The sequence below is a fragment of the Kordiimonas sp. SCSIO 12603 genome (genome assembly GCF_024398035.1).
In the GTDB taxonomy this organism is placed as follows: Bacteria; Pseudomonadota; Alphaproteobacteria; order Sphingomonadales; family Kordiimonadaceae; genus Kordiimonas.
Map to the genome: position 1 here is coordinate 2,812,838 of NZ_CP073748.1, position 57,671 is coordinate 2,870,508.

50 protein-coding genes and 1 tRNA gene (2 of these 51 running past the window's edge) are annotated in these 57,671 nt (G+C 46.4%); 18 read left to right on the forward strand and 33 right to left on the reverse strand.

The window, feature by feature from the left end; translation table 11 throughout:
* A protein-coding gene (locus KFE96_RS13115; RefSeq protein WP_370650592.1) for a M1 family metallopeptidase crosses the window boundary here: on the reverse strand, window positions 1–1,215 show its 5' portion. It extends 1,245 nt beyond the left edge of the window; 1,215 of the gene's 2,460 nt are visible here — the first part of the coding sequence; its start codon is at window positions 1,213–1,215; the stop codon falls past the left edge of the window.
* Between the two features lie 311 nt (window positions 1,216–1,526).
* Here KFE96_RS13115 and KFE96_RS13120 point away from each other — a divergent pair, with 311 nt between their 5' ends.
* The 3 genes from KFE96_RS13120 (at window position 1,527) to KFE96_RS13130 (ending at window position 4,387) form a co-directional block, all read left to right on the forward strand.
* Window positions 1,527–1,826, forward strand: a complete 300-nt coding sequence (locus tag KFE96_RS13120) for a hypothetical protein (RefSeq protein WP_255833009.1) — start codon at window positions 1,527–1,529, stop codon at window positions 1,824–1,826.
* Window positions 1,827–1,904: 78 nt separating this feature from the next.
* Window positions 1,905–2,204 (forward strand): hypothetical protein, encoded by a 300-nt coding sequence (locus KFE96_RS13125; RefSeq protein WP_255833010.1) that lies wholly within the window; start codon window positions 1,905–1,907, stop codon window positions 2,202–2,204.
* Between the two features lie 41 nt (window positions 2,205–2,245).
* Window positions 2,246–4,387 (forward strand): TonB-dependent receptor, encoded by a 2,142-nt coding sequence (locus KFE96_RS13130; RefSeq protein ID WP_255833011.1) that lies wholly within the window; start codon window positions 2,246–2,248, stop codon window positions 4,385–4,387.
* A gap of 60 nt (window positions 4,388–4,447) precedes the next feature.
* Here the strand turns inward: KFE96_RS13130 and KFE96_RS13135 are convergent, their stop codons facing one another.
* The 3 genes from KFE96_RS13135 to KFE96_RS13145 form a co-directional block, all read right to left on the reverse strand.
* Window positions 4,448–4,921: a hypothetical protein gene (locus tag KFE96_RS13135; protein WP_247021258.1), complete on the reverse strand. Its 474-nt coding sequence runs from the start codon at window positions 4,919–4,921 to the stop codon at window positions 4,448–4,450.
* A gap of 174 nt (window positions 4,922–5,095) precedes the next feature.
* On the reverse strand, window positions 5,096–6,331 hold the full coding sequence (locus KFE96_RS13140; protein ID WP_255833012.1) for a hypothetical protein: 1,236 nt from the start codon (window positions 6,329–6,331) through the stop codon (window positions 5,096–5,098).
* 268 nt (window positions 6,332–6,599) lie between these two features.
* Window positions 6,600–6,686 (reverse strand) — tRNA-Leu (locus tag KFE96_RS13145).
* A gap of 193 nt (window positions 6,687–6,879) precedes the next feature.
* Here KFE96_RS13145 and KFE96_RS13150 point away from each other — a divergent pair.
* On the forward strand, window positions 6,880–7,764 hold the full coding sequence (locus KFE96_RS13150; protein WP_255833013.1) for an alpha/beta hydrolase: 885 nt from the start codon (window positions 6,880–6,882) through the stop codon (window positions 7,762–7,764).
* A 106-nt stretch (window positions 7,765–7,870) separates the two neighbouring features.
* Window positions 7,871–8,728, forward strand: a complete 858-nt coding sequence (gene purU, locus KFE96_RS13155) for a formyltetrahydrofolate deformylase (protein WP_255833014.1) — start codon at window positions 7,871–7,873, stop codon at window positions 8,726–8,728.
* Between the two features lie 12 nt (window positions 8,729–8,740).
* On the opposite strand, the gene KFE96_RS13160 is transcribed toward purU, so the two are convergent.
* The 4 genes from KFE96_RS13160 to KFE96_RS13175 all read right to left on the reverse strand — a co-directional run bounded on the left by KFE96_RS13160 (window position 8,741) and on the right by KFE96_RS13175 (window position 12,048).
* The gene (locus KFE96_RS13160; protein ID WP_255833015.1) at window positions 8,741–9,172 is read right to left on the reverse strand and encodes a helix-turn-helix domain-containing protein; all 432 of its coding nucleotides are present in this window, start codon (window positions 9,170–9,172) and stop codon (window positions 8,741–8,743) included.
* Window positions 9,169–10,224 (reverse strand): CPBP family intramembrane glutamic endopeptidase, encoded by a 1,056-nt coding sequence (locus KFE96_RS13165; protein WP_255833016.1) that lies wholly within the window; start codon window positions 10,222–10,224, stop codon window positions 9,169–9,171. The genes KFE96_RS13160 and KFE96_RS13165 overlap by 4 nt, the downstream gene beginning before the upstream one ends.
* Window positions 10,225–10,362: 138 nt before the next feature.
* Entirely contained in the window at window positions 10,363–11,112 is a 750-nt protein-coding gene (locus KFE96_RS13170; protein WP_255833017.1) for a competence/damage-inducible protein A, read from the reverse strand.
* 51 nt (window positions 11,113–11,163) lie between these two features.
* Window positions 11,164–12,048 (reverse strand): LysR family transcriptional regulator, encoded by an 885-nt coding sequence (locus tag KFE96_RS13175; protein WP_255833018.1) that lies wholly within the window; start codon window positions 12,046–12,048, stop codon window positions 11,164–11,166.
* 124 nt (window positions 12,049–12,172) lie between these two features.
* Between KFE96_RS13175 and KFE96_RS13180 the strand changes: the two genes are divergently transcribed.
* Window positions 12,173–13,276 (forward strand): S-(hydroxymethyl)glutathione dehydrogenase/class III alcohol dehydrogenase, encoded by a 1,104-nt coding sequence (locus KFE96_RS13180; RefSeq protein WP_255833019.1) that lies wholly within the window; start codon window positions 12,173–12,175, stop codon window positions 13,274–13,276.
* On the forward strand, window positions 13,276–14,118 hold the full coding sequence (fghA, locus tag KFE96_RS13185; RefSeq protein WP_255833020.1) for an S-formylglutathione hydrolase: 843 nt from the start codon (window positions 13,276–13,278) through the stop codon (window positions 14,116–14,118). The genes KFE96_RS13180 and fghA overlap by 1 nt, the downstream gene beginning before the upstream one ends.
* Window positions 14,119–14,149: 31 nt before the next feature.
* Here fghA and KFE96_RS13190 read toward each other — a convergent pair whose 3' ends face one another.
* The 5 genes from KFE96_RS13190 to KFE96_RS13210 all read right to left on the reverse strand — a co-directional run bounded on the left by KFE96_RS13190 (window position 14,150) and on the right by KFE96_RS13210 (window position 19,193).
* Complete coding sequence (locus KFE96_RS13190) at window positions 14,150–14,542, reverse strand: nuclear transport factor 2 family protein (RefSeq protein WP_255833021.1); 393 nt, start codon at window positions 14,540–14,542, stop codon at window positions 14,150–14,152.
* Between the two features lie 173 nt (window positions 14,543–14,715).
* On the reverse strand, window positions 14,716–15,522 hold the full coding sequence (locus KFE96_RS13195; protein ID WP_255833022.1) for an RNA polymerase sigma factor: 807 nt from the start codon (window positions 15,520–15,522) through the stop codon (window positions 14,716–14,718).
* A 76-nt stretch (window positions 15,523–15,598) separates the two neighbouring features.
* Window positions 15,599–16,105, reverse strand: coding sequence for a PAS domain-containing protein (locus tag KFE96_RS13200; RefSeq protein ID WP_255833023.1), 507 nt, complete (start codon window positions 16,103–16,105; stop codon window positions 15,599–15,601).
* Window positions 16,106–16,231: 126 nt separating this feature from the next.
* On the reverse strand, window positions 16,232–17,533 hold the full coding sequence (gene purB, locus KFE96_RS13205; RefSeq protein ID WP_255833024.1) for an adenylosuccinate lyase: 1,302 nt from the start codon (window positions 17,531–17,533) through the stop codon (window positions 16,232–16,234).
* Between the two features lie 97 nt (window positions 17,534–17,630).
* Window positions 17,631–19,193 (reverse strand): alkaline phosphatase, encoded by a 1,563-nt coding sequence (locus KFE96_RS13210; RefSeq protein ID WP_255833025.1) that lies wholly within the window; start codon window positions 19,191–19,193, stop codon window positions 17,631–17,633.
* A gap of 204 nt (window positions 19,194–19,397) precedes the next feature.
* Here KFE96_RS13210 and KFE96_RS13215 point away from each other — a divergent pair, with 204 nt between their 5' ends.
* Window positions 19,398–20,687 carry an amidohydrolase family protein gene (locus tag KFE96_RS13215; protein WP_255833026.1) on the forward strand — a complete coding sequence of 430 codons (1,290 nt, stop codon included), beginning with the start codon at window positions 19,398–19,400 and terminating at the stop codon, window positions 20,685–20,687.
* Window positions 20,688–20,723: 36 nt separating this feature from the next.
* Here KFE96_RS13215 and KFE96_RS13220 read toward each other — a convergent pair whose 3' ends face one another.
* Window positions 20,724–21,002, reverse strand: a complete 279-nt coding sequence (locus KFE96_RS13220; protein WP_247021227.1) for a DUF1330 domain-containing protein — start codon at window positions 21,000–21,002, stop codon at window positions 20,724–20,726.
* 92 nt (window positions 21,003–21,094) lie between these two features.
* Between KFE96_RS13220 and KFE96_RS13225 the strand changes: the two genes are divergently transcribed.
* The gene (locus KFE96_RS13225) at window positions 21,095–21,994 is read left to right on the forward strand and encodes a LysR family transcriptional regulator (RefSeq protein ID WP_255833027.1); all 900 of its coding nucleotides are present in this window, start codon (window positions 21,095–21,097) and stop codon (window positions 21,992–21,994) included.
* Here KFE96_RS13225 and KFE96_RS13230 read toward each other — a convergent pair whose 3' ends face one another.
* The 4 genes from KFE96_RS13230 to sfsA are packed head-to-tail and all read right to left on the reverse strand — an operon-like array spanning window position 21,995 to window position 24,724.
* On the reverse strand, window positions 21,995–22,444 hold the full coding sequence (locus KFE96_RS13230) for an NUDIX hydrolase (RefSeq protein ID WP_255833028.1): 450 nt from the start codon (window positions 22,442–22,444) through the stop codon (window positions 21,995–21,997). It abuts the gene before it with no gap.
* Window positions 22,445–22,465: 21 nt separating this feature from the next.
* On the reverse strand, window positions 22,466–23,155 hold the full coding sequence (radC, locus tag KFE96_RS13235) for a DNA repair protein RadC (protein WP_247021222.1): 690 nt from the start codon (window positions 23,153–23,155) through the stop codon (window positions 22,466–22,468).
* Between the two features lie 19 nt (window positions 23,156–23,174).
* Window positions 23,175–24,002, reverse strand: coding sequence for a type I methionyl aminopeptidase (gene map / locus KFE96_RS13240; RefSeq protein WP_255833030.1), 828 nt, complete (start codon window positions 24,000–24,002; stop codon window positions 23,175–23,177).
* Between the two features lie 29 nt (window positions 24,003–24,031).
* Window positions 24,032–24,724: a DNA/RNA nuclease SfsA gene (gene sfsA, locus KFE96_RS13245; RefSeq protein WP_255833031.1), complete on the reverse strand. Its 693-nt coding sequence runs from the start codon at window positions 24,722–24,724 to the stop codon at window positions 24,032–24,034.
* A 200-nt stretch (window positions 24,725–24,924) separates the two neighbouring features.
* On the opposite strand from sfsA, the gene KFE96_RS13250 reads away from it, so the two are divergent.
* Together KFE96_RS13250 and KFE96_RS13255 are read left to right on the forward strand one after the other, a co-directional pair.
* Window positions 24,925–27,141, forward strand: coding sequence for a TonB-dependent receptor (locus KFE96_RS13250; RefSeq protein WP_255833032.1), 2,217 nt, complete (start codon window positions 24,925–24,927; stop codon window positions 27,139–27,141).
* Window positions 27,142–27,401: 260 nt separating this feature from the next.
* Window positions 27,402–29,582 carry a TonB-dependent receptor gene (locus KFE96_RS13255; protein ID WP_255833033.1) on the forward strand — a complete coding sequence of 727 codons (2,181 nt, stop codon included), beginning with the start codon at window positions 27,402–27,404 and terminating at the stop codon, window positions 29,580–29,582.
* A 110-nt stretch (window positions 29,583–29,692) separates the two neighbouring features.
* On the opposite strand, the gene KFE96_RS13260 is transcribed toward KFE96_RS13255, so the two are convergent.
* From KFE96_RS13260 to pcaF, 5 genes are all read right to left on the reverse strand, one after another.
* Entirely contained in the window at window positions 29,693–30,478 is a 786-nt protein-coding gene (locus KFE96_RS13260) for an SDR family NAD(P)-dependent oxidoreductase (RefSeq protein WP_255833034.1), read from the reverse strand.
* Window positions 30,479–30,495: 17 nt separating this feature from the next.
* Entirely contained in the window at window positions 30,496–32,592 is a 2,097-nt protein-coding gene (locus KFE96_RS13265; protein ID WP_255833035.1) for a 3-hydroxyacyl-CoA dehydrogenase NAD-binding domain-containing protein, read from the reverse strand.
* A gap of 159 nt (window positions 32,593–32,751) precedes the next feature.
* Window positions 32,752–33,213, reverse strand: a complete 462-nt coding sequence (locus KFE96_RS13270) for a YHS domain-containing (seleno)protein (RefSeq protein WP_255833036.1) — start codon at window positions 33,211–33,213, stop codon at window positions 32,752–32,754.
* A 126-nt stretch (window positions 33,214–33,339) separates the two neighbouring features.
* Window positions 33,340–33,906: a TetR/AcrR family transcriptional regulator gene (locus tag KFE96_RS13275; protein WP_255833037.1), complete on the reverse strand. Its 567-nt coding sequence runs from the start codon at window positions 33,904–33,906 to the stop codon at window positions 33,340–33,342.
* A gap of 37 nt (window positions 33,907–33,943) precedes the next feature.
* The gene (gene pcaF / locus KFE96_RS13280; protein ID WP_255833038.1) at window positions 33,944–35,149 is read right to left on the reverse strand and encodes a 3-oxoadipyl-CoA thiolase; all 1,206 of its coding nucleotides are present in this window, start codon (window positions 35,147–35,149) and stop codon (window positions 33,944–33,946) included.
* Between the two features lie 112 nt (window positions 35,150–35,261).
* Here pcaF and KFE96_RS13285 point away from each other — a divergent pair, with 112 nt between their 5' ends.
* Both KFE96_RS13285 and KFE96_RS13290 read left to right on the forward strand, forming a co-directional pair.
* Window positions 35,262–36,410 carry an acyl-CoA dehydrogenase family protein gene (locus KFE96_RS13285; protein ID WP_255833039.1) on the forward strand — a complete coding sequence of 383 codons (1,149 nt, stop codon included), beginning with the start codon at window positions 35,262–35,264 and terminating at the stop codon, window positions 36,408–36,410.
* A gap of 177 nt (window positions 36,411–36,587) precedes the next feature.
* Window positions 36,588–38,675, forward strand: coding sequence for a TonB-dependent hemoglobin/transferrin/lactoferrin family receptor (locus KFE96_RS13290; RefSeq protein WP_255833040.1), 2,088 nt, complete (start codon window positions 36,588–36,590; stop codon window positions 38,673–38,675).
* Between the two features lie 89 nt (window positions 38,676–38,764).
* Here KFE96_RS13290 and KFE96_RS13295 read toward each other — a convergent pair whose 3' ends face one another.
* On the reverse strand, window positions 38,765–41,008 hold the full coding sequence (locus KFE96_RS13295; RefSeq protein WP_255833042.1) for a molybdopterin cofactor-binding domain-containing protein: 2,244 nt from the start codon (window positions 41,006–41,008) through the stop codon (window positions 38,765–38,767).
* Window positions 41,001–41,459 (reverse strand): (2Fe-2S)-binding protein, encoded by a 459-nt coding sequence (locus tag KFE96_RS13300; protein ID WP_255833044.1) that lies wholly within the window; start codon window positions 41,457–41,459, stop codon window positions 41,001–41,003. Before KFE96_RS13300 ends, KFE96_RS13295 begins: the two co-directional genes overlap by 8 nt.
* A 220-nt stretch (window positions 41,460–41,679) precedes the next feature.
* Between KFE96_RS13300 and KFE96_RS13305 the strand changes: the two genes are divergently transcribed.
* Window positions 41,680–42,879 carry an acyl-CoA dehydrogenase family protein gene (locus tag KFE96_RS13305; protein ID WP_255833046.1) on the forward strand — a complete coding sequence of 400 codons (1,200 nt, stop codon included), beginning with the start codon at window positions 41,680–41,682 and terminating at the stop codon, window positions 42,877–42,879.
* A 29-nt stretch (window positions 42,880–42,908) separates the two neighbouring features.
* Window positions 42,909–44,003 (forward strand): acyl-CoA dehydrogenase family protein, encoded by a 1,095-nt coding sequence (locus KFE96_RS13310; RefSeq protein WP_255833048.1) that lies wholly within the window; start codon window positions 42,909–42,911, stop codon window positions 44,001–44,003.
* A gap of 53 nt (window positions 44,004–44,056) precedes the next feature.
* On the opposite strand, the gene egtD is transcribed toward KFE96_RS13310, so the two are convergent.
* The 5 genes from egtD to KFE96_RS13335 all read right to left on the reverse strand — a co-directional run bounded on the left by egtD (window position 44,057) and on the right by KFE96_RS13335 (window position 48,618).
* A complete protein-coding gene (gene egtD / locus KFE96_RS13315; protein ID WP_255833050.1) occupies window positions 44,057–45,010 on the reverse strand; it encodes an L-histidine N(alpha)-methyltransferase in 954 nt (317 codons plus the stop codon).
* Window positions 45,011–46,288 (reverse strand): ergothioneine biosynthesis protein EgtB, encoded by a 1,278-nt coding sequence (egtB, locus tag KFE96_RS13320; protein ID WP_255833051.1) that lies wholly within the window; start codon window positions 46,286–46,288, stop codon window positions 45,011–45,013.
* 23 nt (window positions 46,289–46,311) lie between these two features.
* Window positions 46,312–46,707 (reverse strand): DUF427 domain-containing protein, encoded by a 396-nt coding sequence (locus KFE96_RS13325; protein ID WP_255833052.1) that lies wholly within the window; start codon window positions 46,705–46,707, stop codon window positions 46,312–46,314.
* 146 nt (window positions 46,708–46,853) lie between these two features.
* The gene (locus KFE96_RS18200; protein WP_304665230.1) at window positions 46,854–48,086 is read right to left on the reverse strand and encodes a methyl-accepting chemotaxis protein; all 1,233 of its coding nucleotides are present in this window, start codon (window positions 48,084–48,086) and stop codon (window positions 46,854–46,856) included.
* Window positions 48,079–48,618: a PAS domain-containing protein gene (locus KFE96_RS13335; RefSeq protein WP_255833053.1), complete on the reverse strand. Its 540-nt coding sequence runs from the start codon at window positions 48,616–48,618 to the stop codon at window positions 48,079–48,081. The genes KFE96_RS18200 and KFE96_RS13335 overlap by 8 nt, the downstream gene beginning before the upstream one ends.
* A 428-nt stretch (window positions 48,619–49,046) precedes the next feature.
* Here KFE96_RS13335 and KFE96_RS13340 point away from each other — a divergent pair, with 428 nt between their 5' ends.
* Both KFE96_RS13340 and KFE96_RS13345 read left to right on the forward strand, forming a co-directional pair.
* On the forward strand, window positions 49,047–49,754 hold the full coding sequence (locus KFE96_RS13340) for a YdiY family protein (RefSeq protein ID WP_255833054.1): 708 nt from the start codon (window positions 49,047–49,049) through the stop codon (window positions 49,752–49,754).
* A 165-nt stretch (window positions 49,755–49,919) separates the two neighbouring features.
* The gene (locus tag KFE96_RS13345; RefSeq protein ID WP_255833056.1) at window positions 49,920–51,983 is read left to right on the forward strand and encodes a phytase; all 2,064 of its coding nucleotides are present in this window, start codon (window positions 49,920–49,922) and stop codon (window positions 51,981–51,983) included.
* 38 nt (window positions 51,984–52,021) lie between these two features.
* On the opposite strand, the gene KFE96_RS13350 is transcribed toward KFE96_RS13345, so the two are convergent.
* The gene (locus KFE96_RS13350) at window positions 52,022–53,266 is read right to left on the reverse strand and encodes a porin (RefSeq protein ID WP_255833058.1); all 1,245 of its coding nucleotides are present in this window, start codon (window positions 53,264–53,266) and stop codon (window positions 52,022–52,024) included.
* Window positions 53,267–53,927: 661 nt separating this feature from the next.
* Here KFE96_RS13350 and KFE96_RS13355 point away from each other — a divergent pair.
* Complete coding sequence (locus tag KFE96_RS13355) at window positions 53,928–55,439, forward strand: lipopolysaccharide assembly protein LapB (protein ID WP_255833060.1); 1,512 nt, start codon at window positions 53,928–53,930, stop codon at window positions 55,437–55,439.
* 59 nt (window positions 55,440–55,498) lie between these two features.
* Here KFE96_RS13355 and KFE96_RS13360 read toward each other — a convergent pair whose 3' ends face one another.
* Together KFE96_RS13360 and KFE96_RS13365 are read right to left on the reverse strand one after the other, a co-directional pair.
* Window positions 55,499–57,148: a SulP family inorganic anion transporter gene (locus KFE96_RS13360; protein WP_255833061.1), complete on the reverse strand. Its 1,650-nt coding sequence runs from the start codon at window positions 57,146–57,148 to the stop codon at window positions 55,499–55,501.
* Between the two features lie 22 nt (window positions 57,149–57,170).
* Window positions 57,171–57,671, reverse strand: partial view of a carbonic anhydrase gene (locus KFE96_RS13365; RefSeq protein ID WP_247021171.1) — the 3' portion only. Its footprint extends 138 nt past the window's final position; the window shows 501 of its 639 coding nt (coding positions 139–639); its start codon lies beyond the right edge, outside the window; its stop codon occupies window positions 57,171–57,173.

The following is a 57,671-nucleotide window of genomic DNA, read 5'->3' on the forward strand; positions in this document are numbered from 1 at the left end:
TACAGACTGAGCTACAGGATCTGGGTAATCGAAAGAGAAACGGCTATAAACTTCCATTGTGTGGATGATTGACTCTGTTGAGTATTTCTTCCACAGGTCACCGCCTTCTTTCGGATAGAAAGACATTGCCATAACGAACGGCATATCGTTACCGCCCTGCTGGTAGCCTTTGGCATCCCACATAAACTTACGAGAAGAAGCCCACGCGAAATCACGTACGTTTTCAGCTTCAAACTTCCAAGTTTTTGTATCTGTTGTACCTTCTTTTTCGTTCTCAAGCGCTTCTTCGGCTGTCACAACAAATACTGGACGTTTCGCAGTTTTTGCTTCTTCAAGACGTGAGCGCTGCTCCGCAGTCAACACTTCTTTCGGGTTTTGAAGAACACCTGTAGAGGAAACGATATGATCAGCCGGAACTGTCATTTCCACTTCATAGTCACCAAATTCAAGTGTGAATTCACCGCGACCAAGGAACTCTTTGTTTGTCCACGCTTCATAATCTGTATAAGCAACAAGACGTGGGAACCACTGAGCCAGAAGGAAGATATCATTACCGCCTTCACGCTCATCATCAGGGAAGTGCTCGTAACCAGAACGAGCTGACACAGCATCTTCTTCAACAATATTGAAAGCCCACTGCACAGTAAACTCTGTGCTTTTGCCCGGCTTAAGCGGTGTTGGCAGATCAACACGCATTAGCGTGCCAACGATTGTGTGCTTAAGTGCCTTACCGTTTGCTGTTACAGCCTGGATATCATAACCAACTTCATTGTCAGTCAGATACTGCTGACGGCGAAGTTCACCAAGGCTCAGGCGAGCTGGACGGCTAGCGTCACCAGCTGCCGCAGCAGGACCGCGGCGGCCAATACCACCAAAGTTGTTTGCCATATTGGCAATACTGTCTGGCTTGAAAATATTTTGATCAAGCTGCAGCCACAGATACTTCAGTGTGTCAGGCGAATTATTTGTATAGGTAATGTCTTCTGTCGCAGTAATACGGCGCTTTGCTTCATCAAGGTTTGCCTTGATGTCATAGTCAACCTTTTGCTGCCAATATGCATGGCCAGGTTCACCAGCGGCATTACGGTACACGTTAGGGGTTGGTAGAATTTCTTCCAACTGGCGGAATTTATCCTCATACTTCCCCTTGGTTTGCTTCACCGCATCAGCATAAACAGCAGAACTGCTTACGAGAGCGAGCGTAGCACCCACCATAAGAATGTTGCGTAACATTCGGCTTTTCTCCCAAGTTTTGATTATCTGCGGCGCCCAAAAAAGCTATGCCCACCGCATTTATCCCAGATGAACATATAGGGAAAAACGATATACTCAAGTATTCTTGTAGCATTATTCTTCGCCCTAAACCTTTCGTTTATCATCATAAAACAATTGTACAATATAACGATCAGTTCATCCCTTTGCTCTTGATCAAGGCTATATTATACTGTAGGCGAAGATGAATTCGATCTGAACAATAGTGTACAGAGACTGAAGTGGGCATTAGAGCAAAAACAAAAGCGCCTTTTATGGCTGGGCTGAAACAGACCCGGCTTGCTTCGTTGTTCGCTGTTTTCTTCCTGCTTGCTCAGATTTTCACAACAGCACACATTGCTGCTTACGGTGAAACTGAACACAGTCATGATGGGCACCCTTGTATTATCGCAGCGGCAGTTAAGCAGGCTGATGATTTAGACTGTGCCCCGACCTCCTTCTCTATAGAGGAGCAAGTACACTACACTTTCAGCGTTGCCACTGAAGTTGACAGCATTGCATTTACACAAGCTGAAAACCTTCAAGCGCGCGCACCGCCACTCTCACTTTCATAAAGAAACCCCTTTGTGAAACCACGCCCGAAATGTAGCCAACCTGCGCTATATTTGGGTTAAATACAGTGAGATTGAAGCGTGCCTACGCTTAAGAAAACATCATATTATATAAGGCTTATTGCGCTATTTGGCTTTGTACTGTCGCAATCAATTGCTGCCGTTCATGCGATTGATCATGAAATCAATCCACAACACGGTGAGTGTTTGATAGCGGCTTCATACAATGATGACCTTGGCCTAATAAGTAATGAACCACAGCTTGCTCTGCCAGATGGCGGCGCACAGCCTAAAGAACCTATTTCCTTAATCAGCCTGATTATTGCTGAGCCTTTGCAGAGCGCTGCAATCAGGGCTCCTCCCGCCCTGTTGTTCTCTTAATACAAATGAACAACAACCCACAGGGATTACAGGAAATTAAAATGTCTAAAGTTAATAAAATACTCCGGAACAGCGGGCGCATCGCTGCACTTCTTGCGTCAACTACACTGGTTTCAGGCGCCGCTCTTGCAACAAAGCGCGCTGCACCACCTCTTGAAGAACAGCTAGAGGAAATTGTTGTTTCAAGCGCCTATGAAGGCCGCAAGCTTGGCGAAACAATTCTTGGTACAACAATTTTGAAAAAGGATGAAATCCTCCGTCAGCTTGATGGTTCCATTGGTGAAACACTACGCCGTCAGCCAGGTATTTCTTCAACGTTCTTCGGCCCAGGCGCCAGCCGCCCGATCATTCGCGGCCTTGGCGGTGACCGTATCCGCGTTCTAGATTCAGGCCTCGGCTCTATTGATGCATCTTCAACCAGCCCTGATCATGCTGTAGCGGTTGAACCAGCTCTTGCTGAGCGCATCGAAATCCTTCGCGGTACTGCGATGCTTCAATTCGGTAGTTCAGCTGCTGGTGGTGTCATCAACGTATTTGACGGTCGTATTCCAGTTGCTGCACCTGAAGACGGCTTTGAAGGTGCATTCCGCTATGGTCACTCTACTGTAGACAATGGCGATGAATTCACTGGTGCTTTTAATCTGACACTCGGTGATTTCGGCGGCACAAAAGTTGTTCTGCACGCAGACGGCCTTTACCGTGACACAGATGATTATGACATCCCAGGCTTCGCTGAATCAGCACTTCTTCGTGCTATGGAAGAAGAAGAGGAAGAAGAAGGCCACGAGGAAGAGGAAGAAGCATTCGGCACAGTTGAAAACTCTGCTACTGAAACCAAAGGTGGTTCCGTTGGACTTTCCTTCCTGTTTGAAAACGGCTTCTTAGGCTTCAACGTACGTAAACTTGATAGCACATACGGTGTACCGGGTGGCCACGGACATGAAGAGGAAGAAGGCGAAGAACATGATGAGGAAGAAGGCGAGGAAGAAGAAGAACTCGTATCAATCGACCTTGATCAAACACGCTTCGATCTGATTGGTGAACTTGATACAAACCTTGGCATCTTCAAAAAAGCGAAGCTTCGCTTCGGTTATGCTGACTATGAGCACCAAGAGCTTGAAGGTGATGAAATCGGCACCCTATTCGCCAACGAAGGTTGGGAAGGTCGTCTTGATCTTGTAGAAAACTGGTCTGGTGACTGGCGCGGTACAACAGGCGTTCAAATTCGCCACCGCGAGTTCTCTGCTGTTGGTGAGGAAGCTTTTGTTCCACCAACAACAAGCAACCAGTATGGTTTCTATACAGTAAAAGATTACCGCACTGGTGCATGGCACGTTGACTTGGGCGCCCGCTACGAACGCACGACTTATGAAGTTGATGGCACGAATGTTGAGCGCAACTTCAATGGTTTCAGCGCATCTGCTGGCGTTGGTTATGATCTATCTGAAGATGCCTTCCTTGGTGTTTCTGTATACCGTACAGAGCGTGCACCATCGACAGAAGAACTCTTCTCTAATGGCCCACACCTTGCGACAGATGCATTTGAACTAGGCGACCCGGACCTTGGCTTGGAGACTGCTTTTGGTATTGAAGCAACCTTCACTTATGCCACAGGTCCATTCAGCATGGTTATCAATGGCTTCATCACAAACTATGATGATTTCATTTATGAAGCAGCAACTGGCGAAGAAGAAGATGGCCTTACTGTCTTTGAATTCAGAGCTGAAGACGCAAAACTTTATGGCTTCGAAACAAAAGCTGAATTCCACCTTGGTACAGCATCAACTGACACATTCGGCGATGTTGATTTTCACCTTGATGGCCAAGCCGACCTAGTACGCGCGAAACTTGATGATAGCGTAGCATCTCGCAACCTGCCTCGCATCCCGCCCTTCCGTGGTTTGCTTGGTTTTGATGCACGTTCAGAAACATTCGATTTCCGCACGGAACTTGAATATGCCGCAGAACAAAACCGTACCGCTGACTTTGAAATTCCTACAGACGATTATGTACTTTGGAATGCATATTTGACAGTACGTCCGTTCGAAAACAAAGGTCTTTCCTTCGAACTACGCGGTACAAACCTTACAAATTCTGACGCGCGTCAGCACACAAGCTTCCTTAAGGATGTAGCACCACTACCAGGCCGCAACTTCAAGGTTTCTTTCCGCGCAGAATTCTAAACATCTCAAAACAACAAAAAAGCGGGCCCCGGCCCGCTTTCTTTTACTTCCTCTATTTCCTCAATCGTAACCCGGTGGTTTATACCTGTAATAATCTACCAGATACTTCTCCGGCGTTGCTTTACCCAGTTCCGTATTCCAATACTGCTTACAGTAATCCGCCATAGCTTCTGTATCATCTTCAACGGGAAGCGCCTCCGGCACGCGGGCATAGATCATCCGAGCCACCGCACAAGCATAATCATCACTTTCTTCCAGCGCTTCTTTCCTGTCCATATCGTCAGGCAAATAACTATCTACAAGCTCCCGGCGTTCAGGTCGGTAGCTCAGGTAATTTTCATAAAGATCATCCAGAGTATTTGGTTCGATCTGAAAGTAAGATCGTGCAGGCCCACCAACCTGTGCGCGGTACCGAAACCCGCCACTTTCATGGCAAGCTGTCATCAACAGAACTTTCTCTGCCGATTTAGAATACATGCCCATGTCTTCAAGCACGGGACGGATGGTACTCGTCAAGAATTGCTCTGAATTCATTTCACACCCCCACAGTGCAATTTTAAAGCGGGTAGTATATCATGAAATACGTTTTGAAGGAAGATTTGGTACCCGCAGCCGGAAAAGTAAGTTGTTTAAATTCAATAAGTTACTGATATATGTAGCAAATTCGGTGCACAAAAATCACTCATTTCACAGAAAAGTTTAGTATCTTCACTCACTTGGAGGAGGGAAATTATTAAAGCCTTCCGGCCTGGATGCACCCAAGGCCTCAAAAACACCTTCATAAATTTGTAACAGAGCCTGATTCAAAGCAACATCTGATGCGTCTTCTACAAAAGTATCAATGACTACATGATCATCATATATAGGTCCGACGCGTGTATGATTCCCTGTAAACATCATCACATCTTCAGCATCACTAATGCCAGCCTGTATAAATATCTTTTCCCCATACCCCAAGCAACCACGAGCTGCCTCTATATAACTACATAAGCTCTCTCTAATTGCGTTTTCAAAGGATATACCCGGAAAATGACGATCAAACCTAGGGTCTCTATCACGAAAAAGGAAAGGATTAACTCCCCAAACTTCCCCATTTGTTAACACTTGAGTAGCAGCAAGTATATTTTCGCGTGCTTGGTCAGTAGATATCAGAAGTGTGCCAAACTTATTCCTAGCAAAACTCCAACCTCCAAGCCCCGATGCACCTAAAGGGCTTAATTTTAGCTTTTGAAAATCTTGAATTACCTCAATAGATGGACGCTGAATTTCCCGATCCGGCCAGATTCTCAAATACATCATAGTACCACTAGGTACCAGAATCTTACTTGATGCATGGCGAGAACTTGGACTCATTAAAACATCATCACCCTTATGCCAATACGCCGCTGGCGAAATTGGGGAGATTATTCGTTGGTGCTCCTTGTACTCTACCACTTCTCCCCTTCTAAGATATTCGGCAAATATCATTTGCAACTGACCAACTAACTTTTCCTTACATTCTCTACGCTCACGTTTAGTGCAATCCGGCGCAAGCAAGTACTGAAGCGGCCATCTTCGATGCTGTAGATCAAAGGGCAAACCATCAGCTTCACCAAAAAAAGTATTCATAACTTTGACCAGTATTTCGTCACCTTGACATCCAATGGCATAGCCCAGCTCTACAGCTACATTACTATTGATTGACTTCTTACCTAGTGGAGTTTCACCAGTGAGCGTAACATCAGCTAAAAAAATAGAAGCCTCTCTAATCTTGGCAAAAATAGTATCTGCAATAGAAGGCGCACCCAACACGCCTTTCGTATCTTGATCTAACTCCGGCCTCTCCGCTTCGCTGAACTCCTGTTCCTTGATAAGTTGAGTAATTGCCTGCTCTGCAGCCTCGCGGATCAATTGTCGGTTTACGCGATCATCGGTATCTGATTGCCATGAGTAAAATATCTTCACTGTCACCCCCATTCACTAACCACTTATAATGCAAATTTACAACTAACACGCAAGGGGATTGCCCAGACAGCGCAGTGACAAAATTACATTCCATGGATGCTACTCATGGTGCAGTCTTGTAGCAAATTTGGAGCGCTAGTAAAGTTATCGTCATACTAGATTTTATAAAAATCTCTTTATTTTCATACACTTAATGTACAAAAAGCACTTCAAGCACTATACCGAAACGGCACAGAAAACTGTTTAAAATCAATGACTTAAAGGATATTGGTACCCGCAGCCGGACTCGAACCGGCACGACCATACGGTCTCAAGATTTTAAGTCTTGTATGTCTACCAATTCCATCATGCGGGCACAGGATTGGTGGCGCGTTGCGCTCATAGGGGCGTTATAAAACAAACATTCTTCAGAAAACAATAACTTATTTTCAGTGAAGGGTATTTTCTTACTGCTGAGAGCAGACAGCCCGGCATTTCTCCTAGTTTTCTGTTGTCCTTCCGAACATTACCTCTTAGCTTACAGGCAAGGAAATATGGGGGAAAAGAACGTGTTAAAAATATTTACACTGGCTTGCCTGCTGGTTGGCTCAACTACCATCACACCTACCATTAATGCAGGCGAAGCGACAAAACACTCAGAGATCAATATCGGGCATACGGTCCATTTTAAATCAGACGTCATGGGTGACACCCGCGAACTCAACATTTGGGTACCTCCCGCTTACAAGGAGAACGAAACTTACGGCGTACTTTATCTTCTGGATGGCGGCCTTAAGCAAGATTTTCAGCACATTGCAGGCCTTGGGCATCTTGGCGCCCTAAGCTGGACCTATGAAAAGCTCATCATCGTTGGCATTGAAACCAAAGATCGCCGCGCCGAGCTTACTCCCTCCGCTGAGGTTAAACGTTACCGTGATGAATTCCCCACTTCTGGGCAGGCTGCTAAATTCCGCACTTTCATAGCGGATGAGGTAATGCCTTTTGTGGAAAAAAATTATCCAGTAAACGGCAAGAAAACCCTTATGGGTGAATCGCTTGCAGGGCTTTTTGTAACCGATACCTTCCTAAAAGCAGCTGAGATGTTTGATGATTATATCGCCATTAGCCCTAGCCTCTGGTGGGATGATCAGCGATTGGGACGAAACGCTCCTGCTCTGCTCGGAGAACATTCGAAGCAAGATCGCCGTTTGTTCATTGCCATGGCAAATGAAGGGCTCGCTATGCAGGCGGGGCTTGATAAGCTCGTTGCAGCGCTAAAGAACAATCCACCACATGGCCTTACATGGCGTTATGATGATTTAAGTGAAACGCAAACCCATGCAACTATCTATCACAGCGCCGCCCTTTCGGCTCTGCGCTGGCTATATGCACTACCGCCATATCCAGAAGGTAAAATACCTTGGTATTTAGAAGTGCCTGACGCCAAAGAATAGAAATTCTTGCCTTCAAATTCTAATAGTTACAGCAAAAACAGTTGCATCAGGCGCTTTTGCCTGTTCTTTTGCGCATTCTGATTTTGAGTTTTGATTGAGAAGAAGAATGGCTGATAAATTTATCCTTACATGGTCGTGCGCCGACCAACCCGGTATTGTTGCAGACGTGGCAAACATGCTGGCTGGTGCTGGCTGCAATATTACATCAAGTGATCAATATGCGGATGATGATAGCGGCCAATTCTTCATGCGTGTGGCTTTTTCCCCCATCAATGTTTCACTTAGCTGTGCAGAACTGAAAGAACGTTTCAAACCGCTTGCAGAAAAATTCCAGATGGAATGGGATATCCATGATGCTAGTGAGCCGCAAAAAGTGCTTATCATGGTATCAAAATTTGATCACTGCTTGATGGACCTGCTGTACCGCAAAGAACGCGGCGCGATTAATATGGATGTACGTGCAGTGGTTTCTAACCACCGGGATAGTTATAAGCTTGCTGCTTCCTATGATGTTCAGTTCCAGCACTGGCCTGTAACCAAAGACAACAAATTGAAACAGGAAGAAAAACTGATCAAACTAATTGAAGAAGAAGAAATTGATCTCATTATTCTTGCCCGTTACATGCAGGTTCTATCAAATAAAGCATGTGAAAAACTGGCAGGTAAGGTGATTAATATCCACCACAGCTTCCTGCCAAGCTTCAAAGGCGCTGTGCCGTACCAGCAGGCTTTCCATAAAGGTGTAAAACTGATTGGTGCCACAGCGCACTATGTAACACCTGATTTGGATGAAGGTCCAATCATCGAACAGAATGTAGCGCGGGTAAACCATGCTATGTCAGTAACTGACCTGGTGACAACAGGCCGCGATGTAGAGCGGGTTACCCTAGCTGAAGCTGTGAAACTGCACCTTGAACACCGTGTGCTGTTAAACGGCAACAAAACAGTGGTATTTAAGCGGTAACAGCAGTCAGTATTACGGATCTTTGCGAACAGCCGTAACCAGATGAAATGCTAAAACACCGCCCCATAAAAAAGCAACAGCGCCCGGAACTTCCTTGCCTACTTCGAAGTAACGGGTCAGCACTAATACCCAGGTTTCAACAACCATAAAAAGTACTAGATTGAGAACGAACGCTTTCCATGAAAATGGAATAAAGCCCAAAAGCATCGAACCTTCTGTTTCGGTGCTTTTTTTTATTTCTATCTCTTCTTCCTGAAGTTCAGTAACAGAAACCTCAAGCCCCGCCGCTAGGGCTTTCAAAGTTTCCATACCCGGTTTCGCACCATTCTCAATACGCTGGATTGTTCTGCTGCTCACACCGCTTATTGCAGCTAGTTGTTCCTGAGACCAATTTTTAGCTAACCTTCGATGCTTTAGATCCATTTCAGCGCTCGTGTGTATCATTTACCCGCTACCTCCGGAACATAGCCCCGGTCCTTTCGCCACATCTTAAGCGCAATGACCCCAATAGCAACTGCGATAAGCAAACCAAGTGCAAACAGTTCACTGCCAGCAAACAAGCGCGCATGGGTGTTGAAGCCAGCATGCATTAGCACACAAAGGAAAATCGAACCCCGGCTGAAATTATAGAGAATGGTAAATGTTAACGCGATAGGCAGAATGGCAATATAACGAGCAAAAACAATAAGCCAGTAGTTTTCTTTTGTTCCAACGATATCAAGTGTAAGCGGGATATGCCAAGGCTCCCATAAAAGCGCAATAAGTAACGTAGCCACCAAGGGGCTATATTTCTTCTGCATCAGCGGCAATAACACACCCCGCCAGCCATATTCCTCATTCCCCCCCGTGAGCATGGCAACAGTAAATAACTTCACTGCCAGCAGAGGCAACCACTCCGCCAGTGGCATGGTGAGATACAACGGCGTATCATAAGGTATTCCTGCCAAATCAGCTAACAGGTTAGCTGCAATCATCAAAGCAGGAAGGAAAAGTAAAACAGGAACTGATAACAGTAAGGTACGCCTGTCAGGCACCAGCCCAGTTAGGAAAGAGCGCACAGTTGGATAATTTGACCGGGCTTGCGAAATAACAAACCCAGAAAGCGCAACTACCCCTGCAAACATAATGTAAACATACCACGGGGTTTCGTCCGGCACACCGTGATCAGCTGACGGCACCAGCGCCATAACCCCCATAAAATCAAACCTGAAGGCGGCAATTGCAAGAGCCGCCAAGATTGCCCCAAGGCAGAAAAAAGACCCGCGCCCTGACTGCTGTGTTTTTGCCTGATTATTTCGCAAGTGTAGAAGTGTTATGCCAGCGAGAGCAGGACCAAACACACCTAACAGCACAAGTGCCAACTTCATACCCGGGACCAGCTCACCAAAATAGGCAAACCACCAAAAAGGCCATGACCAAGCATACGCAATTAATACGAAGAATAGGAACGGGTAACTCTCCGCAGCCCGGCGGAAGAAACTTAAAAAGGATACCATGGTGAACCTCGCTGTATTGATAGTGTTTTTTTTTAAACAGCTATCAATTCAGCTTGAGCCTCACCACGAAAAATGCCCGACATTCACCAGCCAAACACCTGACGACATGTCGGCGACACCCTTTTAGGGACAGGCTTATCAGCTTAATTCAGATGGCTCATCTGTCTCAAAACGTTTTGCAAAACAAAGTGCCTGTACTTCATCCATAGCCTTTTTAAGCGCACCCTGATCCGCTGAACGTACAACAATTTGTGCGCCCGCCGTGTTGCTATAATAAAATGGGTAACTACCAATGCCCGTTTCAGGGTTATTTTCCTGAATAGCCCCCAGTTCTTCTGCAATCTTGCTTTCAGGCGCATAAACAGTCATGGACTGAGACCAGACTTTCCTACCTGTCCGCAAGTGTGGCCTAATGCCTTCAAGCATCGACTGCATGATCTTTGGCACGCCTGCCATAATGAATACATTCTCGATATTGATCCCCGGCGCGATAGACACCGGATTATCAATTAATTCTGCACCTTCAGGTACACGTGTCATTCGTTTGCGTGCTTCCGTAAAGTTTTCTTCACCGTAATAATCCAGAAGCATCTGATAGGCTTTTTCATGAACCACAACCGGCACACCAAAAGCCGCCGCGATACTGTCCACGGTGATATCATCATGAGTTGGGCCAATGCCTCCTGTTGTGAACAGATAATCATACTTGGTACGCAGCGCGTTCACTGCTTCAACAATTTCCTGCTCAATATCAGGTACCACCCGTACTTCAACTAGCTGAATACCTGTTTCATTAAGCCATTTTGCAAGATACGCCAGATTGGCATCCTGTGTGCGGCCAGAGAGAATTTCATCACCAATAATCAACAGTGCAGCATTAACAGACATAAATAACTCTCCGACATCACCGAAACCGGCACTAATCAATAAATTGACCACTCACGAACAAGCGAGCAGTTTTTCCTTCAAAAAATCCAGCAGGATAGAAACCCTGCGCGGTGGGTGCTCTGTTGGCACAACAGCAAAATAGCCAAGCTCCCTCAACGCTATATGGTTCAATAGCGGAACAAGGGAACCATCTGCAACTTCATTTTCCACATAAAAATGCGGCACCTGAATTATACCTAGCCCTCGTTTTGCAGCTTCCACCAACGCTCGCCCGTTATTGGATTTCCACCTGCCACGTACAACAACATTTTCCACCCCATCTTCGCTCTGAAATCTCCAATGAGGCAACGTACCTGCAAGGCAATTATGCTCTGGCAAATCCCCTGCTGCCATCGGCTTTCCATGCTTAGAGAGATAATACGGACTGGCGACCGTAAGTAGATCAAAATTATATACGCGTTCAGCAATTTCATTCCGTCTGATAATTTCTTCTTCAAAGCCTGAACGAAGGGCAATATCAAACTGCTCTTCCGCTAAATTGATCAGGCGGTTGGTGAACTCAACCTCCACAGAAATATCGGGGAACTGAATAGCAAATTCCGAAAGGATTGGTGCAAGCATCTGCTCCCCAAAAGCGCCCGCAACTGTGAGACGGATTATACCTTGCGGCTTTGCAGCCTCATCAATCAGTAAAGCTTGTGCTTCTGCCATTTCGATAAGCAGATGTTTACACTTCGGGTAAAACTCGGCACCAAGGTTGGTTAGATGCACGCTCCTTGTTGTACGTTTCAGCAACTCAACCCCGAGCCGGTTTTCCAGTTCTTTTATTTTCTTCGAAACATGAGACCTAGACACCCCTAAATGCTGTGCGGCCTGGCTGAATGAACCGCCGTCCACCACTTTCACAAACTCAACAACACCATCCCAAACTTGCATTTTATTGTATCCATATAGAAACACAGAAGTGCTGTATAAACACATTGTTACCTATACAGCAACAGTGTACATTGTAGCAAATTTCACAGTATTCCCTGTTTTTTAAAGTATAAAGGCATAGAAAATGAAAACCCGTGCAGCTGTCGCATGGGGCGCTGGCAAGCCCCTTTCCGTTGAAACTGTTGACCTTGAAGGTCCAAAGGCTGGTGAAGTTCTTGTGGAGATTAAAGCGACTGGTGTGTGCCACACTGATGCTTTTACCCTCTCTGGTGATGACCCTGAAGGCGCCTTCCCTGCTATCTTAGGCCACGAAGGTGCTGGCGTTGTTGTTGAGGTTGGTGAAGGTGTAAAAAGCCTGAAACCGGGTGATCACGTAATTCCGCTTTATACACCTGAGTGCCGTGAGTGTGATTACTGTCTGCACCCAAAAACAAACCTCTGCCAAAGCATTCGTGAAACCCAAGGCCGCGGTGTTATGCCTGACGGCACCAGCCGTTTCTCAATCGATGGTACACCAATTCTGCACTATATGGGCTGTTCAACATTCTCTAACCACACAGTACTTCCGGAAATTGCTCTGGCGAAAATCCGTGAAGACGCGCCGTTTGATAAAGTTTGCTACATCGGTTGCGGTGTAACAACAGGCGTTGGCGCGGTGGCGTTTGATGCGAAGGTAGAACCTGGCTCTAATGTTGTTGTATTCGGACTAGGCGGTATCGGCCTCAACGTTATTCAAGGCGCACGCATGGTTGGCGCTGACAAGATCATCGGTATCGATATCAATAATGAACGCGCTGCAATGGGCAAACAGTTCGGCATGACAGATTTCGTCAATCCGCAGGAATGCGATGTGATGGAAGCCATCATGGATCTCACGAACGGCGGTGCTGATTACAGCTTCGAATGTATCGGTAATGTAAATACCATGCGTCAAGCTCTTGAATGCTGCCATAAAGGTTGGGGTGAAAGCATTATCATCGGTGTTGCAGGTGCCGGGCAGGAAATCTCCACGCGCCCATTCCAACTTGTAACTGGCCGCGTTTGGCGCGGTTCCGCCTTTGGTGGTGCCAGAGGCCGTACAGACGTTCCGAAAATTGTTGATTGGTACATGGACGGCAAAATCAACATTGATGATCTCATCACTCATAAAATGCCACTGGATGACATCAACAAAGCTTTTGACCTGATGCATGCTGGCGAGAGCATCCGCAGTGTGGTGGAATTTTAATGTCGTTTCAAACAGTAAGTGAAACCCAAAGCTTCGGCGGCATCCAGGGCTATTATAGCCACGCAAGCGAAACACTGGGGTGCGAGATGCGCTTTAGCGTGTTCACACCACCGCAGGCGAAAAACGGTAAGGTACCAGTTCTCTGGTACCTGTCGGGCCTTACCTGCACGGAAGATAATGCTACAGTGAAAGCAGGCTTCCAGCGTGTGGCAAGCGAACTGGGCCTTATGATTATCTGCCCGGATACCAGCCCGCGCGGGGATGATGTACCAGATGATGAAGGATATGATTTCGGCAAAGGTGCGGGCTTTTATGTAGATGCTACAGAAGAGCCGTGGGCAAAGAATTTCCAGATGTATAGTTACATCACCAAAGAACTCCCTGCCCTAGTTTCAAATGAGTTTGCAGCCGATATGAACCGCCAAGGCATTACGGGCCATTCTATGGGTGGTCACGGTGCGCTCACGATCTGGCTGAAAAACCGCGATACCTACAAAAGCATTTCTGCCTTTGCCCCAATCGTGTCGACCTTGAATTGCCCGTGGGGTGAAAAAGCACTCACTGGATATATTAGCGAAAACCGTGAAAATTGGGCAGAGTATGATGCCTGTGCGCTCCTTGAAAAGCACGGAGCAAGTGATGCTGAGATTCTGATTGATCAAGGGCTTGCCGATAACTTCCTTGAGGGGCAATTAAAGCCTGAACTCCTTAAAGAAGCATGCGAGAAAACAGGACAAAAGCTAAACTTGCGTATGCAGGAAGGCTATGATCATAGCTATTTCTTTATTGCCAGCTTTATTGAAGATCACCTGCGGCATCATGCTGCCGCATTACGAACTTGATTAAAAAAGGGCGGTCATAACCGCCCTTTTTTTACTGCTCAAGAAGCGCTGCGCCGTAAGGGTTATCAATAATCATCAACCAATTCCCATCTTCTTGTCGTCTCAGCACCGCTACAGAGAGGCCTGACTGTTCAATTTTCTGACCATCCGGCGTTGTTCCATTCATTTTCCAAGGTGCAAAATGCACAGCAATATCTCCAGAAATTACTACATCATGTCCTGCATATTCAAAATGCGGATTCACAGCAAACCAGCCTTTAAATGCTTCTTTAATTACCTCAGCATCGGACACTCCTTTGCCCGGTTCAAAGACGATCACAGCATCTTTTTCATAGCTGCTCATCACCCCATCCAGATCACCTTCATGGAATGATGCTGTCATAGATTTCACGGCGTTTAGTACAGCCATCTGTTCAGTATTCATTTTCAAATCATCCTCTGCATTAACAGTTGTGGTTAAAAAAGCTTGCAAAAACACAAGCATGAAAAACGTTATTATTTTCAAAGTATTGCTCCTTCTGATTTGATTTCGGCAATAATCAGCTGTCTCCAGAATTCATCTGAAACGGCTTAATAAGATTTGATTGAAGTTAGGTGTTAACCGTAGAGAGCGGCCTCTACCCTTTTCACCAATTTTTGCGGGCATTGGTAATGCGCCGTAGCCCGTTGCAATTTTAAAACTTTTAAATCATCAACAAGCTTTTCAACGTCTCGCTGGACAGTTTTGTATGCAGGCGCATCATCTACAGCGTATGCTAGGTGTTCCTCATTAACTCGCCCCAGTTCCTTCGCTTTTGACAGACGTTTAGGGCAACTGCATTTTGCTGTTGAATTTGCCAACCCACAAACCTTCCCTGTGAAACTCACCACCTGCTTTCGAGCTCTCGACAAGCGTTTACGATAATTTTCCCGACTGATACCAAGCGCTTCCGCAGCTTCGTTATGTTCCAGCTCAAAAACATCACCAAGAATATAGGCCATTCGCTGCTCGGCAGGTAGGCAGAGAAGAAGCGCGCTCGTGCAAGCAATGCGCAATTCATTAAGGAGGACAAGATCATCGGCTGCAGGTGCGGGGTCTACCAGCAAACCATCTTCTAAATCAGCCTGAAACACATCAAAGTTTAACCCCCTGTTACGTTCCAAGCTTCGCTTAGCTGATAGAAGGTAGTTTACAGCAACCTTATAAACCCACGTGAAAAACTGGCTACGCCCCTCGAATGTAGAAAGCTTGGTAACGACAAGTATCAATATCTCCTGTGTCGCCTCACCTGCATCATCAGGATTAACGAGCATACGCATTGCCAAACGGTATACCTGATCCTGAACATGCCCTACCACATCAGAAAGAGCTTCCTGATTTCCGCTTTGAGCGAGCTTAACAATATCTAAAATATCAGGCTGCATACGTCCTCCTGTTCCAACATTTATATAGTTAGACAGTTAGAGGAAAGAATGTGTGACAGCTTTTTTTGAAAATAAGCTAACTTTTTTCTGGGTCGTCGATTATCTCTGAAGCACACAACAGCATCAGAGTTTCGCCATCGGCCGCCATCATAGGCAAAAATATGTTTTCAGTGAAGAAAACAACTTCATTTTCATCACAACATTTAAAAATGGAAAAAAGCGGCTCCCGAGCTAAAGCAGCTTTGCGAAAAGCTTCGCCGCGCCAACGTCCCTCAGGAGGAGTTTTAGAAAGCTGAATACCTGTGTAGTCTTTACCAAAGATTGCAACAAGCCCCGTACCAAACAAGCGCATGGTGAAGTCTGAAGCGCCTTCATGCACATCAAGTACATAGATGTACGGCAAATCAACCGTCATCTCTCGTGGATCAAAAGCGTGGCGATCAGGGATACTTGTTTGCCCTTCCGCACATTTTGTTTTCCACAGTTCATACAGTTTAACAGGAATTGGTGCTTCTGGCGCATCTAGGTATTTTACGATACCACCATCAATTCCAACAGGCTTGATATCAACTTTCGGTAACATAGCACTCCCACATGCCCCCAACAATCGGCATACATGAACAGATCGCCCACCATTATTCGCGAAAGTTATTAAAAAAGCGCTACCAAAGAGGCAGCGCTTTAAGAAGTTTAAAGTCTCTCGTTTGACCTATTCGCCAAACACACGTTTGAAAATCGTATCTACATGTTTGGTGTGGTAATCCATATTGAAGAGCTCATCCAGCTCTTCCGCGGAAACCTTGCTTGTTACAGTTTCGTCCGCTTTAAGAAGATCAAGAAGCTGCAGTTCGCCGCGGCTATCCCACACTTTCATCGCGTTTTCCTGCACAAGGCGGTATGCATCTTCGCGGCTAACACCAGCTTGCGTTAGTTCAAGCAGTACACGCTGGCTATTTGGCAGGCCGCCCATCTTGTTCATGTTATCCAGCATGTTATCTGGATATACCAGAAGCTGGTCCATCACGTTTGTGAGACGCGCAAGTGAGAAATCAAGGGCTACTGTTGCATCTGGGCCAATATAACGCTCAACAGATGAGTGCGAGATATCCCGTTCATGCCACAGCGCCACATTTTCCATCGCCGGAATACACATAGCGCGGATATAGCGGGCCTGACCTGTCAGGTTTTCTGTAAGGATCGGGTTCTTCTTATGCGGCATCGCAGAAGAGCCTTTTTGACCTTTTGAGAAATATTCCTGCGCTTCAAGAACTTCTGTACGCTGAAGGTGACGAACCTCAACAGCAAGTCGTTCAATACAGCTTGCAATCACACCGAGCACAGAGAAATACATCGCATGGCGGTCACGTGGGATAACCTGTGTGGAAACAGGCTCGATAGTAAGACCCATTTTCTCTGCCACATGCTCTTCCACAAACGGATCAATGTTTGCAAATGTACCAACTGCGCCAGAAATTGCACATGTTGCCACTTCAGCACGAGCATCTTTCATCCGCTTCAAGCAGCGATCAAATTCAGCATATGCCTGTGCCATCTTGAGGCCGAATGTTACCGGTTCAGCGTGAATACCATGGCTACGACCAATACATACTGTATATTTATGCTCTTCCGCACGGCGCTTAAGAACCACGAGAAGCTTCTCAAGGTCTTCGATGATGATATCCGCCGCCTGCATAAGCTGTACAGAAAGACAGGTATCCAGAACATCAGAAGATGTCATACCTTGGTGAACGAAACGTGCTTCATCACCCACATGTTCAGCTAGGTTCGTAAGGAACGCGATTACATCGTGTTTTACTTCACGCTCAATCTCGTCAATACGGGCAACTTCAAACTTACCACGTTCCCAAACAGCTTTTGCAGCTGATTCAGGGATACGGCCAAGCTTAGCGTTTGCATCACAAGCGTGCGCTTCAATTTCGAACCAAATGCGGAAACGGTTTTCCGCCTCCCAAATGTCTGCCATTTGTTTACGTGAGTAACGAGGGATCATGTGTCCAGTTCCTATAACGAGTGGTGCGGAATATTTATGCCGCCGCTCTAACAGAAACGGGCCTCAATCGCAAGCAACACTTCACTATCACATGACCCTACGCTTCATTAACGCCAGCAACACCATCTTCGATTACATAAGACTTCAATGTACGTGCCTTGAGATCGCGTTTCCTCACGTCATCGACCACTCGCAAATCTGTACGCCATTCTTTTTTATCAAGGGTTGCGAGCGTGTACCCGCGGTGGCGGCCTTCATAGAGCTTGATGTGTGGGTTATCCACAAGCGTTGCTGTGTTGCGGTCATGATACCAGTTACCGCTGGTGATAGATGTCGTCACAAACTCACTTGCTAAAGTTTTGGACTCTGGATTGTTAAAATCCTTTTTCACATCACACACATATGTCGCATGTACATCACCGCCAATAATAACTGGATTCGATACGTTACGCTGCTCAATCGTATTCAAAACTCTGTCGCGAGAAACAGTATAGCCATCCCAATATTCACTGCCGTGCTCTGAACCAGCGCCCACTCTATAATCATGCTGTGAGAAAAGCATCCCTTGCGCGAGAACATTCCACTGAGCACGTGAACGCCCTAACCCTCGCAGTAACCAGCGCTCTTGCTCTTCTCCTAGAATGGTGCGGTTTGGATCAAATCGCTCCTCACACAACTGTCCATCAATGATTTTCCAGCCACCGTTATCTGGTGTTTGGCAGGGTTGATCTGTTCTGTACTGACGGGTATCGAGCATGTTTATTTCAAGCAAATCACCAACAACGGTACGCTGATAAATTCTGCTATCTGGCCCCATTGGGCGTGCTGCTGCCCGTAATGGCATGTGTTCATAGTAAGCTTTATAAGCTGCTGCCCGGCGTTTTAAGAAGGCAGGTACGGGTTCATAATTTTCACCCTGGTCAGCGGCATAATCATTCGCCACTTCATGATCATCCCATGTCATCAGCCAACTTGTATGCGCATGCCCGGCCTGAAGGTCTGGATCAAGCTTGTAGGTCGCATGAAGTTGTCGGTAATCTGTTAGGCTATGCGCCTCTGTAATTGGAACACGGCGCGTATTAAAACCGCCATAGCTCTTCTCATAAATATAATCCCCAAGGTGGACAATAAGGTCTGCCTCTTCAGCGATCATATCTCTGTAAGCTTTAAAGAAACCTGCTTCAAATTCTTGGCAAGAGGCAAAAGCAAAACGGAACTTGTCAACGGCAGCGCCAATAGCAGGCGTCGTAATAGCCCGGCCTACAGGGCTGATTTCATCACCTGCCTTAAATCGGTACCAGTACGGTCGGCCAGCTTGAAGGCCCGTTACATCTACATGAACAGCATGCGCATTTTCAGGATAGGCAACTACAGTCCCGCGCTGCGCAATTTTGCGGAAGTTTTCATCTTCTGCAATCTCATACCCCACGGGAATAGGCTCACTCCCCGTAGCAGCAGCATCAAGTGGAGATGGTGCCAGACGTGTCCAAAGGACAAAACCTGTTGGCAGAGGATCCCCAGACGCCACTCCCAGTTTAAAAGGATAATCCAAAAATCTTGCTTTACCGGTTATCCAGGGAACCGCCATAACCGGGCTCGCAAAAGCTGCTGCACCGAGCAGGCTGGCTGATTTCAAAAGGCTACGCCGTGTAAGTACCATGATGCATCTCTACCAATTTCACAAATCACACGAAACTTACGGCAAATACCGATAAATACAAAAGAAACTTTGATGAACCGTTTGCAGTAATTCTGCATAAAGCCTTCACATCGCAAGCTTGTGATCACCCTTCATAGCATTATTGACAGAACCTCCACACCTGCTGTGTTATGCTAACACTCATGATTATTGAGGGAGGATATCATGCGACTGGCGTTTAGCCTGCTAGCGTCTATTTTGCTTAGCGTTTCTGCGTTTGCAGACACGCTCATTTCAAATGTAACAGCCATCACCATGAAGGGCGATGAGGTTATTGAAGGGGCTTATGTTTATATTCGCGGTGACAGGATCGAATATATCGGCAATGGGCGCTATGACCCCAAAGACGCTTCGAATTTAGAAATCATAGACGGCACAGGAAAATTCCTGATCCCCGGCTTGGCCGAGATGCACGGACATCTTCCTCAAGGGGCAGCTAACTCACAACAAGCCAAAGATACTCTATTCCTATACCTAGCTGGCGGCGTTACCACCGTACGCGGTATGCTGGGTAACCCTGTTCAATTCGAAATGCGGCAGATGATAAAAGAGGGTGTGCTTGATGGCCCTACACTTTATCTTGCTGCACCGAGCTTGAATGGCAGCACAGTGAGTTCACCGGAGCAAGGTGCACAACTCGTTGAACGCTATAAAAATGAAGGATGGGATCTTCTTAAAATCCACCCTGGCCTAACGCTTAAAGAATATGATTCAATCGCAAAGAAAGCTCATGAAGTTGGCATCGGCTTTGGTGGTCATGTGCCAGCAGACGTTGGCCTTATTCATGCTCTCAACAAAGGGCAAGCATCTATCGACCATATGGATGGTTTCATTCAATTGGCTGGAGGTTCTGACGAACGCTTATCTGACGAACAGATTAGACATGTTGTTGAACAGTATAATAACGCGTTCAAGTCGTGGATTGTGCCCACCCAACCGCTATTCAACATCCTTATCGGCGGTGGTGATGTTATCCGCCTTAATCGCCGCTTTGAAAATAAATATGTTTCACCAGAGACACGGGGTAATTGGCATAACCGCATTAAAGCGATCAACAGACGCGCGAATTCCTATATCAAAGATAACCGGAACCGGATGCTGGCAGAACTATATAAATCAGGCGCAAACATAGTGCTGGGCAGTGATGCACCACAACTGTATAGCGTGCCAGGTTTCTCTATCTGGCGCGAGATTGAAGCCCTTATCAAAGCTGGTGTTACACCAGAAGATATGCTCGTGATTGGCACCCGCAATGCCGGAGATTACTTTAAAGGTAAAGATCGGTTTGGCACCATTCAGGCAGGTATGCGTGCCGACCTTTTACTTTTAGATGCCAACCCGCTTGAAAACTCTAAAAACCTTTTCAAACAAGCTGGGGTAATGGCTGCGGGCCGCTGGTATAGCCGTGCCGATATTGATGCAAAACTCGCAGATATCGCTGCACGTAACAAATAAAGATTAGAGGGTTGCATATGCAGCCCTCTTTCGTTCTTATCCTATAAGAGTAAAATTACTATCCATTCCAGCATCTCTTGTTGGGACAATCGCTTGGTAGTCATCAGAATTATACCAAGCTTTTGCTTTTTCCTTACTTGGGAAAGAAATCAGAACTTTTACAGGCTTACCTAATTCTCCGGTCAATATTTCAGCCGGCCCTTTAGCAATAAACTCACCGCCATAGGCAGCAACGAGCGGTGCCGCAAGCGCGCTATACTCAGCCATTTTTTCAGGATTTTTAGGTTCCAGTTCCACAATTACATAAGCAGTCATTTCAAGCTCCATTAGTGAATGATCTTGAAGCTTATTTATGGAGAGCTAATATATTTAACAATATGCAATAATAAGACATAGTGTTTAATATTATGAACAATATAAAACTTACATCTGATTTACTGATTTTCGCTGAAGTTGCACAGCAGCTTTCGTTCACAAGCGCTGCAAAACAGTTAAACCTCAGCAAGGCTGCTGTTAGCCTCAGCATTTCCCGTTTGGAAAAAGAACTGGGGATGCAGCTCATGATCAGAAGCACACGAAAGATATCCCTGACACCTTTCGGAGCAAAGCTTGCGGTAAGTTGTTCCGCACTCAATTCGCAGGTAAATGAAACTCTCCAAGACATTCATAAAGAACAAACAAAGCCAACTGGCCCTCTTTCAATCACAGCTCCTTATTCCTTAGAAACCAGTGTATTACTGCCGTCTTTAAAACAGTTCGCAGAAGAATATCCAGATATTACACCGCAGCTTAACATCACTGATGCTCCGCTAGATTTGATCGATGATAATATAGACATCGCGCTTTTCAGCGGCACTCTACCCGACAGTGACTACCGCGCTCTTCGTCTTCCACCTCTCAAAGAACAATTATTCGCAACACCAGAATTCATAGAAAAACTCTCAATAGATAACCGCCTAACAAAACTAGGAGGCATGCCATGGGCCAAGGCTCCGTGGCAAAAGGAGACTATAGAATTGTTTCAACGAGACAGCAGGCTCGCTATCACCCCTAAACGCACCAGTGAATGTAACTCGTTAAGCTCAGCTATTCATCTTGCCCTACATGACTTAAGCTTCGTTTTCGCACCTAAAATTGCGGTTACCCAGTATCTGCTCACAGGAAAACTGAAAGCGATAGCACCTGAATACTCAGGGAAAGAATGGCCACTTTATTTCCTACATGGCTACAAAAGAGAAAAGCCCGCTCATATCAGCAGGCTTTATGACTTGATTAATTTACATATGCGGCGATCAACCGCTGTGTGATTATTGGTTCACTTTAAACCGGTTAAAGCACAAGCCAATTGCGTTGCCGTAACCAAGCGGCATATCACCAATTTCATCCACACCTTCAGGGCACAGGAATTTACCCCAGATATGCTCATCTGAAAGCTTCACTTCCATTTTTTTGGCTTTTTTCTTTAGGTGCGCTTCAAATACAATTACCAAGCGGTCGCCCAGCGATTTATTGGTTTTCACCCAGCTGGTTACGAACTGAAAGTTCTTGGCTTTAAAGCCAACTTCTTCCTTAAGTTCACGTTCCATAGCCTCAAAAAGGTTTTCACCCTTCTCTACCTTACCTCCTGGTAAGTCAACGATGCCGCTGCTTTTACGGAGTACAAGCACTTTGCCGTCCTTTGAAACAACAACGACTTTCGCGGAAACAGGTAGGTTTTCCAAATCCGTTTTGGATTCTTCGATTTGCTGCCAATACACCCTGAGCTCTCCAAAGCTTGATTATAAAAGCCCGAGTTTTTTAAAACTGGTCTGCCCGAACTTCCCAATAATGATATGGTCATGTACCTGTATTGAGAGCTTACCACAAGCTTCTTTAATTTCCTGTGTCATCACCATATCAGCTTTACTGGGCGTTGGATCACCGGAGGGGTGATTGTGAACAAGGATCAACGCTGACGCATCGTTCTGAAGTGCTGATTTCAGCACCTCCCGCGGATACACAGCCGTTTGGTCAACCGTCCCTTCACTAAGCGTTTCATCGGCAATGAGGGTATTTTTACGGTCCAGAAACAATACTCGGAATTGTTCACGTGTCAGATGGGCCATTGCCCCCTGAAGATAGTTTTGAACGGCTGCCCAATTGGAAAGAACCGGTTTTTCCTTTGCTTGTTCCCTCGAGAGATACAGCGCTGAAGCTTGAACAGATTTAATTGCTGCTACTGCGGTTTCACCAAGTCCCGGTGCGGCGCGCAATGCTTCCACATCAGCGGAGAGAACAGCAGCGTAACTGCCAAAGCGAGCAATTAGTTCTTTTGCTAGGGGTTTCACATCCCGCCGGGGAATGGCGAGGAAAAGAATAAGTTCCAGAAGTTCATAATCAGGCAAGCCTTCCGGTCCACCCTTTAAAAACCGCTCTCGCAAGCGGGCCCGGTGCCCGCTCCGATGATCTTTTTTGGCTTCTTCCCCCATAAGCAGCCTTTATTCCTTCTTAATCGAGTGCGTAAGGTGGGAATTCCCACCCTTTAGGAGATTTGGTGAAGACCTCATAGCCATCCTCGGTTACAGCAAGCGTATGTTCGAACTGCATCGACAATGATTTATCCCGTGTCACAGCTGTCCAGCCATCTCCTAGTACTTTACAAGCTGGTTTACCCGCATTCACCATAGGTTCAATTGTAAAGAACATACCCGGTTTAAGCTCAGGGCCTGAACCTTTAGTGCCGTAATGCATAACGCTTGGTTCATCATGGAATACCTGCCCGATACCGTGACCACAGAAATCACGAACAACGCTGTAGCGGTGTGCTTCCACATGCTCCTGAATGGCGGCACCGATATCACCGAGATGCGCGCCAGGCTTTACAACCTCAATACCCTTCCACAGGGCCTCAAACGTTACCTGACACAAGCGCTTTGGTAATAATTTTGGTTCACCGACAAAGAACATACGGCTTGTATCACCAAACCAACCATCCAGAATAACTGTCACATCAATATTAAGCGTATCGCCATTCTTAAGTTTCTTTGGCCCGGGAATACCGTGGCAAATCACATGGTTAATGGATGTACAAATTGATTTTGGAAATCCACGATAATTAAGCGGCGCTGGTGTAGCACCATTCTTAAGAATAAAATCATGGCAGAGCGTGTTCAATTCTTCGGTTGTAATGCCCGGCTGAACATGTGGTGTTATAAAATCAAGAGTTTCAGCGGCCAAGCGACCAGCAGCGCGCATACCTTCAAATGCCTCAGGGCCATATAACTTAATAGCGCCTGTGCGGGATGACGGTGCCGTTGCTGCATCAACATATGTCATTTCAAATAAACCTTACTATTCGAGGCATCTTAAAGCTTTACGGGAAGCGTGCCTTTTACTGTAATTCCTTGCGGTGAAAGTTCGCATGTATAACAAAGAACCTCAACACCAGCTTTTACCGCTTCTCTTAGCGTATTTGCATATGTCGGGTCAATTTCATCTGCTGGTGCGAAATATTCACAGTCACTACGGCCAACCAAATACATCATAACGGCACGGTGCCCCTCTTTCACCATATCCATCAGTTCGTTTAGGTGCTTGGTACCACGTGCGGTTACACTATCAGGAAAAATGGCCCCTTTGCCTTCTTTCAGGGTAACACTCTTTACCTCAACATAACACAGGCCCGGCCCTTCGAGCAGAATATCAATTCGACTGTTGCCGCCATATTTTACTTCTCGTCGCATGCTTTCCAAGCCTTGAAGCTCAACAACAGTGCCATCTGCAATAGCTTCTTCTACAAGCGCATTAGGACGAGATGTATTGATATTAACTAGACTGGACCCCACATCGACCAGCTCCCACCGCCAATCAAGCTTTGCTTTTGGATTGTTATTCGGAGAAAGGTAAACCGTATTCCCTTCATCCTTTAGTCCTAACATGGAACCTGAATTTGCGCAGTGAGCCGTAACGACTTCACCGGTTTCAAGCTCAACATCAGCTAAAAATCGCTTGTAGCGTTTAATTAAAGTACCTTTGGTTAAGGCGATATCGTAAATCATAGTCGTTTAATATTTCTGTAATATTTATTTAACAAATTACCCAAGGCGGCATTATTGACTAATTGGTCAAGGTCTGTAATCTCGCTGCTACAAACATATTTGGACAACTGTGTCTTGTGTGCGTCAAAGAGGAATAACGCATATTTAAAGGCCGCTGTTCAAGAATAAATTATAATGAATGGCTCAGTAAGGACTAACTCATGAAAGCAACTAGACGCCTAGGTCTCCTAGGATCAGTAGCCCTGTTGGCATGTGCTCCTGGCATTTCCCCCGTTTCTGCGCAAGATAGCTCTCAAGCAACTGATAATGTACTCGAGGAAATCCTCGTTACAACGGCTCGTAAGCGTCAGGAATCTATTTTTGACTCCCCAACATCCCTAACATCTTTTGGTGAAACAGGCCTGAAGGCTCTGAACGTAAGTAACCTTGACGATGTTGGGAAGTACGTACCTAACTTAAACGTATCGCGTTTTGGTGTTGGTAACACATCGGCTGCCGCAGTATTTATCCGCGGCATTGGTATTCAGGATCACCTAATCACCACAGACCCAGGCGTTGGTGTTTATATTGATGGTGTATATCTTGGTCGCCAGATGGGCTCTAACCTTACACTGAAAAACATTGAACGCGTTGAGGTTCTTCGTGGCCCTCAAGGTACACTTTATGGCCGAAACACCCTTGGTGGCGCTGTAAATATCGTGACACGTCGCCCAGGTGATGAAGAAGGCGTTGAAGTAGACGCAACAATCGGTACTCGCGAACGTTATGCTGCTGGTTTTTATGCAAACACACGCCTTTCAGACAATTTCGCAGTTTCCCTTACAGGTAACTTCAAGCACCGTGGTGGTGTTGGTGAAGCAGTAAATCTGCCAAACCCAGAAGCTGAAATTGGTGAAGAAAAAGAGTTCAGTGGCCGTGTTGCAGCTCTTTGGGATGTATCTGACGATTTCTCCCTTCTCTTCGCATTTGACGGTGTAGACAACAACTCTGGCCAATCACCATACACTATTGAAATTATTGGTGACCCGGTTCCAGGTTTTGGCCTCCCAACACTAACAGCAGCTGATTTGCCTGCTGACCCAGATGATCTAGCGACAACTGTTCCAGGCATCGAAAGCACTTCAAGCAACGGTGTTGGTGCCTCTGTTACTGCCGAATGGGCAATGACAGAAAACCTTGATGCTAAACTCATCGGTAGCTGGCGCAGAACAGAATATACTGGTGGCCTGGACGATGATGCCACAGCCTTCAATCTCTCTGAATTCCCTGAAACAGGTGAAGCTGAGCAGTATAGCGTTGAGCTACAGGTAAATGGTTCCTGGGATAACTTCGACCTTGTAACTGGCCTCTTCTATTTTAATGAAGATGGTGAAAACTTCTCTGGCCCGTTTAACTTCGCTCCGTTCAACGGTGCGGTTGATACAATCGGCACAATCGCAAATGGTGATTTCTTCGAACTTGCACAGGAAACAGATGCAATCGCTATTTACGCTAACGGTTCATACCATGTAACCGAACAGCTAACGATCGGTGGTGGTCTTCGTTATTCTGATGATAGCAAAGAAGCGAACGCCCTATTCCCAAGCTTTGGCGGTGTACGCGACTTTGAAGAAGTTGATTCAAGCGCTGTAACCTGGGATGCCAACATCAATTACTCAATTGATGAAAAAACATCTGTATATGCAACAGTTGCACGTGGTTACCAAACAGGTGGTGTACCTCCTCGTCCGTTCGGCGGTGAAGCACAGTTTGATCCGTTTGATGAAGTAACAGCAATTAACTATGAAATTGGTTTCAAGAGCCAAATCACAGATAACTTCCTGTTACTCGCTTCTGCTTTCACAACAAACTACAATGATTTCGTTGTACAGGTTTCAGAACCTCAAGCAGGCGGTTTCGTTACACGTGCCGGTAACGCAGCGAAAGCACGCGGCCGTGGTTTCGAACTGGAAACTAAAACTTCCTTCGATAATGGCTTCTACATCAACACAAGCATTGGCTATCTTGATGCAGAAATTCGTGAGCTTGAAGGTGAAGTACTTGGTATTTCAGTAGGCGATAAACTACCGCTTGCTCCTGAGTGGACCATTTCTGCTGTAACAGGCTACCGTACAGTTCTTTCAAACGGCGCTGAGCTAAGTTTCCAGGCTGATTATTCATTCCGCGACGATATGTTCGGTCAGGTTGTTAATTCAGAAACTGAGCTCTTAGAGGCTCGTGATCTGTTTGGCTTCAACATTCAGTATCTCAGCGAAGATGGTACGTGGAGCATCGATCTATACGGTGAAAACGTATTCAATGAAGTTTATGACCAAGGTCGTTTGAACAACACATTCCACGGTTTCGTTGGCGTTGTTCGCAGTAATGACCGCAGTGAATTTGGCCTGCGCTTCACAAAGCGCTTTGGCGGCCTTTAGAAAATAAATCCTCAGGTAGGGTTGCGATAGCCCTACCTGAGGAAACAAAACCCAATCAAGACGTGGTGTTTTCGCAACAGTTCCAGACGCAGGAAACCCTCAGCCTCCCTTGATTGTTAAATTTGCGTGGCAATTCAGTGACACTTATGCACACTGTCGCGCGTGAATAAGTGGGGACATTGAAGTCTGTTAGGTTTTGCTTCACCCCGCCCTAAAGCAATTAGTTTTAGTTTAAATTGCCTTTGAATAAGGAAACACACATGAACAATACGCCACTTTCAAAAGTAGCCAAGCTGGCTCTGGGCTGTTCTATGCTTGCACTGACAACCGGTGCAGTTTCAGCGCAAGAACTTGCTCTTGAAGAAATCGTTGTAACCGCGCAAAAGCGTGAGCAGAGCTTCCAGGATGTTCCGATTTCTATCACAGCAATCGGTGGTGAAAAGCTGAATAACTTCTCCGCTGGTGGTGAAGATATTCGTCTTCTTTCCTCACGCGTACCAGGCCTGAACGCTGAATCATCAAACGGCCGTGTAGCACCACGTTTTTACCTGCGTGGTCTCGGTAACACAGACTTTGATCTAGCAGCTTCACAGCCAGTATCTGTAATTGTTGATGACGTGGTAATGGAAAACGTAATTCTGAAGAGCTTCCCGCTTTTCGACGTTGACCGTGTAGAAGTACTTCGTGGCCCACAGGGAACACTCTTTGGCCGCAACACACCTGCTGGCATCATCAAATTCGATACACGTAAGCCTACTCAAGAAACTGAAGGCTATGTATCTGCAAGTTATGGCTCGTTTGGCACGACAACTGTAGAAGCTGCTCTCGGCGGTGGTATTTCTGAAAAAGTTTCTGCTCGTGTTTCTGGTCTATACCAGCGCCGTGGTGACTATATTGACAATGGTTTCACAGGCGAACGTGATGCTCTAGGCGGCTTTGATGAAAAAGCGGCACGTCTACAGCTTCAGTTTGATCCAACGGACAATTTCCGCGCACTTGCAAATGTTCACGTACGTTCCATTGAAGGTACAGCTGCTGTATTCCGCGCAAACATCCTGACAACAGGTAGCAACGATCTGAATGATAACTTCGATCGCGACACTGTTTTCTTTGATGATGAAGCAAATAACCCTCAAGAATATGACCAGTGGGGCACAAGCCTGAAACTGGAGTATGACCTTGAGAACGGCATGAGCATTACATCTGTAACTGCATATGAAAACGCAGAAGGTTTCAGCCGCGGCGATATCGATGGCGGTAACCCAACCGGCCCTGGCGTTATCCCATTCCAATCAGCAACACAAGATGGCCTTGATGATCTGGACCAGTTCACTCAAGAACTTCGTCTATCTCAACAGGCAACTGACAATCTCTTCTATCAAGTAGGCTTCTACTACTTCGATGGTGATTTCACAGTTCGTACACGTCCGTTCTTTGTACCTGACTCAACTGTTCGCCACCAGAACGAAACATGGGCGGTATTTGGTCAAGTTGCTTATGACTTCACTCAGGACACTACTCTAACAGTTGGTATTCGCTACACAGACGACGAAAAAACAGCTGATGCATTCTCAGGTGCATTTGATTCACAGCTTCCAACTGTTGAGCTAGACGGCAATCACGTTAGCTGGGACGCAGCCGTGAACCACGTTGTAAACGACGATCTCTCTGTTTACGCCCGTGTTGCAAGCGGTTTCCGCGCACCAACAATTCAGTCTCGTGACGTAGCATTCTTCGGTGTTCCAACAACAGCGCCTGAAGAAACAATCATTTCTTACGAAGCTGGTTTCAAAGCGGTGCTCGCTGAAAACACACTTCGCTGGAATGGTGCTGTATTCTACTATGATGTATCTGATCTTCAGGTAACTGCTGTTGGTGGTGCTGATAACAGTGTACGCCTTGAAAGCCTTGAAGAAGTTATTGGTTACGGTTTCGAGACAGACATTGAATGGCTAGCTTCTGAGAACCTGACGATCACCGCTGGTGTTGGTTATGCTAATACAGAAATCAACGATACAAACATCCGTATCCCAACATGTGGCTCGCAGCAGTGTACAGTAACGAACCCTGTTGATGCGAACGGCTTTGCTATCATCGACGGAAACCCGCTACCACAGGCACCTGACTGGACAGTTAACTTCACAGCTGACTATCACCAGCCAGTAGGCGACGATGGCGAATTCTTCATCTTTGCAGATTATGCTCTACAAGGTGATACGAACCTGCTTCTTTATGCAGCAGAAGAATTCAACACAAGCGGCAACTTTGAGCTTGGTCTACGCACAGGTTACCGCTGGAACGACGGTCAGTATGAAGTAGCTGTGTTTGGCCGTAACGTAACAAACGAAGCAAACCTTAAAGGTATTATCGACTTCAACAACAACACTGGTTTTGTAAACGAGCCACAAGTGTTTGGTGTTTCTTTCGGTGCACGTTTCTAAGCTAAACGCTTAATCTAAAATTTAAGACGGGAGCCTTTGTGGCTCCCGTTTTTTTTATAAAAAAAGCCCAACCTGAACGGCCGGGCTTTTTCTTTAAACTTTAAAGCATTCTAGGCGATACGCAGCGTATGTGCTCCATCAACAGGAAGAGCAACACCAGTGGTAAAGCTGCTTGCAGGGCTTGCAAACATCAGCATGCTTGGTACCAATTCAGCTAACTCCCCGTGACGCTTGGCTGGCGTCGCTTTCAGCATACGCTGCCCCAGATCACTCTCAAGGAACTTATCATTGATTTCGGTTTTAAAATAACCCGGGCAAAGCGCATTCACGCGAATGCCAAAGCGTTGCCACTCAAGCGCCATTACCTTGGTCATCTGAATTACGCCAGCCTTGCTTGTGGCATAAGTAAGCTGCTGTGGGCCAACCATAAGACCAAGAACAGATGCGGTATTGATGATCGAGCCACCCTTGCCTGCCGCCTGCATCCTGCGCGCTGCTTCCGTTCCAACACGCCACATCCCCTTCAGATTGGTTTCCATTGTGATATCCCAATCCTCTTCCGTATCATCAAGCGCATATTTAGGGCGCCCGATACCAGCGTTGTTACAGATAATAGTAACAGTACCAATCGCTTCCTCCGCAGCGTCAAATGCAGCACGAACACTATCACCACTAGTTACATCAAGCGCAACGGCCAGAGTTTTACGGCCAGTTTCTGCCGCAATATCATCTGCAAGTTTCTGGATACGGTCAGTGCGGCGTGCACCAAGCACAACATTTGCCCCCGCTTTAGCGAGCGCTGACGCGAATTCAGCCCCGATACCTGAAGAAGCTCCAGCCACAAGTGCCACTTGCCCCTCAAGGCTGAATATATTTGTTAGAAAATCATTAGACATATTCTTTAAACCTTACTCTATGCTGCGTTTTCTTTATCAAAATCTGCGAAGCTTTTGCCTTCACCTGCAAGCTTCTCAAGAAGAGGTGCCGGCTCCCACCAGCGAGGGCTTTCTTCACGGAATTCGCAAATGCGTTTGTAAACATAATCAAGGCCGAGGCTATCTGCATAGTGCATCGGGCCACCACGATATGGCGGGAAGCCATATCCATTTGCATAAACCACATCAATATCACTGGCACGGTAAGCCATACCTTCGCCAAGGATCTTCGCACCTTCATTAATCATGGCAAAGAAGCTACGCTCTACAATCTCTTCGGCAGATTTTGAACTACGCTCAATACCGAGTTTAGCGCTTTCTTCCTCAATGATTGCCATCACATCAGTTGATGGTTTCGGTGTACGGCTACCTTCATCATAGTCATAAACACCCGCACCAACTTTCAATCCTTTACGGCCGCTTTCCACCACACGGTCTGTCCAGTCATATGCTTTGGTTTCATAGTTTTCGCGGCCCATGCTTTGACGGTTCATATAACCAATATCAAGACCAGCCATGTCTGACATGGTCATTGGCCCCATTGGCATACCGAAATTAAAGATCGCCGCATCTACCTCCTCTGGCGCACAGCCTTCAATTACATTGAGGCTTGCTTCACGGCCATACGGCGCCAGCATGCGGTTGCCAATAAAGCCAGGACAAACACCTGCCACGACACCAACCTTACGAATTGCCTTAGCCAAATCAACACATGTGGCGAGCACATCAGGCGCAGTTTTCGCACCGCGTACAATTTCCAAAAGACGCATCACATTAGCTGGAGAGAAGAAATGCAGGCCAATCACATCACCCGGACGGCTAATGCTATCAGCCATTTCATCAATATTGAGATACGAGGTGTTAGAAGCGAGAATTGCACCATCTTTCGCGACTGCATCCAGTTTGGCAAACACTTCTTTCTTGATCTCCATCTTCTCGAAAACGGCTTCGATAATAAGATCGCAACCTGAGAGATCATCATAAGAAAGTGTCCCAGTGAACAATCCCATACGGTCTTCCACCTGCTCTGGTGTAAGTTTGCCTTTTTTCGCACTGCGTTCGTAGTTACCGCGTACTACACCAAGACCACGATCAAGCGCTTCCTGCTGTACTTCAAGAATGGTTACCGGAATACCCACATTAACAAAATTCATGGCGATACCGCCACCCATGGTTCCGGCACCAATGATACCAACCTTTTTAATTTCGCGACGTGGCGTGGATTTATCAATACCCGGAATACGGCTCACTTGTCGCTCCGCAAAGAACATATGCTGCAGCGCGCGTGCTTGCGGATTGCTCATGCACTCCATAAACAGGTCACGTTCCCGCTTCAGCCCTTCGGCTAGCGGCATGGATACAGCAGCTTCTACGCACTGGATACAGCGTTCCGGCGCAAAGTAACCACGGGTTTGACGTGCAATAGATTTACGAAAACCTGCAAAATAATCAGCATCATATTTGCTGCCATCAATTTCGATCTCACCAGTACGGCGCGGACCATCAGAGATTTTTCTTTCAGCAAAACTAATCGCTGCTTCAACAAGGCTGTCCTCAACTATCTCATCAATAGCGCCCCATTTTGCAGCGATTTTGGCAGGAAAGTGCTGACCGCTTACGATAGCATTCAGCGCATTATCAACACCCGCGATACGCGGCAAGCGCTGAGTTCCACCAGCACCCGGCAAAATACCAAGTTTCACTTCTGGTAGCCCTATCTTAGCAGATGAAAGTGCAACCCGGTAATGGCAGCTAAGCGCCACCTCGAGCCCTCCGCCCAACGCAGTACCATGGATAGCCGCGACAACAGGTTTTTCCATTGCTTCGATTTGGTCAACCACTTCACCAAGGTGTGGTGCTTTAGGCGGGCTGCCAAATTCACGAATATCAGCCCCAGCGATGAAGGTCCGTCCTTCACAGGCAACAACAATCGCTTCAATAGTATCATCCGCGGCCAAATCCCGCATATGATTTTGCAGGCCTTCGCGAACGCTGTGCGATAATGCATTAACTGGTGGGTTGTTTACCATTAGAACCGCGATGCGGCCGTGATCTTTCCTTGAAACTGCTGACATAACTCCCCTCCCATGGTGCAAATGCCGTAACGAAATAAGGTCTTAGGAAAGAAGTAGATCAATCAGTGCGTCAGCCAAGCACAAAAAAGAAGCCCTCACCAATTTGGTGAGGGCTTCCGCTCGGTTCAACTAAACCTTGGGGGTTAGGTTAGTTGGATATTAAAGCTGTGCAGCTGGAACGTTAGCGATTGATTTCCACTGGCCGTTAGCTTCCGTGATGTTACCTGGAACATCTTCTTCCCAGATGCGCTGAACGTCTTTGTTCAGGTTTAGGTAAAGAGTACCGTCAACAACTTTCCATACGTTTGGATCGCCGATGAATTTTTTACCTTTAGAAACACCAAACGCACAGTAGCCACCGTAAGCTGGTAGGTATTTCGCTGGGTTGTTCTCAAATTTCTTTAGGTTTTCTTTTGTAGCAAACTGGTAAACAACGCCGTCTACTTCAACAGTGTTAGTACCAAGACCACGTACTGGCTTACCAGACTGGTAAGATACAAGGTCGTAACCTTGAACGCCTACTAGTGAAGTAGAAGTGTCAGCGTTAGCTGCAGAAGTAGCAGCACCTACGAATACGAACAAAGCAGCAATGCTTTTTACAAAATTACTTAGAAGTTTCATTTGGATGTCTCCTGATTTTCCCAAAGCGGTAGACCACCTTGTCTACCCTTGCCAACAAGATGGAGACAACTCGGTCTCTTTTCAAATCAACTCGCAGTAACGTCGCCGTGAGGAGACTGTCATCAATCAGGATTGCTGTGCTTGCTCGATTAACTGCGTTGCTGTTTGCTTCGCCAAAATGGCTGATTTGCTATCGCCTGCGACCTGCGCAATCACGGTAGCGCCCTCAAACAGCATAAAGAGTTGGTCCCCTAATTTTTCTGGATCAGGCAAGCCGGCAAGGAAACAAAGCTCCCTTAAATAATAGCGCATTTCCTTTTTATAGTTCTGGCAGGCTGCGCGAATCTCAGATTCAACTGCTGAATATTCACCCACCGCATTTGTGAAGAAGCAGCCAAAGAAATTTTTATCTTCATACCAATCTTCAAGAACATCAAAAAATGCGAAGATACGTTCAAGTGGAAAAGCTGCCCTTTCTTCCACCATGGTCTTGAACTTCTGTCGGGCTAAACGGTCATACCGCTGTAGAACTTCAACAATCAGTTCATCTTTCGAAGAAAAATGGTGATAGAGCGTTTTCTTAGCAATCCCGGATTCTTCAAGAATACGGTTTATTCCAGTTGCGTGGAATCCATACTCTGAAAATAAGACTGTCGCTGTTTCTATTAATTTCTCTTTTGGTGATTGTTCCAACTTCAACTCACTTAACATTCCTTGCCGAACGCATATCCTACACGCGCTCTATCACCATAGCAATTCCTTGGCCTACACCAATACACATCGTTGCGAGGCCGTAGTGAGCATCTTGTACATGAAGTTCGTGAGCAAGGGTGAGAGCAAGCCGAGCACCAGACATACCAAGCGGGTGGCCGAGCGCGATAGCGCCTCCATTCGGATTCACATAGTCAGCATCATCGGCGATACCCAAACCACGCATACAGGCGAGCGACTGCGCGGCAAATGCCTCATTAAGTTCAATAATATCTATATCACTGAGTTTCATGCCAAGGCGGCTTAACAGCTTCTCAGTCGCGGGTACGGGGCCATACCCCATGGTTCTGGGCGGCACACCCGCTACTGCCGTACCCACAATACGTGCTTTTGGTGTAAGGCCATACTTTATAGCGGTTTCTTCATCAGCAATAATAAGTGCGGCTGCCCCGTCATTAGTGCCAGAAGCATTTCCTGCGGTCACTGTCCCGTTTTCTTTAAAAGGTGTTCCAAGTTTTGCTAGCCCTTCAAGAGACGTTGAAGGCCGAGGGTGTTCATCCATAGAAACTACCTGAGGCTCACCTTTACGCTGAGGAATAGAAACTGAAGCAATCTCCCGTTCAAACCTTCCGGCTTTCTGCGCCCTAGCTGTTTTCATTTGCGAACGGTAGGCAAAAGCATCCTGATCTAGCCGACTGATATTCATCTCTGCAGCCAGATTTTCAGCGGTCTCTGGCATACTGTCGGTACCGTATTCCTTATCCAGTTTCCTGTTCACAAAGCGCCAGCCAATTGTGGTATCGTACATTTCAGCGTTGCGGGAGAAACCACTAGACGCTTTCGCCATGACAAACGGTGCCCTCGACATGCTTTCAACGCCGCCAGCAATAGTAAGCCTTGCTTCACCGGTCGATACGGCCCTGCCCGCTTGCGCGACAGCTTCAAGCCCAGAACCGCAAAGCCTGTTCACAGTCACAGCAGGCATCGCCTCAGGTATTCCTGCAAGGAGAGCAGCCATACGGCCTACATTCCTGTTATCTTCCCCAGCTTGGTTGGCACAACCATAAAACATATCGTCCACTGCGGCCCAGTCCACACCTACATTCCGTTCCTGAAGAGCTTTAAGAGGATGGGCTGCCAGATCATCCGTACGCACATGTGCAAGGCCACCGCCATAGCGCCCGATTGGTGTGCGGATACCGTCACAGATGAATGCATGTTTCATAGCCAACTCCCTTCCCCTTAGGTTCAGAAGATAACTTATTGCAAATATGTATATTATCCAGCCTTGCCTCATCCAATTTAAGAAATACTTCCTTCATAAGGGAGAGAAAGCCATGACATTAGATCAGGAAACAAGATCGCAACTTCTCGAAACACTTGATCGGTTTGTAAAAGAACGGCTGATCCCAGCTGAGCGTGCTATGGCAGAAACTGGTGAGATGGACCAGAGTATTCTCTCAGAAATGCGAGAACTCGGCTTATACGGTATTTCCATTCCGGAAGAATATGGCGGCTTGGGCCTTTGTCTGGCAGATGAAGTTGAGATCGCCATGTGCATCGGCCAAGCGGCCCCTGCCTTCCGCTCCGCTTTTGGCACCAATGTAGGTATTGGTTCCCAAGCTATCCTCATAGACGGCACAGATGAACAAAGACGAAAATACCTACCTCGTTTGGCAAATGGTGAACTGGTAGGGTCCTTCTGTTTGACTGAATCCTCTTCAGGATCAGATGCAGGATCCCTAAAAGCAACGGCGAAAAAGGATGGTGATCACTATATATTAAACGGTACCAAGCGTTATATAACGAACGCCCCCACCGCCGGCCTCTTTACTGTTATGGCACGCACAGATAAAACCACTACAGACGGCAGAGGGGTTTCCGCCTTCCTTGTAGAAGCCGATACACCGGGTGTTTCCGTCGGCAAGCCTGAAAAGAAAATGGGCCAGCAAGGTGCGCCAGTTGCAGACGTGATCTTTGAAAACTGCCAAATACCCGCGGAAAACCTCATTGGCGGTAAAGAAAATGTTGGCTTTAAAACAGCTATGAAAGTTTTGGATAAAGGCCGTATCCATATTTCCGCCGTCTGCACAGGCCTTGCTGGGCGTATTCTCCGGGATGCAGTTACTTACGCTAAAGAACGCGAACAATTTGGCGAACCCATAGCTAACTTCCAACTTATTCAGGCGATGATTGCAGATAGCGAGACAGAAATTTATGCTGCCAAATGCATGATCCGTGATGTAGCAAAAGCCAAAGATAGAGGTGAAAACACCAAGCGCAGAGCTTCTTGTACGAAACTTTTTGCTTCAGAGGCCGTGGGCCGCATTGCTGACAGGGCTGTTCAAATACTAGGTGGTGCAGGCTATATTTCAGAATATGGTATTGAGCAACTCTATAGAGATGCTCGTCTATTCCGAATTTACGAAGGCACTAGCCAAATTCAGCAACTCATCATCGCAAAAGATGTGATTTCCTCGTATTAACATATACTTACATGCATTTAATTTTGTGCTTGCTCCAAAAGCATTTTAGTCACACCTGCATTAAAATTAATAACGATTCTAATAATCATTATTAAATACCTTGCCAACCGCGGCACATTCCCGTAAATCAACTGCGAATCATTATCACTATTATTATCAAAGCAACGGAGATTGCACATGACTGTGTTGGGGAAATATTCATGGCTGGCGGCAGGATGTTCGCTTATTGCCCTCACAGGTACAGCTGCAGCTACAGAAGCTGAAGCAGACCTTCCTGAAGAAATTACGGTAACTGCGACACGTTCAGCAACAAGCGCTTTCGAGCACCCCGGTTCTGTATCCGTTATCACAAAAGATGAAATCGACGATCTAGTTGCCTCATCAATCTCTGACCTGTTCGAGAATACTCCGGGTATATTCTTTGATGGCGGCCCTCGCCGTAACGCGCAAACACCTTCCATTCGCGGTATCTCAGGCGAAGGTGTAATCATCCTATTTGATGGTGTTCGCCAAAGCTTCATTTCAGGCCATGACGGTCGCTTCTTTATTGAACCCGATCTTCTGAAAACAGCGGAAGTTGTTCGCGGTGGAGGCTCTGCTCTATACGGCTCTGGTGGTCTTGGTGGTGTTATTGCATTCCAGACCGTAGATGCTGCCGATCTACTAGATGAGGATTCTAACCTTGGGTACCGCCTAAAAGGTGGCTTTCAGGGTGTGAACGACGAATGGACAACAGGCGTTTCACTATTTGGTCGTTCTGAAGACGGAAAGTTTGATGCTGTAGGTAGCCTCACTTACCGTGATTCAAGTGATATTGATCTGGGTAGCGGCGCCAGCCTGCAATCTGATGACGAACTTGCATCAGGCCTTCTCAAAGCATCTTACCGCTTCACAGATGATCTGAAGCTCGATTTCTCATGGCTTTCTTTCAATGGTGACAGCCTGGAGCCAAACAACGGTCAAGGTGCCAATGTTGGTGACCTTGTCGACAAAGACACAACAAGCAATACTTACCGCGCAGGTCTCGTTTTCAATCCATCAGACAATGATCTAATCGACGCCAAAATTACAGTTTTCAAAAACGATGTTTCTGTGAATGAGGACGAAGTGGATAGTGACCGAGTTGTAACCCGTGATGTAGAAACATTTGGTCTTGTTGCTGAAAACCGTTCTGTATGGAACCGCGGTCAAAACATTGAATTCGCCCTAACATACGGCCTTGAATATTATACTGACGACCAAACTGGCACAGACAATACATCAACTGATGGCACTCGCGGTGGTGTTCCTGATGCAGACGCCAAAACATTTGGCAGTTTCATCCAGGCAGAAGTCGCAGTACAAACAGAACTCGGCCGTTTGAATTTCATACCTGCTATTCGCTATGACAACTTCAAAAACTCCGCGGATGATAGTTCTTTTGAAACAGACGATAGTGCATGGTCACCAAAAGTAGCTCTGGCATACCATCCAACCGAATGGATGATGATCTTCTCAAGCTATTCCGAAAGCTTCCGAGCGCCTTCGTTCAATGAAATTTTTGCTGATGGCATCCATTTCCAAATTCCGCTTGGGCCCTTTGTAACAGCCCCTAATTTCTTTATCGAAAATCAGGATCTGCAACCAGAAAGGTCCAAAACATGGGAATTCGGTGCGGGCTTATCCTTCAATGATGCCTTCCTTGAAGGCGATAGCTTTGCTGTTAAGGGTACATACTTCACCTCGGATGTCACAAATCTGATTGATCTGTCAGTGGATGTAACATTCTCACCGCAATGTTTTGTTCCAACAATACCAGGCCCGTGTACATCGGGCACCAGCCAAAACGTAAACACTGTTGCGGCAGACCTGAGCGGCGTTGAGATTGAACTTACCTATGATACCGCACGTTATTTTTTAACTGCTGGTTACAGCTCAATCGACGGCACTAACTCTATCACTGGTGATTTCGTAGGCACACTTACCCCTACTCGCTTCGATATCAACACAGGCTTCAAACTTCCTGAAATTGACAGCCGCTTCGGCATGCGTGCTCAGCTTGCTGGCGAACATTCAGAAGTGAATGATGAAGACCAAATCCGGGATTCATACGAAACGATTGATCTCTACTATGTATGGCAACCCAAAGAAGGCGCTCTCAAAGGACTTCGCGTTGATTTGGGTGTAAACAACCTATTCGATACAAACTTCGAACGTGTATTCGCCGGTGTTTCAGAACCCGGTCGCAACTTTAAAGCTTTGGTAAGCTGGACAGGTTCCTTCTAATCCTCGCAAAGGATAATATCTTCCCGCCTGTTCGGGTTATCAGAACGGAGCCTGAGGCCACCTCCATCGAGGTGGCCTCTTTTTTTACTTTAGATAGATGAATATCCATGCTTGGTAATTGGCATACTTCTGATGCGTTTACCGCCCGCAGCAAAAATCGCATTGGCAAGGGCTGGATACACCGGCGGTGTGCCCGGTTCACCAACACCGCCCGGCAGTTCATCATTTTCCATGATTGTCACACTAATTTCCGGCGCATGGCGCATCTTCACCATTTCATAGTCTGTGAAATTGGTCTGCTCTACTGCGCCATCATCAAGGGTAATTTCACCAAACAGCGCTGCTGACAGGCCAAAGATAATCCCGCTTTCCATCTGCGCTTTCACGGTATCCGGGTTCACCACGCTACCGCAATCAACCACACAGGTAACTTTATCGACAGTTACTTCACCATCCTCTGAAAGCGAAATATCGAACACCTCCCCCACATAGCTAAGGAAGCTTTCATGAACGGCGATACCGCGCCCCTTACCTTTCGGCACAGGTTTGCCCCAGTCAGCCTGTTTCTTTAGTTCCGCAAGAAGCGCAGATAGACGTTTATGGCCCTGAAGAAGGTGCTGCCGGTATTCAAACGGATCATGCCCTGCTTTATGAGCAAGTTCATCAACAAAACCTTCAAGGAAGAATGCATTGTGTGTGTGCGAAACACTGCGCCAGAAACCAACGGGTACATTGGTTTCAATAATACTGTTTTTCAGCCTGCGATTTGGAACCTCATATTTACTATGCTGCAAGCCTTCCATGTTGCTGGCTTCTGAAAGCCCGGCAATTTCAAACGGCAGATTTCGTTTGCTGAAGCTTGGCATAATTGGCTGCAAGCCAACCTTGGTATCCAGCACGTCGGGATAACCGTCACTGCCTAGCACCGCCTTCAGCCGGGCCGCGGCAGCCGGACGGTATACATCATGCTGCATATCTTCTTCGCGCGAGTAGATAACTTTCACCGGTACGCCGGGCATGGCGGCAGCCATTTTCACGGCATAGGTTTCTGCATCTTTTTCAACGCGGCGACCAAAACCACCACCTGCATACATGATATGCGGTGTCACAGCCTTGGCGTTCACCACATCCTTTGGAACACTTTCCATATTGGCTGGCATCTGGTTACCAGACCAGATTTCCACTTTATCACCGTCTACACATGCTGTTGCATTTATGGGTTCCATCGTCGCGTGAGCGAGATACGGTACTTCATAGTACGCCTCGATAGTTTCCTGACCATTTGATGCGGCTTCAACATCTCCTTCGTGAACAAATTCATGCTCTTCGCCCGTTTCAATGGCTTCCCTAAGCATACGGCTCACATCATCACTATTCAGCTTAGTAACCGCGCTATCATCGAATTCCACATCCAGATAATCGAGCGCTTTTTTGGCTTTATAGTAACTATCCGCGATCACCCCAACGGCATCGCCAAGATTCACAACCTTTTTCACACCTTTGAGCTTCAAAGCTTCAGTATCATTAATTGATTTAACCACGCCACCAAACACAGGGCTCTGCATAACAGTGCCAAACAGCATATCGTCAGTCACAACGTCTACACCGAACTTGGCTGTGCCATTTACTTTACTTGGGATATCCACACGCTTTTGCGGCTTGCCTACCAGCTTGAAATCTTTCTTGGGTTTCAGGCGTACATTCTCATCAGGTGTTTCCTTGGAAACTGCTTCAGCAAGATCACCGTATGATAGTTTATCGTCAGAAAGCCGGCTTACTACTTGGCCATTTTCAGCAAAACAATCGGATTTAGCGATACCCCACTGTTTCGCAGCTGCGCTGATCAGCATCTCACGGGCAATTGCCCCTGCTTTCCTGAGCGGCGTGTATGCATCTACAATACTTGTACTACCGCCTGTACCCGCGAGCCCCATAAGACCAAACATCTTCTTGCCAAGCCAATCCCCAGCGCCAGAGAACTGCTCAGGGTGTTTCCTGAGCATCATTGCGAAATTGGCATAAACAGGCAGGTTTTCCTGAGGGTGCACCACGGAAACATTATCCGCAGAAAGATCAACTTCCAGTTCTTCTGCAAGAAGCATAGGAAGGGACGTAAAAACTCCCTGCCCCATCTCAAGCCTAGGCACAGCAAACTGTATAGTACCATCTTTCTTGATCGTTACCCAAGCATTCAGAGCAAAAGAGCCGTCATCAGCGATAGCAGCATCATAACCCGATGTATCAATAGTAGAGAGGAAACCAACACCAAGAGCCAACGTACCGCCAACAGCAGCACCACCAACCATAAAAGCTCTTCTGGTAAACTTACCCATTGCTCATCTCCGCTGCTCGTTTGATCGCTTTTTTAATGCGCGGATACGTTCCGCAGCGGCAGATATTGGTCATTGCTTCATCAATATCTTCATCAGAGGGATTAGGGTTTTCACTGAGTAGTGCGGTTGCCGCCATAATCATACCAGATTGGCAGTATCCACACTGAGGCACTTGTTCAGCAATCCATGCGGCTTGAACGGAACTTGGCGTACCGTCTTTTTCCAGACTTTCGATAGTTTGAATATCAGCGCCTTCGATATCTTCAATCGCCGTGATACAGCTTCTTGTCGCCACACCATCTATATGCACAGTACAGGCGCCACACGCGCCTACACCGCATCCAAACTTAGTGCCGGTTAATTTAAGATGATCTCTAATCGCCCAAAGAAGCGGCATTTCGCCTTCTTCGTTTACGGTAACGGCCTTACCGTTCAAATTGAATGTCGCCATGTTTTCCTCTGCTGGCCAAGGGTAACTGAACCTAATATGGCACTCACCTTTTCAATATTCAACATAAATTACCCAAGGTAACTTGCATTAGGTAGCTAAACCCTCAAAAAGCTCGGAAGCAGCACCAGAAAAGATTTTAATCCCATACATTAAATATATTGGACAAGTCAGGGAACCCACCTACATTAGGGTCAAACACTATTACCACTTGGAGATAATCATGGAATTACAACTTACTACGGAACAAACAGCGTTCCGGGATGAAGTAAGATCCTTCCTGAAGGAAAAACTACCTGATGATATCCGTGACGCCTCTAAAGGCGCGGGTCACCTGACAGCTGAAATGTTCACACGCTGGCACGGCATTCTGGCTGAAAAAGGCTGGTCGGTTCCGCTTTGGCCTGAAAAGCACGGCGGTACGGGTTGGTCCCCTGTTGAATATGCCATCTTTGATGAAGAATGCCATTCGTTTGGCGCGCCAAAAGTTCTTCCGTTCAGCGTATCTATGCTTGGCCCTGTTCTTATCGCTTTTGGTAATGATCACCTTAAGGAAAAATTCCTGCCTGGTATCATTGATGGGTCTGACTGGTGGTGTCAGGGCTTCTCTGAGCCTGGTTCAGGTTCTGATCTCGCGAGCCTTAAAACATCTGCAATTCGTGAAGGTGACCATTATATCGTAAACGGCCAGAAAACTTGGACAACTCTTGGTCAGCATGCTGACTGGATTTTCTGCCTGGTACGTACGGACACCAATGCACCAAAACCGCAGATGGGTATCAGCTTTATCCTGATGCCAATGGATCTGCCGGGTATTGAAGTACGCCCAATCATTACACTTGATGGCAGCCACGAAGTAAACGAGGTTTTCTTCGACAATGTAAAAGTACCGGCTGAATACCTTGTTGGTGAAGAAAATAAAGGTTGGACATACGCTAAATTCCTTCTCCAGAACGAGCGTATTGGTATTGCGGGCATTGGCGGTTCTAAGGAACAGCTATATGGCCTCAAACGCCTCGCGGCCGCTGAAAAGAAAAACGGCAAACCGCTGATTGAAGACCAAAACTTCAAAACCAAACTGGCTGAAGTTGAGATTGAACTGCGGGCACTTGATATCACCAACAAACGCATGCTTGTTGAAACCGAACGCGGGATGGACCCGGGACCTGTTTCCTCCATGCTGAAAATTCGCGGTAGTGAAGTAGCACAGCGCCTGTATGAGCTTAAGATGGAAGCATCTGGCCTGTATGCTCTGCCATTCCAGCCAGAGCTGGAAACAGAAGGTTGGAACGATGAGATGATCGGTTCACTTGAAAACGCTATCTCGGCGCCACGCTATCTGAACACTCGCAAGATCAGCATCTTTGGCGGTTCCAATGAAATTCAGCGCGGTATCATCTCCAAGATGGTTCTAGGCTTTTAGACTAACCAGCACTGTTAAAGGGTAAGATTATGAATTTTGATTTTTCTGAAGAACAGAAAATGCTGGTGCAGTCGCTTGAGCGTTCACTGGCGAAAAGCTACACGTTCGAGGACTACCGTTCACAAATCGCAGACAAGGTTTCTCATGTTCCTGAGAACTGGAACCAGCTTGCAGAGCTTGGTGTTATGGCTATGCCGCTCCCAGAAGCAGCTGGCGGGTTTGACGGCAACAATGTTGACGTAATGGCAGTTTGTACAGAACTTGGCCGCCGGTTAGTTACAGAGCCATATGTTAGCAGCGCTGTTGTTTCTGCTTACATTGTTGAAGCAACAGGCACAGTATCTGACGAGCTTCTGCCACAAATTGCTACGGGTGAAGTTCAAATTGCTGCGGGCTTCTACGAGCCGGGTGAGCGCCACGACGCTCTGGCCTCAAACACCAAAGCTACAGAATCAGATGGTACATGGAAGCTTTCCGGCCGTAAATGCGTGGTGATGGGCGCAGATTCTGCTGATAAAATTATTGTTTCAGCGGACGCTGGCGGCCCTAGCCTCTTCCTTGTTGATCCGAAAGCTGATGGTGTTTCACTTCGTTCTTATCAACTTCTGGATGGTCGCGGTGCGGCTGATATCATCCTTGAAGGTGCTGAAGGCACACTTCTTGGTGAAGCAGGCGGTGCAGCAGATATTATTGAAGCAGCAGTTGACCGAGGTGCAGCAGCACTTACAGCGGATACGCTTGGTGCAATGCAGGAATCAAGTGCCCTGACACAGGAATACCTGCGCACACGGACACAGTTTGGCCGTCCAATCGGAAGCTTCCAAGTTCTTGCGCACCGTATGGTGGACCTTCTTGTTGAGCTTGAACAGGTTAAATCTATTGCCATGGAAGCAGCTGTGGAAGCACGCAACGAAGATGCTGAAACTCGTAAGAAATCAGTATCCGCCGCTAAAGCAAAAGTGGGTGCAGCGTCACGTACATTCGGCCAGGAGTGCATTCAAATGCATGGCGGCATCGGTATGACCGACGAATACGCCCTTGGTGCTTATGTGAAACGCATGATCGTGAATGAAACAGTATATGGCGATACAGATTATCACCTGAACCGTTTTGCTGATCTCTAAGCTTTAGAGCTTCATAACAGAGAAAAGCCCGCTTCACAGAGCGGGCTTTTTTATTAGGCTTTCAGCATCATTACAGCAAACTTGCCTTCCTTATCGGTCCAGCAATTTTCAAGCTGCCAGCCTGCTCGTTCAACAAGTTCAGAGAATTCATCAACGGTATATTTATAACTGTTCTCGGTATGAATAGTTTCACCTTCAGCGAAGGTAAATCTATACTCCCTTATCTGCGCTATTTGGTCTTTCAGACTAACGAGATGCATCTCAATACGGCCTTCAGCCTGATTGTAAACAGCATGATGCCTGAAAGCACCCACATCAAAATCAGCCTTCAACTCTCGGTTAGCTCGGTGTAGTAAATTGAGATTGAATTCAGCGGTTACACCTTGTGCATCATCATAGGCAGCTTCCAGAACCGCCCTGCTCTTCTTCAAGTCTACGCCAATCAAAAAATAATCAGCTTGTGTATTTTCTTTAAGTTCTCCCAAAAATTCTTCAGCTTCACTGGGGGTAAGGTTGCCGATGGTGGACCCCGGGAAAAACAGCATACGCTTTGACATTTTCTCAGGCACATCAAAGTCCGCCATGAAATCAGCAATGCTCGGCTTCACCTTCAAATTCGGATACCTTGCCTGCAGTCCTTCTGCCACTTCCAGCACAAACTCTTCAGAGATATCTACGGGTACATAAAGACTAGGTACGTTCAAGGCATCAAGCAGCATCCTTGTTTTCCGTCCCGCACCACTGCCAAGCTCGATCACTTCTGCACTTTCACCAAGAAACGCTGCTATTTCTGGCAAAATTTCCTCAAAGATACCTATCTCGGTACGAGTTGGATAATATTCGGGCAAATCGCAAATAGCGTCAAAAAGTTCTGAGCCTCTTTCATCATACAAGAACTTACATTCAAGCGTTTTCTGCGGCTTTCCAAGCCCCGATAAAACGGACTGCATAAACTCCTCACCACCACTAACAGCGGTTTGAGTTTCAACGAATTTCAAATCATCCATTTATACATCCTCCGCCAGTCGCAGGCCGGTAAACTGCCACCGTTTTTCAGGGTGCCAAAAATTCCGGTAGGTAGGTCGCATATGCCCTTCTGGTGTTGCGCAGCTACCGCCTCTGAGCACTTGTTGGCCACTCATAAACTTACCATTATATTCACCAACAACGCCGCTTTCGGCTTTAAATTTGGGGTACGGGCTAAAACTGGTGCTGGTCCATTCCCAGACATCACCATACAGTCCCGCAATACCGCCTGTATGCTTCACGGGCGCTGGTCGTAATCTTCCTGAGGAGGCAAAGTTTCCTTTGATATCAGCTTCAAGTGCCGCCAGTTCTAACTCGTGCTCCAGAGGCAATCTCTTGTCAGCCCAAGTGGCAAAAGCATCTGCTTCATAATAAGAGATATGGCAAACGGGAGCATCGAGATCCACATGCTGCATCCCGCGCAGTGTCATCACCCACCATTCACTATCGCGTTTTTCCCAGTAGAGCGGTGCTACCCAACCTTCGGCCTGGCATTTTGCCCAACCATCAGAAAGCCAAAGAAGCGGATTATGATACCCACCATCCTGAATAAACTCTAACCACTGACGGTTAGTAATAGGCCCATTTGCTAACTTGAATGGGTTTACAAGGGCTTTGTGAACAGGTCGCTCACAATCAAACGCAAATCCTTCGTCTGAAGCACCAAATTCAAGAACGCCACCATCAAAGCTTGTCCAACCTGAAGCAAGTTCCATATCTTTGTCATATGCAAGTGGTTCTGGTTCTTTGTAAGCAGGTTTAAGAGGGTTTTGGGCAAACAGATGAAGGATATCAGTTAAGAGCAACTCTTGATGCTGCTGTTCATGGTTTAAACCGAGTTCAACAAGGCCAGCAACTTCAACACTTTGATCTGCTTCAAGAAACCGTTTCATATGTTCATCAACATAAGATCGGTATTCCATTACCTTCTCAAGGCTTGGTCGTGTGAGCATACCTCTTAGCGGCCTTGGTTGCCTGGCACCCAGAGCTTCATAATAGCTGTTAAATAAATAATGAAAGGTATCCTCAAAAGGCTGATATCCTTTTGAGTATTCACTTAAGATAACTGTTTCAAAGAACCATGTTACATGCCCCATATGCCATTTGGCAGGGCTTGCATCTTCCATAGACTGTACAGTGGCATCCGCATCAGAAAGTGGCGCAATATAACTTTCAGAAACCGTTCGAATATCATGATAGCGTTGTAAAAGTGGTCTGGTATCTTTGGAAATCTGGTTCAACTGCGATGGTGACTGCACGCCAGCTCCCTCCCCTATCTAAATTATTCAGTTACTCTGAACTCGACACGGTCAGTATAAAAAGCGGCACATGCTGAAAGCTGTTTTACTTCCAAATAAGGATCATCATACCCCCATAAAACCGGAGTATCCTCCTCATCATCTTTTATAGCCCAGTAACGCGCCTGCCCCTTGAAGGGACAATATGTCGACAATGATATCTCCTTAAGAGCATCAAAGTTTATTGCAGAGCGAGGCACATAGTATTGGGGGCTATAGCCAGTTTCTGTCAGCAGGATAGCATTCTGAGCCCGTGAAAGCAAAACTCCGGCCGATGATACTATGATATCAATAGCTACATTTTCGCAATTAACCTGATGATCCGGGTTCTTCGCATACCCGGGACCATCCAATGTTTCATTGTTGTGTTTTACAGGCATAGAGCCTCCTTTCGAGTGCTCTTTAAACCTAGATAATTTGCGCTGAATTGCGCGTTCTATTTTTGCAGTACGCCAATGCATAAATGAAACAAAAAAGGCCAGCTCTGTTAAGAGCTAGCCTCCAATGGTCACAAATTATGTATCTACTAGTTCATAATGGCTTTCATAAAGCTGTCCGCCTGCTCTCGAAGTAACTTAGTGCTCTGATCCAGGCTCATCGCTGCGCCAGAGAGGTCGTTTGCATAATTGATCGTGCTTTCAGAAGTCTCGCGCACATCCTGAATATCCGTAGATACAAGCTGTGTGCTTTGATAAGCTTCCTGAACATTCTGACTGATTTCCATAGTAGCACTGGACTGTTCACTAGTAGCTGACGCAATCATACCAGAAATATCATTCAGTGAGGTTATTGACTTACTAATCCCCTCTACAGCATTAACGGCAGTAAGCGTACGTTCCTGGATAGACTGAACCTGCTGGCCAATTTCACCTGTTGCAGCTGCTGTTTGCTGAGCCAGAGATTTCACCTCACTAGCAACCACCGCGAAACCTTTACCAGCTTCACCCGCGCGGGCAGCTTCAATCGTCGCATTAAGCGCAAGCAAGTTCGTTTGTTCAGCGATATCATTGATCAAGCTGACAACCTTACCAATTGTCTCTGAAGATTCCCGTAGTTCATTAATGGTACTAGAAGCGGAAGTTGCTTCCTGATGCGCTGTGGAGGCCTGCTCGGACGATGTTCCAACCTGGCGTGCTACTTCATTCACAGAAGCAGACATTTCTTCCACTGCAGATGCTACAGTTTGAACATTCATCGCAGCTTCGCTGGCAGCACCGGAAACACTTGCAGAACGATCTTGGGTATCCTGAGCACTTGCAAGCAAGGCATCCGCAGCAGATCTAGTTTGAGAAACAGCAGCCTGAATAGTTTCCACAACAGTTAGGATTGCTTCTTCAAAGCTCTTCGCGAGTTCATTTTTGCGGTTTGTGTCTGTTTGCTCGGCAATCATCATATTTTCGCGGGCTTGATTGATAATTTCAGCTCCACGACCAAAAGCTCCCATCATGCCTTGCGGCAAAAATTGGCGATAATATTTCCCGTCAACCGCATGTTCAAGCGCAGCACCTGCTTCACGCACGAAAGCATCAGACATATCAAGCATATGGTTAATATCATTCAGCGCCGGAGATAAATCACCATATTCATCCCAATCAATGATACGGGCTTCGAAATTCCCTTTACCCGCGGATACTGCAACTTCTGAAACCGTGGCAAAAGCCTTTTTATATAGGGCAAGTTCAGCTTCAGCCTCTTCCAAGCGCTTTGCCATGCCGGCATTCACAGGTTCAGGCGTATTTGCTTTAAAGAAATTAAACATGTGCACCTCCTGCACCCCAAACGAACTCACTGTATGTCTGACCAGCGTGTGCCAAAGTATCTTCTAAGAGTTTATAGCTAGCCTCTAGTCCTTCAGTTCGGTTTTTATAACGCTTTTCTTCATCAAGAAGCGCTTTATAAATTGGCTTAATTGCTTCCAACGCTACTGGTCTAGGCTTCCTGCGATTGGAATGATATCCAGAGATACGGCCCGCATGATCAAAGCTCGGTGTCACGTGAGCAAAAACCCAATAATATTTACCGGTGAAAGACATATTCTTCACATAGGCAAACACCTCTTCGCCTGCTGCGATTTTATCCCAGAGAAGTTTAAAAACTGCGCGCGGCATATCTGGATGGCGGATAATGCTATGCGGTTGACCGATTACATCGTTTGTCTGCATTTCAGCAACTTTACAGAAAACATCGTTTGCGTAGAGGATACGCCCTTTTGTATCTGTTTTTGAGACAATAATTTCGTGTTCACCGAAGGCGATTTCCTCGCCTGTCGGAACAATATTACGCTTTGTCATTTACGTTCCCCACAGAACTTTGTACCTACTATTTCATGCACAATACGCCGTGCATATATCGAGCGGTTGAGAGAATAGGCCCTGAAGGGTTAATTTTATGTTTACGCATTGAAATTACTATATAATTCAAGGTTGTACAAAAGCATGATTGCTTCAGAAAACATAACCCCACCAGCTGGTTACCTTGTGCGCTGCGACACGGCGCCGCATTCCTTGTTAAACCTGTTTCCACCCCCCATTGCTCCTTACCGAAAACTATGTGAATAGCTCTCACTATTGTGAGAAAGCCACACTTTTGGCGCTAATCGGCGATTTTAGAAAAAAAATACAACACCGTTTAAAATGGCGGTTTCTTTAGCCTTTCCTTTTATCTGCACCCTCGCTACCTAGTTGCAACTTTTCATGCGAATATGAAGCGGAACAAGACAATGAAGACAATTTTTGCAGCAGCACTTCTAAGCACAGCCCTTTCCCCAGTGGCTCTAGCTCAGGATTCAGAAGGCTGGACAGGCAATGCAGATGTTAATGCTCTCGTTACATCCGGTAACACATCGCAGACTTCTTTTGGTCTGTCAGGTAAGGCAACATATGCATCAGGCCTTTTCCGTCACACAGTTGGCGGTTATTATGATTTCAACAAAAGCAGTGGTGAAACAGACCGCGAGCGTTTTGGTGCAGACTATAACCTTGCGTATGATTTCTCAGAAAAGCTATTTTTCACAGCAACTGTTGCTTATGACAATGACAAGTTTGGTTCATTCCGTCAGCGTTTTTCAGCTAATGCCGGTCTGGGTTACAAAGCCATCACTAAGAAAAACTTTGACCTTACTCTAGAAGCTGCGCCAAGTGTTATCTTTACACAGAACCTTTCTGGCGAAGATTACGTGACAAATTATGCAGCTCTTGGCCGCAGTACATTGAACTGGAAAATCACAGATACAACAACCTTCAAAAACATCACCGAGATCAACCTTGGTGGCCGTACACTGATTGAAAACAAATCTGCAATTCAGTTTAAAATTACCAAAGCACTATCCAGCAAACTATCCTATGATATTCGCTATGATAATGATGCTCCAGCAGATCGCCGGAAAACAGATACTATTTTCCGCGCAGGCCTAAGCTACGGTTTCTAGGAAAAGATACATAAAGATCATTAAAGCCTGCACACCTTTTGTGCAGGCTTTTTTTTGCAAAACGCAAGAAACATTATGCTCTGCAATATTATTGAAACATAATTCCTTAATGTCACTGTCAAACCAATGATGCGTGATACGCTGTTGCTATATGTGGGAATTAGCATGTCTTCTAAATTATTTATGTCTGTAGCTTTCTGTGCACTTATCACAGCGTGCACACCTGAAGCACCAAAAGAAGAAACAACTGATGTCATTAGTATTCCAGTTTCAGGTGAAAGCACACCGTCTGCTGGCACTGCCCTTTCCGCCGTTCTTTGGGAAAATAGGGAGCAACCTAAACAATCCCTCATGTTTGCGGCTGTTGATGATGCCATTGAAATGTACGAAGCAAACGGCAAACGTAAGTTTCGGGCCAGTGGTCGTGCCTATACCGCGATAGACATTATCAAAGATTATGAAGAAGGCCGAGACCTTATCATCAGCCTGGACGGCCAGTACAACAGGGTTCACACGTATAATGTCAATCCACAAGCTGGCAACCTTAAACCCACCAATTTCAGTACCATCGAAAGCAACAGGCGAATAGAGAACATCTGCTCCTACAAAAGCACCAGAGACGGTAATAGCTATGTCTATACCCTTGGTGAAGATGGTTTTATTGAACACTGGCAGCTTGCAAAACAGAAATATGATGTTCTCACAGGCACCTTAGTTCGCACCCTGAAGGTAAGCACAGAACCTAAATTCTGTGTCATCGATCCAATGACAGAAACTTTATACGTTGCAGAAGAAGAAATTGGCATCTGGGCATTTGATGCAGCACCTGAAGGTTCTACCGCCCCAAGTTTTGTAGATGTGGTGAAATTTGGCAATCTTTCAGAAGAAGTGGCTGGCCTAGCCATTTCACGGCCTAACGATGGTACTGCTATTCTTCTTGCCTCCAATGTGGCAGATAACACTCTCAATGCCTATGACATCAATAATGATCATAATTTCCTAGGTGCTATTGCTCTAACGAGTACAGAAACGGTTGATGCCGTGGAAGCAGCTCAGGGTCTATTTGCCTCTACGTTCCTTGATACTCTCGTTGTGGCTGATGATGATAACGGAGAAGATCGTACAAACTTTAAGTTCGCCAAACTAAGTGATATCCATTCAGCCTTTTCTAAGAAAACAGAGCTCATCCAAAACCCAATCTCCGCCACCAGCAATATTGCTACTGTAACAGCCAATGTAGAAACTGCTCCGGTTGAGCACGGCGGTGATGCTGCTGATGACCCAGCCATTTGGGTGCATCCAAGCAATCCCGCTCTCAGCCTCGTTATAGGTACAAACAAGCAAGGCGGCCTTTATAGCTACACGCTGGACGGAAAAGTACACCAGTATCTGGCAGACGGTAAAATGAACAACGTAGACATTCGCTACGGCTTTGATTTGAATGGTGAAAAAGCAACTATTTTAGCTGCCAGTAACCGTGCAAATCGCTCGATTGCTCTATACCGAATGAATGAAGAAACTGGTATGCTATCAGATATAGCGGATGGCCCTCAACCAACGCGGATGGAAGACCCATACGGGCTTTGCATGTATCAAAGTACGGAAACTGGCAAAACCTATGTATTTATCAATGAAAAAGAAGGCATGGTGCGTCAGTGGGAGCTCGAAGCTTCAGAAAATGGAAAGGTTGCTACAAAACAGGTGCGTGAATTTAACGTTGGCTCAACCGCCGAGGGCTGTGTAGCTGACGATGATAACGGTATCCTCTTCCAAGCCGAAGAAGATGTTGCTCTATGGGCTTACGGGGCGGAACCAAATGCAGGCGATGCCCGCACTGAAGTCACCAGTATCGCGAGCAACAAAGCCTTAAAGGATGACCTAGAAGGCGTCTCTATCTATTACGGCGCAAATGGGGACGGATATCTCATTCAATCAAGTCAGGGTAACAACAGCTATGCAGTGTTTGACCGTAAGGCGCCCTATACATATCGCGGCAGCTACAGCGTTATTGGCGATATAGCTTCAGGAATTGATGGATCGTCTGAGACGGACGGCCTTGATGTTATCAGTACGCCTCTTGGCGAAGCATTCCCACATGGCCTGTTCATCGCACAAGATGGTCGGAATGTGATGCCTGCTGAAAAGCAGAATTTCAAACTGGTTGATTTTAAAAAAATCGCTGATGCCCTGAACCTTGAATTACACTCAGGTTGGTCACCTCGCAGATAAAAGAGAAGCCCAGCCATTTATCAGCCGGGCTTTTTCATTTAAAAACGGAATTGATAGTTAATCTGCAACAGGTTTTCCCGCTGGCTGATTGGTGTATTCTCAAAACCGCCTGCACGATCAGAGCTTGTATAAAGGTATTCTGCGGAAACAATATGATGCTTTGACGCGCGATATTTAATCGCAGTGGTCAATGCCCAACCATCTTCTGCAAGTGGTGGTGTAGTTGCAATGGTTGATGGATCGTTCTGATCAAAAAATTCAATCCGACTAGCAAGCTGAACACGACCAAACTCTTTCGCTACAAGTAAAGAACCTGTTGTAAAATTCGTACCAAAGAAGGAGCTTTCATCCTCTGTCGGCTGTACCTTGGTTTCACCAAACTGGAATTGCCCAATAATTGTCCAGTCGTCTGGCAGTTCAGGCTTCGCGGTTATATTAATAAAGCGCGCTTCCCACAAACGCCCTTCTGAACCTACCTGTCGGCTATTTGCCCTATTATCATAACCATACAAACGAAGCTCACCAAGGCCGGGCCTGGTCAAATTCACGCCGAGCGCAAAGCCAGGTCTGGCATCAGTTTCCACAAATGGACGGTTAACTCGGTCAGACCGGACACCTTCAATATCTGCAATTGGCAGATCACCTAAAAGCCCAATCTTGCTATCATTCAAGGTAAACCCGCGGAAGCCTAGAGCATCCCCTGCTCTATCATTACCGCCAAAGATCGTAGCTTGTATCTCAGCGTTAAGGGTTTCCCCTTTATACTCTGCAGTAAATTCCGCACCAATTGGCCTGATTTCTTCTGCAATCCATGTATTCGCCGCAGAATTGGTAATGGTATATTTATTACCCCAAGCTAGACCTTCGTTTTCAAAACTCACTGGAGGAAAGAAAGCCCCCGCGCGTACGCTATATTGCCACTGCCTCAACTGAACAGGCTTGTAGCGAAGGTAAGCTTCTACAATATCAACTTCTGACGATTGATCAGGGTTATGTTGAATATGACCGTGAACTGTAAAGCCATCTCCAAACTTAAGGCGACCGACTAAAGCAATTTCAGCTATTCGGAAACGTTCGTTACCGTTTTCACCGTCCCCGCCATACCGGAGCTTACCGAAGCCACCATCGAAAATTGATCTCTCGCTATCTGCAAAAGAAAGCCGGGCATTTACCAAACCATGTAAACTTGCATCAACATCGCTCTGTGCTTGCACAGACGCTGTGCCTCCCACAACACATAGAGCAGCTATAGAAAGATAACCTGAAGAAATTTCGCGTTTCATTGTTCCCACCGAGCATTATTTTTCTCAATTCTTAACAACCAACAATAATTTCTTCTAATCATTGATAATAAAGAAAGCGTGAACCCAATCAACTGTCTAAAAATGCAACCATTAATGCATATTGCAACACTTAGTCGCATTTCGCAAAAGTAGTATTTTTCAACAAATGATAAACTTATACTAAAAATACAACAAATACATAAGGTTACAAAAACACACCCAAAAATGGCATACTTGCACACCTCTTGCAAAGCATAGATCAAACAATCAGCAGAGTGCGATGGGCACTATAACCGAGTAGAGAGTCAGCTGAAACCAACCGTAGGGCCGTATTCCAAGGTTTCAGTTGGCTCCTCAAAACCGGAGAATAAAGAAAAAGAATGTAAGCAATTAGCCACAGCGAAAGACCAGGTGGTAACTTCCTCCCCACCACGGAAGGCAGACATCCCCACCACACCAGCTGCACCGCCACTTGATCTTTCGCTACCTCCCTAATTTATGTTCTGAGTTTCATACTTTCAGCTCGCTACCGATAACGTTGTCCCCCACGCCATTTTCAATTCCGGTAGCGAGCTTTTTTATTCTTAATAATTTTCCTATTCTTGACTAATCCTTCCTCGACGCGCACCATTCAGCGAACGCAGCAAATTTAACTGGCCTTATGTTTTCAAAATTTTTCAAAAAGACCACTCCCGCGGCCTCGCCACTGGATAAGAAGGTTACAGAGCTTTATATCCAGCATGAACTAGCGGATATAGGCTTTGAAGCAAAACCCGGCATCGCGCAGGAGACATTGGTTGCCGTGCTGATTAAATACGGGGAGCTGTTATCACAAACAGGGCAAACGGCTTTGGCGTGCAGACAGTTTGAATTGGCGGCAGATCTTACAGAAAAGCCGCTGCATGTATGGCATCAGTTTTGTTCTGCACTCCTTGCTCAAGGCGAATTTGAGATACTAGAACAAACTTGTCAGCATATTTTGGAAACTTATCCAGAAGATCACAATTCTCATGCAACGATCGCGGCTCTTATAGAAAAGAACGACGGCATCAAACCAGCTCAGTGGTATATGAAAAGTTTTCTCAGGAGGTGCGGCGAAAACTTTATCCCTGCGTCTGGGTCTGGCCTTGAAGAGCCTGCAGGGAAGCTTCTAATCACCTACGGGTATGAGAATACCAGATATGTTATCGGCAGGCGTAACAACGGCGATTTCAAGCGCGTGCGTAAAGGTGGACATTATATGCTTGATCATCTTCTGGAGGATCAAAGATATGATACCAATCATTATACGATACTGGATGAAAACATCCTGAAGGATAAAACTGCTCCGTCAAAGCCCTTTAACTTGATACTGAATGATATTGCCGACCCGGATTTAGAACTGCGCTCTCTGGAAACACTGGAAACCTTTCTTGAGGAACATCCAAGTATCCCTGTCATCAACGCTCCCCATATGGTCAAAGAAACAACCCGGGACAGTAACTACAGGCGCTTGAATGAAATCCCCGGTGTAAGGTTTGCAAAAACAGAACGGATTGAGGTCAGAAAAAGCGATATTGAAAAAGATGTAGCCCAAATTGCCGAAGCTATTCTGGCACTTGGCTATAGCTTTCCCTTCATTATTCGCCAAACAGGCACACATACTGCTGTCTCAACAGAGCTTCTTGAAGATAAAGGTGCCCTTGAAGCCTATCTGTTAGCCCTTCAAGAAGATGCCACGCTTTACGCCATTGAATATATAGAAAACAAATCAGATGAAGGGCATTACTCCAAAATCCGCTTCTTCTGTATTGATGGCACGCTTTACCCTGTTGTCTACCATACAGATCAGGTTTGGAATGTTCACGGTAGCAACCGAAAAACTTTCATGAAATCTTATGATTGGATGTTGGAACGGGAACAAAAATTTCTAAACAACCCACCTTCAGTTATTGGCGAGGAAATCTATAACCGTATTAAAGCTCTCCAGGATATTGTGCAGCTTGATTTCTGGGGTTTAGACCTTACCCTGATGCCTAATGGTGACATTCTCATCTTTGAACTTAACCCCGCGATGCGCCACAGCTTTGATCACGCTAAAACCTTCCACTATATGATCCCGCATATGCAGGCTATTAAAGATGCCTTTGGCCGTATGGTAGAGCGCAAACTGGCTGAAAAAGCATCTGTCTAACATCCATAAAAAAAGGCCCCGGCATTGCCGAGGCCTTTAAGGCTAAGTGAAAGATTTAATTAGCTCGTAGCTGTAGCTGCACTTTCAGGCAGGTCAGCTTTTATCTTTTCCACAGTAGCTACCGCTTGTGTAAGCGCTGAACGGCGATCTTTGAACCAGTTCTCATCTGGGATAAGCGGCGCAACCTCAAGGCCGTGCAACACTTTATCCACATCTTCGTTCACACCAGAAACAAACAGGGTCTTCCCGAGAGCTGAAGCATCTTCCACAATTGTTTCCACCGCTTTCGCTGCAGATAGATCAAGGAAAGGCACACGTTCAAAATCAAGGATAAGAACCTTCGCATTACCGTTGGCTTTCTCACGCACATGGTGACCAAGATCAGCAGCAGCACCAAAGCTTAGTGGGCCACCGAAATCAAACAGTGTTACTGCACCATTTGAGCTAGCAAGCAGCGCACGTTCTTCATCACTTTCGATTTCGCGCTCTGTAACATTCAGGCGCTTAAGCTGTTCTTCAGAAAGCTGTTTGATGAAAGCAAGAGCCGCAAGAACAACACCCACAGCAACAGCTGTGATAAGGTCTACAAACACTGTCAGGCCAAGTACGAGAGCCATAAGAATGAGATCCCAGCGCGGACCACGGTGTGCACGCTTCAGGTAGCTCCAGTCAATGATATCATTACCAACTTTAATCAGGATACCAGCAAGAGCGGCATGCGGAATAAGTGAGGCAAACGGCGCTAGAACAAGAGCAACCGCAAGCAGGATCAAACCATGAACCATGCCTGAGATTTTGAACTGTCCACCAGAACGGATGTTAATCACGGTACGCATTGTTGCACCAGCGCCCGGCACACCACCGAATAGGCCAGCAACAGAGTTACCAATACCCTGACCAATAAGTTCTTGATCTGAGTTGTGGCGAGTACGGGTCATGTTATCTGCAACAAGAGATGTTAGAAGACTATCGATCGCGCCAAGAAGAGCCAGAAGGAAAGCTGCTTCAAGAACGATTAGGACAGAGTCTTTTTCAAAAGCTGGCAGAATGAATGAAGGCAGACCAGTTGGTACATCACCGAGAATTGGCGCACCCTCAAAGGCAATACTGATAATTGTAGCTACTACAAGTGCAGCAAGCGGCGCTGGTACAATCTTGCCAAGATTTTTAGGCCACATAAATACGATAGCAAGCGTTACAACACCAATAGCAAGAGCAGTCAGATTAGGGTCAGCAACCGCACCAGGAATAGCCTCAAGAGCAGCAATTGTACCACTGGAAGAAGGTTCATGACCAAACAACCGGGACGTTTGCAGCGCGATAATAATCACACCAATACCGCTCATAAAACCTGACACTACAGGGTATGGCACCAAACGGATAAGCTGGCCGACTTTCATCAAACCGAAAGCGATCTGAAGCAAACCCGCGAGTACTACCGCAGAGAATACAAGCGCTGGGTTACCGCCCAGGCTGGCATAAACACCGGCAAATACAACAACCATAGGGCCTGTCGGGCCAGAAATCTGGCTACCAGTGCCACCAAATAGAGCAGCCAAGAAACCAACAATAATAGCGCCGTAAAGACCAGCAATTGGTCCAGCGCCTGATGCCTCACCAAAGGCGAGAGCAAGAGGAAGCGCAACGATACCGGCGGTTAGACCGCCCATAACATCGCCGCGCAGATTAGATGTATTGATAAAACTCATCGTTTAATCCTTTGCGCAATGCTTATTCAGCAGCCACCGCAGCTTGCTGCGATAGAAGCTCGAAAGAGCCTGAATTTTCGTTGTGAGCGTAGATAGAACCTTCACCGATATCATAAACCCAACCGTGCAGGCGGAGTTTACCTGCAGCCATAGCTTCAGCTACATATGGGTGTGTTTTCAGATGCTGAAGCTGCAGAACAACGTTTTGTTCAATCACTTCGCGAAGAAGTTCTGGGTTTTCAGCGTCAGGCTTGTTTGCCTTCGCAACTTTAACCGCCGCATCAGAGTGTGTAAGCCAGCCACATACATGTGGAAGTGCTGTAAGCGCTTCTGTATTCATCGCGCCTTTCATAGCACCACAATCCGTATGACCGCACACAACAATCTCTTTAATGCCAAGAGCTGCCACCGCATATTCAATGGATGCTGTATTGCTTTCACCACCTGCAGCGTATGCCGGAACAATATTCCCTGCATTACGACAAATGAAAAGATCGCCAGGATTTGTTTGCGTAATCATAGC

What these genes read in the sequence shown, in the direction of transcription:
- KFE96_RS13120 (WP_255833009.1), top strand. Translation starts at nt 1,527, where the DNA reads ATGGCTGGGCTGAAACAGACCCGGCTTGCTTCGTTGTTCGCTGTTTTC.
- KFE96_RS13215 (WP_255833026.1), top strand. Translation starts at nt 19,398, where the DNA reads ATGCGACTGGCGTTTAGCCTGCTAGCGTCTATTTTGCTTAGCGTTTCT.
- KFE96_RS13345 (WP_255833056.1), top strand. Translation starts at nt 49,920, where the DNA reads ATGTCTTCTAAATTATTTATGTCTGTAGCTTTCTGTGCACTTATCACA.
- KFE96_RS13265 (WP_255833035.1), bottom strand. Translation starts at nt 32,592, where the DNA reads ATGTCAGCAGTTTCAAGGAAAGATCACGGCCGCATCGCGGTTCTAATG.
- KFE96_RS13175 (WP_255833018.1), bottom strand. Translation starts at nt 12,048, where the DNA reads ATGCAAGTTTGGGATGGTGTTGTTGAGTTTGTGAAAGTGGTGGACGGC.
- KFE96_RS13350 (WP_255833058.1), bottom strand. Translation starts at nt 53,266, where the DNA reads ATGAAACGCGAAATTTCTTCAGGTTATCTTTCTATAGCTGCTCTATGT.
- map (WP_255833030.1), bottom strand. Translation starts at nt 24,002, where the DNA reads ATGACATATGTTGATGCAGCAACGGCACCGTCATCCCGCACAGGCGCT.
- KFE96_RS13200 (WP_255833023.1), bottom strand. Translation starts at nt 16,105, where the DNA reads ATGTTACCGAAAGTTGATATCAAGCCTGTTGGAATTGATGGTGGTATC.
- KFE96_RS18200 (WP_304665230.1), bottom strand. Translation starts at nt 48,086, where the DNA reads ATGTTTAATTTCTTTAAAGCAAATACGCCTGAACCTGTGAATGCCGGC.
- KFE96_RS13325 (WP_255833052.1), bottom strand. Translation starts at nt 46,707, where the DNA reads ATGCCTGTAAAACACAACAATGAAACATTGGATGGTCCCGGGTATGCG.
- KFE96_RS13335 (WP_255833053.1), bottom strand. Translation starts at nt 48,618, where the DNA reads ATGACAAAGCGTAATATTGTTCCGACAGGCGAGGAAATCGCCTTCGGT.
- sfsA (WP_255833031.1), bottom strand. Translation starts at nt 24,724, where the DNA reads ATGATTTACGATATCGCCTTAACCAAAGGTACTTTAATTAAACGCTAC.
- KFE96_RS13170 (WP_255833017.1), bottom strand. Translation starts at nt 11,112, where the DNA reads ATGTCTGTTAATGCTGCACTGTTGATTATTGGTGATGAAATTCTCTCT.
- KFE96_RS13270 (WP_255833036.1), bottom strand. Translation starts at nt 33,213, where the DNA reads ATGAAACTTCTAAGTAATTTTGTAAAAAGCATTGCTGCTTTGTTCGTA.
- radC (WP_247021222.1), bottom strand. Translation starts at nt 23,155, where the DNA reads ATGGGGGAAGAAGCCAAAAAAGATCATCGGAGCGGGCACCGGGCCCGC.
- KFE96_RS13285 (WP_255833039.1), top strand. Translation starts at nt 35,262, where the DNA reads ATGACATTAGATCAGGAAACAAGATCGCAACTTCTCGAAACACTTGAT.
- KFE96_RS13225 (WP_255833027.1), top strand. Translation starts at nt 21,095, where the DNA reads ATGAACAATATAAAACTTACATCTGATTTACTGATTTTCGCTGAAGTT.
- KFE96_RS13260 (WP_255833034.1), bottom strand. Translation starts at nt 30,478, where the DNA reads ATGTCTAATGATTTTCTAACAAATATATTCAGCCTTGAGGGGCAAGTG.
- fghA (WP_255833020.1), top strand. Translation starts at nt 13,276, where the DNA reads ATGTCGTTTCAAACAGTAAGTGAAACCCAAAGCTTCGGCGGCATCCAG.
- KFE96_RS13290 (WP_255833040.1), top strand. Translation starts at nt 36,588, where the DNA reads ATGACTGTGTTGGGGAAATATTCATGGCTGGCGGCAGGATGTTCGCTT.
- pcaF (WP_255833038.1), bottom strand. Translation starts at nt 35,149, where the DNA reads ATGAAACATGCATTCATCTGTGACGGTATCCGCACACCAATCGGGCGC.
- KFE96_RS13130 (WP_255833011.1), top strand. Translation starts at nt 2,246, where the DNA reads ATGTCTAAAGTTAATAAAATACTCCGGAACAGCGGGCGCATCGCTGCA.
- KFE96_RS13250 (WP_255833032.1), top strand. Translation starts at nt 24,925, where the DNA reads ATGAAAGCAACTAGACGCCTAGGTCTCCTAGGATCAGTAGCCCTGTTG.
- KFE96_RS13340 (WP_255833054.1), top strand. Translation starts at nt 49,047, where the DNA reads ATGAAGACAATTTTTGCAGCAGCACTTCTAAGCACAGCCCTTTCCCCA.
- KFE96_RS13160 (WP_255833015.1), bottom strand. Translation starts at nt 9,172, where the DNA reads ATGATACACACGAGCGCTGAAATGGATCTAAAGCATCGAAGGTTAGCT.
- purB (WP_255833024.1), bottom strand. Translation starts at nt 17,533, where the DNA reads ATGATCCCTCGTTACTCACGTAAACAAATGGCAGACATTTGGGAGGCG.
- purU (WP_255833014.1), top strand. Translation starts at nt 7,871, where the DNA reads ATGGCTGATAAATTTATCCTTACATGGTCGTGCGCCGACCAACCCGGT.
- KFE96_RS13220 (WP_247021227.1), bottom strand. Translation starts at nt 21,002, where the DNA reads ATGACTGCTTATGTAATTGTGGAACTGGAACCTAAAAATCCTGAAAAA.
- KFE96_RS13295 (WP_255833042.1), bottom strand. Translation starts at nt 41,008, where the DNA reads ATGGGTAAGTTTACCAGAAGAGCTTTTATGGTTGGTGGTGCTGCTGTT.
- KFE96_RS13210 (WP_255833025.1), bottom strand. Translation starts at nt 19,193, where the DNA reads ATGGTACTTACACGGCGTAGCCTTTTGAAATCAGCCAGCCTGCTCGGT.
- KFE96_RS13355 (WP_255833060.1), top strand. Translation starts at nt 53,928, where the DNA reads ATGTTTTCAAAATTTTTCAAAAAGACCACTCCCGCGGCCTCGCCACTG.
- KFE96_RS13190 (WP_255833021.1), bottom strand. Translation starts at nt 14,542, where the DNA reads ATGAATACTGAACAGATGGCTGTACTAAACGCCGTGAAATCTATGACA.
- KFE96_RS13360 (WP_255833061.1), bottom strand. Translation starts at nt 57,148, where the DNA reads ATGAGTTTTATCAATACATCTAATCTGCGCGGCGATGTTATGGGCGGT.
- KFE96_RS13165 (WP_255833016.1), bottom strand. Translation starts at nt 10,224, where the DNA reads ATGGTATCCTTTTTAAGTTTCTTCCGCCGGGCTGCGGAGAGTTACCCG.
- KFE96_RS13300 (WP_255833044.1), bottom strand. Translation starts at nt 41,459, where the DNA reads ATGGCGACATTCAATTTGAACGGTAAGGCCGTTACCGTAAACGAAGAA.
- KFE96_RS13195 (WP_255833022.1), bottom strand. Translation starts at nt 15,522, where the DNA reads ATGCAGCCTGATATTTTAGATATTGTTAAGCTCGCTCAAAGCGGAAAT.
- KFE96_RS13135 (WP_247021258.1), bottom strand. Translation starts at nt 4,921, where the DNA reads ATGAATTCAGAGCAATTCTTGACGAGTACCATCCGTCCCGTGCTTGAA.
- KFE96_RS13180 (WP_255833019.1), top strand. Translation starts at nt 12,173, where the DNA reads ATGAAAACCCGTGCAGCTGTCGCATGGGGCGCTGGCAAGCCCCTTTCC.
- KFE96_RS13255 (WP_255833033.1), top strand. Translation starts at nt 27,402, where the DNA reads ATGAACAATACGCCACTTTCAAAAGTAGCCAAGCTGGCTCTGGGCTGT.
- KFE96_RS13305 (WP_255833046.1), top strand. Translation starts at nt 41,680, where the DNA reads ATGGAATTACAACTTACTACGGAACAAACAGCGTTCCGGGATGAAGTA.
- KFE96_RS13310 (WP_255833048.1), top strand. Translation starts at nt 42,909, where the DNA reads ATGAATTTTGATTTTTCTGAAGAACAGAAAATGCTGGTGCAGTCGCTT.
- egtD (WP_255833050.1), bottom strand. Translation starts at nt 45,010, where the DNA reads ATGGATGATTTGAAATTCGTTGAAACTCAAACCGCTGTTAGTGGTGGT.